The organism is Streptomyces sp. ME19-01-6 (assembly GCF_033793745.1).
Taxonomy (GTDB): Bacteria; Actinomycetota; Actinomycetes; order Streptomycetales; family Streptomycetaceae; genus Streptomyces.
In genome coordinates, this window is sequence record NZ_JARAXF010000031.1 from 55,126 (window position 1) to 109,978 (window position 54,853).

A 54,853-nucleotide genomic window follows, 5' to 3' on the forward strand; every position below is an offset into this window, starting at 1 on the left:
CGGCGCGAGGTCGGTCTTGTTGACGACCAGGAGGTCGGCGGTGGTCACGCCGGGACCTCCCTTGCGCGGGATGTCGTCGCCGCCCGCGACGTCGATGACGAAGATCTGGGCGTCGACCAGGCCCTTGGAGAAGGTCGCGGTGAGGTTGTCGCCGCCGGACTCGACGAAGACGATGTCGAGGCCGCCGAGCGGGCCGGCCGCGTCTTCGAGGTCCTCGACCGCTTCGAGGTTGGCGGAGATGTCGTCGCGGATCGCGGTGTGCGGGCAGGCGCCGGTCTCCACGGCCGTGATGCGCGTCGCGGGCAGGACGGCGTTGCGCAGCAGGAACTCGGCGTCCTCGCGGGTGTAGATGTCGTTGGTGACCACGGCGATCGACAGCTCGTCGCGCAGCGCGCGGCACAGCGCGGCGACGGTCGCGGTCTTCCCGGACCCCACCGGGCCGCCGAGGCCGATGCGCAGGGCACGGCGGGTGCCGTCGGGGCGGTGGGGGTCGGCGGCGCTGTAGGTGTGGCGCTGCGGGTAGGTGCCGGCGTGTTCGAGATGGTCGTCGAGATGCATGACGGCTCCGGATGACTCGGGGGCGTGGCTTGGGTGGGGTGGCGCCGACGGGGCGCCGGCGGGGCGCTGCTGCGGCTGCTGCGGCCCTAGGAGGCGAAGAGACGGACGGGCCAGGCCGCATGCGCTTCGGCGGTGATGTCGAGCAGCGGCGCGGAGGCGGCGGGCAGCGCGTCCGGGCCCTCGTCGAGGGCCCGCCGGGCCGCCGCGGTTGCCCGCGCCGCGACCTGGTCGAGCTCGGGGACGAGGCGGGCGAGCACGGCGGTGGCGTCGAAGGGGTTCAGGCTCAGCAGCCGTACGGCGGCGGTCGCGGGCCCGCTGACCGACTCGTACGCGGCGATGTGCGCGGCGTCCGGCGGGCTCGCCCCGGCGGTGCGCACGACAAGGCCGAGGACGACCGGCTGGTGGGCGCCGCGCGGGCGGGCGGCGGCGAGGGCGTCGAGCTCCGGGCCGGGCCAGGTGGCCCGTGCGGCACGCATCATCTGGCGGCCGAGCCGCCGCGCGGTGGCGCGCAGGGCGGGGGCCGGGGTGCGGGCGTCGGCGGCCTCGTCGAGCACGAGCGGGTCGAGCCCGGCGGCGGCCGCGGCGGCGAGCCCGGCCGCGGTGAGTCCGGCGGTGTGCAGCCGGCCCCGGCAGAACTCCTCCAGCGTCCCCGCGTCCCGGATCCGGCCCGCCTTGACGGCGGCCTCGGCTCCCCCGGAGTGCGCATGGCCTCCGGCGGGGAACCGGCCGTCGGCGAGGACGAGCAGGGCCGCCCGGGCGGCGGGCCCGCCCGCGGAGGTGGTCGCATCCCCGAACACAGACACAGACATGTACGCAGACGCAGACGCAGATACAGGCTCAGACACAGACATGTACGCTCAGAAGAGGAAGTAGCGCTGGGCCATGGGCAGTTCCGCCGCCGGGGCCGGTTCGACCGGCTCCCCGTCGATGGTCACCGTGAACGTATCGGGGTCGACCTCGACGCGCGGGCGGGCGTCGTTCTCCCGCATGTCGGCCTTGGTGACGCCGCGCGTGCTGCGGATCGGGGCGAACCTCTTGCCGAGCCCGAGCCGCTCCACGAGGCCGTCGTCGAGCGCGGTCCGCGTGACGAAGTTGAGCGAGTTCGCGGCCGGGGCGCGGCCGATCGCGCCGAACATGGGGCGCGGGAGGACCGGCTGCGGCGTGGGGATGGACGCGTTGGCGTCGCCCATCTGCGCGTACGCGATCTGCCCGCCCTTGATGACCAGCTGCGGCTTGACGCCGAAGAACACCGGGTCCCACAGCACCAGATCGGCGAGCTTCCCGGGCTCCACGGAGCCGATCTCGTGGTCCAGGCCCTGGGCGAGAGCCGGATTGATGGTGTATTTGGCGACATAGCGACGCGCCCGGTGGTTGTCGGCGCGGCCGTCGCCGGGCAGGGCGCCGCGGCGGCGCTTCATGACGTGCGCGGTCTGCCAGGTGCGCAGCACGACCTCGCCGACCCGCCCCATGGCCTGGGAGTCGGAGGAGATGATCGAGATGGCCCCGAGGTCGTGCAGGATGTCCTCGGCCGCGATGGTGCTCGGCCGGATGCGGGACTCGGCGAAGGCGAGGTCCTCGGGGACGGCGGGGTTGAGGTGGTGGCAGACCATCAGCATGTCGAGGTGTTCCTCGACGGTGTTGACGGTGTGCGGGCGGGTCGGGTTGGTGGAGCTGGGCAGCACGTTCGGCTGGGAGACCACGGTGATGATGTCCGGCGCGTGCCCGCCGCCCGCGCCCTCGGTGTGGTACGCGTGGATGGAGCGCCCGGCGATGGCGGCGAGGGTGTCGCCGACGAAGCCCGCCTCGTTGAGCGTGTCGGTGTGGATGGCGAGCTGGGCGCCGCTCTCCTCGCACACTCCCAGGCAGGCGTCGATGGCGGCGGGGGTGGCCCCCCAGTCCTCATGGATCTTGAACCCGAGGGCGCCGCCCCGCAGCTGGGAGTACATCGCCTCGCGCGAGACGGTGTTGCCCTTGCCGAGCAGCCCGATGTTGACGGGGTAGCCCTCCAGCGCCTCGAACATCCGGGCCAGATGCCAGGGGCCGGGGGTGGTGGTGGTCGCCTTGGTGCCCTCGGCGGGCCCGGTGCCGCCGCCGACCAGGGTGGTGATGCCCGCGGCCAGCGCCTCGTCGGCGATGGTCGGGGAGATGAAGTGGACGTGGGCGTCGATGGCCCCGGCGGTGAGGATCTTGCCGTTGCCCGCGATGACCTCGGTCTCCGGCCCGATGACGAGGTCGGGGTGGACGCCGTCCATGGTGTCCGGGTTCCCCGCCTTGCCGATGCCGGTGATCCTGCCGTCGCGCAGGCCGACGTCGGCCTTGACGACGCCCCAGTGGTCCAGGATCACGGCCCCGGTGATCACGGTGTCGGGGGTCCCTTCGGCGCGGGTGGCGCGGGACTGGCCCATGGACTCGCGGATCACCTTGCCGCCACCGAAGACCGCTTCGTCCCCGGCACGGCCGGGGCCGCCGGCGCGGTCCTCCTCGATCTCGATGAGGAGGTCGGTGTCGGCGAGCCGTATACGATCGCCGGCGGTCGGCCCGAAGAGATCCGCGTACGCGGCGCGGCTGAGCTCAGACATCGAGAGATCCTCCCGTCTCGCCGCGCAGCCCGGGTACCACGCGCTCGCCCGCGAGCGGGACCAGCTCGACCTCGACGGGGATGCCGGGCTCGAAGCGCACGGCGGTGCCCGCGGCGATGTGCAGGCGCTTGCCGTGGGCGGCGGCGCGGTCGAAGTCGAGGCCGGGGTTCGCCTCGGCGAAGTGGTAGTGGGAGCCGACCTGGACGGGCCGGTCGGCGGCGTTGAGCACGGTGAGGCGGGTGACGGGGCGGCCTTCGTTGAGGCGCACCGGCTCGTCCGCGTGCAGGATCTCTCCGGGGATCACGGCAGACGCCCTCCCTCAGGCTATGGGCTGGTGGACGGTGACGAGCTTGGTGCCGTCCGGGAAGGTGGCCTCCACCTGGACGTCGTGGATCATCTCGGGGACACCCTCCATGACCTCTTCGCGGGTGAGCACGGTGCGGCCCGAGGACATGAGCTCGGCGACCGTACGGCCGTCGCGGGCGCCCTCCAGGATGTGCGCGGTGATCAGCGCCACGGCCTCGGGGTGGTTGAGGAGCACTCCGCGGGCCCGCCGCTTCTCGGCCACGTCGGCGGCCACATGGATGAGCAGTCGTTCCTGCTCGTGCGGGGTCAATTGCACGCTTCCCACCTCACACTCGTCCCGGCCTCCGCAGGCTAGTTCCGTGGCGTTTCCACCGCGTTAACTGGGGCGGCGGTCAGCGCAGCGGGACGAGGGCCCGTACGCGCTTGCCCCCGCCGGGCAGCGCGCCCACCGTCACCTCGCAGGCCAGCCGGCACACCATGGGCCAGCCGTGGCCGCCGGGTACGGACGGGTCGTCGGGGGGACGTGCCGCGGGGAGGACGTCGCTGGCGTCCTCCACCGTGATCTCGAGCCGGTTCTCCCGCACCACGCACCCGAAGGCGGTGACCCCGCCGGCGTGGCGCAGGGCGTTGGTGGTCAGCTCGGACGTGATGAGCAGCGCGTCGGTCAGGGGCAGGTCGCTCACCGGGGGCCGGTGCCGGCTGAGCAGCTTCCGCACGGCGTCGCGGGCCACCGCAGCGGTGTCCGGGCTGGTGCGTACCGACATGTTCTCGTCGACGGTGGTCACATGGCCTCCCTCCGGCGCGGTCTCATTCGCCCTTGGGTTCCGGCTTCCCCGCGACGCGCCGCTCACTCACCCGCCGGTCCGGACAACCGGGTGGGAAGTCGTAGGCATAACACGTGAATCCTGGGACAGAAGCGCTCCACAACCATTCGGCGGCCGACCCGGCCAGAGCAGGGAGGGGTTATGACGGTGCTCGCGGCGAACGTGTCCACGGCGAACAAGACCAACCTGACGGGGCTGCCGCACGATGTCGAACCGCGAAGCGTCGCGCCGAGGGACGCCCGGGCCTTGTCCAAGTCCCTCTTCGACCAGTTGACCACCCTCGAGGAGGGCACGCACGATTACAGTTACGTGCGCAACACCCTCATCGAGATGAACATGTCGCTGGTCCGATTCGCCGCGCGGCGCTTCCGCGGCCACGGCGACGAGATGGAGGACATCGTCCAGGTCGGCATGATCGGTCTCATCAAGGCGATCGATCGCTTCGACCTGTCCCGCGAGGTGGAGTTCACGACGTTCGCCGTGCCCTACATCGTGGGCGAGATCAAGCGGTTCTTCCGGGATTCGACATGGGCGGTCCATGTGCCGCGGCGGCTGCAGGAGGCCCGCGCCGAACTCATGAAGGCGACGGACGAGCTCAGTTCGCGCCTGGGGCGCACTCCCACGGTGGGCGAGCTGGCGGCGCTGATGGACCTGACGGAGGCCGAGGTCATCGATGCGCGGATCGCGTCGAACGGCAAGAGCACCGCCTCCCTGGACGCCGCCTTGGGCGGCGAGGACCAGGACGGGGAGGCCGTGCTGGCCGACTTCATCGGCGCCGACGACCCCGCCATGGAACTCGTCGAGCACTACCATGACCTGGCACCGCTGATCGCCGAACTCGACGACCGGGACCGGCGGTTGCTCCATATGCGGTTCGTCGACGAGCTCACCCAGGCGCAGATCGGCGAGCGGCTCGGCATCTCCCAGATGCACGTCTCGCGCCTGCTGGCCCGGACCATCGGCCGGCTGCGCGCCGGGCTGCTGCCGGCCCGCTGAGGCACCGGGTCAGCTCACGTCGATCCCGATCAGACAGGTGTCGTCGTCGGTGTCGGACCGCGCGTGCGTCAGCAGCAGGTCCAGGTGTTCCCCGAGTTCCGGCGTGGCCGCGCAGGCGATGGCCAGCAGTTGCTCGAGCGACTTCTCCACGGACGTGTCCCGCCGCTCGATCAGCCCGTCGGTGTACATCAGCAACCGGTCCCCGGAGGCCAGGTTGACGCCGTGTTCCTCGTAGCGCGCCTCCGCGACGGCGCCGAGCAGGATTCCGCCGGGCAGCGGAAGGGCGGTGGCGGCCCCGTCGTGGATCAGTACGGGCGGTGGGTGACCGGCCCGCGCCCACCGCAGCGTCTGGGTCTCCGGGTCGTAGATGCCGCACACCACGGTGGCCGTCACCTGCTCGGTGAGGTGGTGGGCCACGCTGTTCAGCCAGCCCAGCAGCCGGGCCGGGCCGCACCCGGTCGCGGCCAGCCCGCGCAGCGCGTTGCGCAGGACCACCATCCCGGTGGCCGCCTCGATGCCGTGGCCGGCCACGTCGCCGACCGCCAGCAGCACCTTCTTGCCGGGCAGGACCACGGCGTCGTACCAGTCGCCGCCCACCAGGTGTCCCTCCTCGGCCGGGCGGTAACGCACCGCCACGTGCAGCCCGGTGATGTCGACCGGGGCTGGGGACGACGGCATGATGGCCCGCTGCAACTGGAGGGCCAGGCGGTTGCGTTCCTCGGCCTGCTGCTCGGTGTCGGCGAGCTTGTCACGCGTGGCCGCCAGCGCCACTTCGGTCCAGTGCTGGGCGGAGACGTCCTGATAGGCCCCGCGCACCCTGAGCAGCCGGCCGGCCTGATCGGCCACCGGCTCGGCGACGACGCGGATGTGGCGCACCGCCCCGTCGGCGCGCCGGAGCCGGAAGGCCGTGGACGCGGAGTGGCGGTGATGCAGCAGCGTGCGCAGGAACCGGCCGATGGCCACGGAGTCGTCGGGGTGAGCGTGTTCGGCCAGCCGCTCCACCGGAACCGGTACCGCCGTGGGCGGAAGCCCGAAGAGCGAGAACAGCTGGCTGTTCCAGACGGCCCTTCCGCTGATCGCGTCCTGCTCGAAGCCACCGATCCGGCCGAGGCGCTGGACGTGCTCCACGAGCGCGGCGAGCCGGGCGGCCTCGTCCTCCAGCCGCCAGCTGAGCAGCACCGCGTCCCCGTACCGGCCGATGCCCACCGTGGCGATCCCGGTGAAGGACCTGTCGTCGGCCAGGACGCTCAGGGCCGTCCGCTCCGCACAGAGCGGCTCCCCGGTCGCGTGGACCCGCAGCACGTGTTCGTACAGTCCGCCTTCGCGCGCCGCGAGGGGGTACGCCTCCAGCAGCCGCATACCCGTGATCATGGAGCGCGGCCGGCCGACCGGATCGGCGAAGCGCTCGTTGGCGTACATGATGGAGAAGTCGACCACGTGGTCGTGTTCGTCGAGCAGCGGTCTGAGGATCAGCACCGGATCGAGCAGGCCGTCGGCGAGATCCATCAAGGTGTTCGCCGGGACCGCCGGGTGCTCGACGGCCTCGGCCGTGGCGACCTGGGTGTCGGGCAGGGTGTGGGCGCACAGGTCGGCCAGCGCGTTCAGCTGGCGGCTGACCGAAGCGGGCAGCGGGGGCCGCGGGTGGGGCCAGCACACCTCCAGCACGCCGAGGATGCGGCCGGCGAGCTCGGCCGGGAGTACGGCACGGGCACCGTCGCTGCCGTGGTGCTTCCCTATTCCCGGCACCTCGGCGGGCATCGCCCCGAACCACTGCGAGTGGCGTTCGGCCACGGCGCGCTGGGCGGGGACGCCGACGCCGGGCGGCACATAGCGCCACCGTGCCGCCTCGCCCCGGGGGAAGCCCGCATGTCCGACGAGGGCCAGGGCGCCGCCGGAGACCACGGTCCACAGGGCCACCGCGCTCGCCCCGAGGGGGGCGAGCACCTGCTCGATCAGCGTGTCCACCACGGTCTGGGGGTCCTCGGTGAGCGCGCCGGCCTCGGCCGACCGCAGCCGCAGGACGGCCAAAGGGGTGCGGCGCCCGTCGTCGGGGGCCGTCGAGGTGCTGGGCAGGGCCTCGGTGAACTGGTCCCCGGCCGCCCCGTTGACGATGTCCGCGGCCAGCTCGAGCAGCGGGAGCCCGGCGGTCTCCGCCAGCTCCTCCAGGTGATGGGCGGCCTCCGTCGGGCCGCCGTGTCCGCGCTCGACCAGGATGCCGGTGGCGATGCCGATCAGTGCCCGCGCGTCGGCCGTCTTCTGGGCCGCGGCGAGGTCGTGACGCAGTTGCGCCACCGTGCCCGCCAGCGCGTTCAGGCGCTGTTCACACTCGCTCACCGGTACAGCCAGCGGCGGATGCAGGTCACGAGCGCGTCGGCGTCCAGCGGCTTGGTGATGTAGTCGTTGGCCCCCGCGGCCAGCGCCTTCTCCCGGTCGCCCGCCATGGCCTTCGCGGTCACCGCGATGATCGGCAGGTCGGCGTACTCGGGCATGGCCCGGACCGCCGCGGTCGCGGTGTGGCCGTCCATCTCGGGCATCATCACATCCATCAGCAGCAGCTCGACCTCCGAGTGGCGGGACAGCGTCTCCAGGCCCTCACGTCCGTTCTCGGCGTGCAGGACGCGCATGCCGTGCAGTTCGAGGATGCCGGTGAGCGCGTACACGTTGCGGGTGTCGTCGTCGATGACGAGGGCCACCCGCCCGGCGAGGTCGCCGGGCCGGTCCGCCTCCGCGGGCCGGGCACGCGGGAGGTCGGCCGGCGCGGCGGCCCCTACCGGGGGCGGGGTGTCGCCCGTCATGTGGAGCGCGATGCGCCGGCGCAGCTCGTCCAGGCTCGGCTGCAGCTCCCACGGCCTGCCCTGGCACCAGTCCGCCAGCTGCCGCTCCCAGTGGGGGTCCAACGGCTCTGTGTGGTGGGCGAGCACCGGAACCCGCGCCGCGGCCGGGGTCCGGCCCAGTTCCTCAAGGAACCGCAGGGCCGCCCCGTCGGGCATGCCGAGATCCAGGACCACGCAGTGGCACGGCTCGGCGGCGAGTGCCGCGGCGGCCTCCTGCGCTCCGACGGCCGTCCGCAGCCGCACCGGGACCGGCGCGCCACCAGCCCCGTCGCGGTCCGCCGACCCGTCGACGACGCTCTCGGCCAGCAGCGACAGCAGACCGCGCGGCCGCTCCTCGACCACCAGCAGGCCGCGCCGCCCGGGGTGGGCGCCGGCCGGCGGCTCCTGGGCGGACTTCGGCGCGTCCGCGGCCCGCGGGGCGGCACCGGGCAAGGCGTCCCGCCCGATCGGCAGGGAGAAGGTGAAGGTGCTGCCCTCGCCGAGGGTGCTCGCGGCGTGTATGGCCCCGCCGAGCAGCTGGGCGATCTCCCGGCTGATGGACAGGCCCAGACCCGTGCCGCCGTAGCTGCGGCTCGTGGTGCCGTCCGACTGCTGGAACGCCCCGAAGATCGCTTCGAGCTGGTGCTCGGCGATCCCTATCCCGGTGTCCACGACCCGGAAGGCGAGGGCGGGTCCGTGCTCGCGGACCCGCCGGGGCAGATCGGACTCGGCGGCGGGCGCGATGCGCAGCTCCACCGCTCCGGTTTCGGTGAACTTGACCGCGTTCGAGAGCAGGTTGCGCAGGACCTGGCGCATGCGGATGTCGTCCGTCACCAGTTCGTCGGGGACGGCCGGAGAGACGCTGATGTGGAACTCGAGGCCTTTCTGGGCCGTCAGGGGCCGGAAGGTGGCTTCGACGTAGTCGAGCAGACGCCGCAGCGGCACCCGCTCGGGCTGGATGTCCATCTTGCCCGCCTCGACCTTGGACAGGTCCAGGATGTCGTCGATCAGCTGGAGCAGGTCGGATCCCGCCGAGTGGATGACTCCCGCGTACTCCACCTGCTTGGGCGTGAGGTTCCGGGTCGGGTTCTGCGCCAGGAGCTGGGCGAGGATCAGCAGGCTGTTGAGGGGGGTGCGCAGCTCATGGCTCATGTTGGCCAGGAACTCGGACTTGTACTTGGAGGCCAGCGCCAGCTGCCGGGCGCGCTCCTCCAGCTCCTGGCGGGCCTGTTCGATCTCCCGGGTCTTGGTCTCGATGTCGCGGTTGCGCGCCGCCAGGAGCGCCGCCTTCTCCTCCAGTTCGGCGTTGGACCTCTGCAGCTCGTCCTGCCGTGCCTGCAACTCCTCGGAGCGCGCCTGGAGTTCGGCGGCCAGACGCTGGGACTCCTCCAGCAGCTCGTCGGTCCTGGCGTTGGCGACGATGGTGTTGATGTTGACGCCGATCGTTTCCGCGAGCTGTTCGAGGAAGTCCCGGTGGATGTCGGTGAACCGGGTCACCGAGGCCACCTCGATGACGCCGAGGACCTGTCCCTCGACCGCGATGGGCAGCACGATCAGACTGGACGCCTCGGCCGCGCCGAGGCCGGAGGAGACGGTGACATAGCCGGGCGGGAGTTCGTCGACGGCGATGGTGCGGCGGCTGCGGGCCGCCTGTCCGACGAGCGACTCGCCGAGCCGGAACCGCACTGGCCGGTCCTCGTCCCCGGCGGGAAGCCCGTAGGAGCCGACCAGGTGCAGTTCGACGCCCCGCGATGTGTCCCGGGCGAGGTAGAAGCCGCCGTACTGGGCGCCGACCAGTGGCGCCAGCGCGTCCATGACCGACTCGGCGACCATCGTCAGCTCGCGCCCGCCCTGCATCAGCCCGGAGATGAGGGCCAGGTTGGTCTTGAGCCAGTCCTGCTCCTGGTTGGTGCGGGTGGTCGCGCGCAGGGACCCCACCATGGCGTTGATGTTGTCCTTGAGCTCGGCGACCTCGCCCGAGGCGTCGACCGTGATGGAGCGCGTGAGATCGCCCTCGGCCACGGCGCTGGTGACCTCGGCGATGGCCCGGACCTGGCGGGTCAGGTTTCCGGCGAGCTCGTTGACGTTCTCGGTCAGCCGCTTCCAGGTGCCGTGGACGCCCTCGACCTCGGCCTGCCCGCCGAGCCGTCCCTCGCTGCCCACTTCGCGGGCCACCCGGGTCACCTCGGCGGCGAACGAGGAGAGCGTGTCGACCATCGTGTTGATGGTGGTCTTCAGCTCCAGGATCTCGCCGCGGGCGTCGACATCGATCCTGCGGGTGAGGTCGCCCCGGGCCACCGCCGTGGTGACCTGGGCGATGTTGCGGACCTGATTGGTCAGGTTGTTCGCCATGGAGTTGACGTTCTCGGTGAGGTCCTTCCAGATGCCCGCCACGTGGGGCACCTGGGCCTGCCCGCCGAGCATTCCCTCGGTGCCGACCTCGCGGGCCACCCGGGTCACCTCGTCCGCGAACGCCGACAACTGGTCGACCATCGTGTTGATCACTCCGGCGAGCGCCGCCACTTCGCCCTTGGCCTCGACGGTGATCTTCTGCGACAGATCGCCCCGGGCCACCGCGGTGGCCACCTGGGAGATGGACCGCACCTGGCTGGTGAGGTTGGACGCCATGACGTTGACGTTGTCCGTCAGGTCCTTCCAGGTGCCGGAGACGCCCCTGACGGTGGCCTGCCCGCCGAGGTTTCCCTCGGTGCCGACCTCGCGGGCCACCCGGGTCACCTCGTCCGCGAACGCCGACAACTGGTCGACCATCGTGTTGATGGTGGTCTTCAGCGTCAGCACCTCGCCGCGGGCGTCCACGTCGATCTTGCTCGTGAGATCGCCCTGGGCCACGGCGGTGGCCACGCGCGCGATCGACCGCACCTGGGCGGTGAGGTTGCCGGCCATGAAGTTGACCGAGTCCGTCAGGTCGCGCCAGGTGCCGCCGACACCGGGTACCCGCGCCTGCCCGCCGAGCCGGCCCTCGGTGCCGACCTCGCGGGCCACCCGGGTCACCTCGTCCGCGAACGCCGACAACTCGTCGACCATCGTGTTGATGGTGTCCTTCAGCTCGTGGATCTCGCCCCGGGCCTCGACGGTGATCTTCTGAGTCAGATCGCCCTTGGCCACCGCCGTGGCGACTTGGGCGATGTCCCGCACCTGAGTGGTCAGGTTTCCCGCCATGGCGTTGACGGAGTCCGTCAGGTCCTTCCAGGTTCCGTCCACGCCCGGCACCTCGGCCTGACCGCCGAGGCGGCCCTCGACGCCCACCTCACGGGCCACCCGGGTCACCTCGGACGTGAACAGCGCCAGCTGGTCCACCATGCCGTTGAAGACGACGGCGATCTCTCCCAGGAGGTCGTCGCGGTCGGCCGGGAGGCGGGTGCCGAAGTCGCCGTCCCTGACTGCCGTGAGCCCGGCCAGCAACTGCCTCAGCTCCGGTTCCGCGACCGGGCCGGCACTCGGGCCCGTCGCGGCACGCGCCGCCGGACGCCTTCCGGCGCCTGAACTCGCCGCCATGGTTCTCCGCCCCTCATGTAGCGGTCCGCTCACCGGCCGTGCGGAACCGGTGAGCCGTCGACACGGAAGTGATCAGGCGCTCCGAGCGTCATACTGCCACAGTTGCCGCCAAGCAACTATTTGTAAGCGCCGTCGCCACCACAAAGACGGACATGCCGGAAAGCCCTGCTGACGACTCTGGCCGAGCGCAGAGAGAGTGTGATATCGGGCTTCGAAAGCCGCCGTCACGGCACGGGCCGCGCAAGCGCCTCGTCGACCGTCCCGGCCAGGGCCAGCACCCGCTCCGTCTCGGTGAGCCGGAGCACATGCCGCAAACTGGACGAGATGTCCGCGAGCACCAGTTGGGCTCCCGCCTGTCCGGCCCGGCCGTGGAGCCGCAGCAGCACATTGAGCCCGCTGGAGTCGCAGAAGGTCACATCGCGACAGTCGAGCACCAGCCGGTCGGGCCGCCGCGCCAACGCCTCGCCCGCCACCCGCTCCAGCACCGGAGCTCCTTCGAGGTCGAGCTCACCGCGCAGCGCGAGTACCCGCTCGACAACGGTGTCGACCTGGAAACCCCTGGCCATACACACCCACTCCAGCCTCGATGACCGTCCTTGACCCCGCTCGGGTCGACCCCGCGGCGGGCACATCCACCCCATCCAATCAATTGAGCAACGGCATGGGCGAGAGGGCGGGGCCGTCACACACTCCCGCTATAGCAATATTTGTCGTAAGACAATTGTTGTCCTCGTGATGCATACAATGCGGCGTGACGATCACGGGAGGTCGCTGCGGCTCAGCCGTGGCGGCCACGCCCCGGTCGTCGCATGTCGGCGCGGGCGCGCCGGCCCGTGGCCGCCGCGGTCCCGGCGCATTCGAGAAGCAGGACGATGTGGACAATATTGCTACGGTCGAGCGGGCCCTGCGCACAGCCGCACCCCATGCCCTGCTCGATGTCGTCACGACTGCCCTGACGGAGCGGTACGGCGCCGCACGGGTCGAACTGCGCCTGGCGGACTACGGCATGCGGTCGCTCCAGGTCGTGGGGCCCGGGCCCGTCGCCGCGGAGCCGGTCCCCATCCACGGCAGCCCCCAGGGCCGCGCCTTCGGGGCGCAGGAGCCCTGCGTCATCGAGGACACCGCCCAGGGCGCGGTGGACGTCCATCTGCCGATGACGATCCGCGGCGGCCGCATGGGCGTTCTGTCGGTGAGGCTGCCGGCCGACCGCCACACCCAGGCGCCCCTCCAGGACCTGCAGTCGATCTGCGACGCGCTCGGCCACGAGATCCTGGTCGCGGAGCGCGACACGGACCTCTACCTCCTGGCCCGGCGCGCCACCCGGCTGACCCTCGCCGCCGAGATGCAGTGGCAGCTGCTGCCCGGCCACTCCTGCACCCGTGCGGAGTTCTCCCTCGGGGCCCATCTCGAGCCGGCGTACGCCATCTTCGGCGACAACTTCGACTGGTCCGCCTCGGCCGATCACCTGACCCTGACCGTCACCAACGGCATGGGCGAGGGCATCGAGGCGGCACTGCTGACCAATCTCGCCGTCAACGCCCTGCGCAACGCCCGACGCGCCGGCCTCGACCTCGCCGACCAGGCAAGCCTCGCCGACCAGGCGGTCTACGCCCACTACCGGGGCGAGGCCTATGTGTCGGTGCTGCTGCTGCGGTTCCGCTTCGCGACCGGGGAAGTGGAGGTCGTGGACGCCGGGTCGCCCCGCTTGTGGCGCCAGCGGGAGCGCACCGTCGAGCCTGTCGGGTTCGACGCCCAACTGCCGCTCGGCATGTTCGAGGACACCGTCTACGTCGCCGAGCACTTCACGGCGCGCTCCGGCGACCGCCTGCTGTTCGGCAGCGACGGGATGTACGACACGCTGTCCCCGGCGGGTGAGCGCTATGCGGAGCGGGCTCTGATCCGCGCCCTGGGCAACACCAGACTGCTGCCGCCGACTCAGGTGCCGCAGGCGGTGCTGCGCGAACTGGCGGGCTTCCGCGGTGACACGCCGCTCGACGACGACGCTCTGGTGGTCTGTCTCGACTGGTACGGACGCGAAGGCGACGGACGAACAGACTGACGATCATTGCCATTTGACAACTGTGCCTGAGTGACAACATTCTAGGGGGGCTCGCCTCGCGGCGGGGGCTGTTGCGGCGCGCATCGCACGGCGGCCTGTGACTCGTGAGAGGTGGACCGTGGCGGATCGGGCGAGGGGGCGCTCGCACCAGCGCACAGGACGGGGGCCTCAGGCCAGCCGCACCGCGCTGTCCGCCGTGTCCCGCCGCTGGACGGTGGAAGTCTCCTCCACCGCGTCCCGGAATCCCTTCAGTCCGTCCAGCAGCGCCTTGCGGGCGGTGGGGGCCATGGTCGCGATGGCGGCCAGCAGGGCCTCCTCCCGTCGGGCCCGCAACTCGAGCAGATACGCCTTGCCGTGACTGGTCAGGCGGATTTCCAGCTCCCTCCTGCTGACCGGGCTGGGGGCGCGCTCCACGAACCCGAGCGCCTGCAACCGGTCGCACAGTCTGCTCACCGACGAAGGAGCCGATCCCAAAAGCTCGCCGAGGGTGCGGAGGTTGATGCCCTCCTCGCGGTCCAGGCTGTACAACACCCGTAGCTGCGACGCCGATACCGGAGAGGACGAGACCGCGTCCCGTCCCCGCTCCCACAGAACCTCCAGCAGTTCGATCACCTCGCAGGCCATGTGAGCGGCCTCGCGGGACCGGCGGTGCGAGGGTGCCGGATTCACGCCCATAACAGTGCACTCCGAATCAGCGTTGTCGGCCCTTGGCGCCGACCGTGCGCCTTGCTCCCGCTGCAACCATATCTCCGGCCCGGCGCCCGCCCCGGCGGGTGGCGAGGCCCCGCCCCCGGTCACCCCTCGCGGCCCGGACGCCGCCCGCCGGCGTCCGGGCCGCGATGTTCCGCCGCGATGCCGAACCGCCGCCGTTCGCCGGGAGCGGACGCCGCCGGGCGGACGGTCGAGACGGTGCTGATCACCTGCTCCTCCACACCCGCCTCGTCCGCCTCGATCTCCTCCAGTCGCCGCAGGTCATCGGCCGAGACGAGGGCCACGAGCGGCTTTCCGTGCCGCGTCACGACCACCCGCTCACCGCCGTAGACAACGCGGTTGATCAGCTCCGCGAGCTCTGCACGGGCTTGCGTCACCGGAATCTCGTAGGCCATGCTCCCCATCATAACGAGATGTACGTCCTGTACATTTTTTACAGGCTCCTGGCCACTGACTGACACCGAGAGGTGACGCGATGGAACACCCGACCGCGCGCTACGTCCTGCCCGAGTTCACCGAGCGCACGAGCTCCGGGGTCCGCACCATGGACCCGTACTCCAAGCTCCTGTCCGAGCGCATCGTCTTCCTCGGCACCCAGGTCGACGACACCTCGGCCAACGACGTGATCGCACAGCTCATCCACCTCGAGCACGCCGGGCCCGACCAGGACATCTCGCTGTACATCAACTCCCCCGGCGGCTCGTTCTCCGCCATGACGGCGATCTACGACACGATGCACTTCGTCACGTGCGACGTGGAGACGATCTGCCTGGGCCAGGCCGCCTCCGCGGCCGCCGTACTGCTCGCCGCCGGGGCTCCGGGCAAGCGCTTCGCGCTGCCGGGTGCGCGGGTTCTCATCCACCAGCCGTCGTTCAGCGAGCCCATCCAGGGCACGACCTCCGACCTGGAGATCCAGGCCAGGGAGATGCTGCGCACCCGCGACCTCCTGGAGGAGCTGCTGGTGCGGCACACCGGGCAGCCCGCCGAGCGCGTCCGCTCCGACATCGAGCGCGACAAGATCTTCGACGCCGAGGACGCGGTGGCGTACGGACTCGTGGACCGGCTCACCCAGAGCCGCAAGCGCCCACAGGCGCTGCGCGGCGCAAGGTGAGTGGCCGTGCTGCCACCTGAACTGCCCCCGCTGCCCGCGCTCACCCGCGCGGAGGGCGCGCTGGTGGACGGCTATCTGGAGGTGGCCGACCTGCTCGGCCGGATCAACCCGGCCCGCGGCAGCGACACCTACGCGGGGCTGCGGGCCGCACAGGCCCTGGTGGGGAAGGCCGCCGCCCTCCGGGACGCGCTGGCGCTGATGCACGAGCGGGGTGAGAGCCGGCTGTACGCCACGACGCTGGAGCGGGCCCTGCGCGTACTGGACGGAGAGCGCCGCACCGACCGCGTCACGCTTCCCCCGGCATCCGCCCCCTGACGCCGCGCGGCCCGCCACGCCCCGGTTCACCCGGACGGCGCAACCCGGCCCTGACGCTCCCGCCGCCCCCGCTTGCGCGGGTCGCGGGCGGCGCCCTTCGCCTCCCCGGCGGTCGGGGCGCTCCCCCAGGCAACGGGCTCCGGGGGAGAGCCCGCCGGGGAGTGGGGCGTTCACCTGGACGGGGGAATCGTGAATGAGTTCACAAAGCCCCGCCCGGCTCGGAATCCATGCCGGGCTGGGGCACCATCCCAGGGACGACAGGACCCGCCGCGCCGGGCACCTGGCCGGCCCGCGCCGGGCGGGCCCCGGCAGACGAAGGGGGTGCGCGATGAATGCGCACATACGAGTCCCTGCAGCCGTATCCCGGGCCGGCGCCGTCTCGGCCCTGACCGTCGCCGCGGTCGGCGGCCCCGTGACGGGGCCGGTGATTCCGCAGCAGGCCGAGGCGGCCTCCGCCGCCGCGAAGGCGCTGCAGGTCGCCGCCTCGAAAAAGGGAGCCCCGTACCGGTACGGGGCGGCGGGCCCGAACCGCTTCGACTGCTCGGGCCTGACCCAGTACGCGTACAAGCGGGCCGGGAAGCGGCTGCCGCGTACCGCGGCCTCGCAGTACAACCGCACCCGGCACATCAAGGCCGCCTCCCGTCACGGCGGCGACCTGGTGTTCTTCCATTCCGGTAGCAGCGTCTACCACGTAGGCCTGTACGCGGGACGCGACCGGATCTGGCACGCGCCCAAGCCGGGGACCGTGGTGCGGCTGGAGCGCATCTGGACCAAAAAAGTCTGGTACGGGCATGTGCGCTGAGGCAGAGGCCTGACTGTCAGTGGGCGCCGGTAGGTTGGCGAGGTCGGAGAAGTCCGTCCATCGCCGCGAGGGATCACATGTCGTATCTGAACCCGGTCCGGAACATCACCTTCGACGCCCATGATCCTTACGCCCTGGCGCAGTTCTGGTCCACCCTGACCGGGTATGCGCTGGAGGGCTCCACGCCGGACGACGACGACGTACTGATCTCTTCGAACCAGACCGGCGTCCCGGGGCTGCTGTTCCTGCGGGTGCCGGAGGGAAAGACCGTCAAGAACCGCATCCACCACCTCGACATCCAGCCGCCCTCGGGGACGCGGGACGCCGAGGTGGAGCGGCTGCTCTCGCTGGGCGCGAAGGTCGTCGACGACCGGCGCACGGACGACGGGCTCGGCTGGGTGGTGATGGCGGACCCCGAGGGAAATGAGTTCTGCGTGGAGCGCAGCGCCGTCGAGCGGGGCTTGGTGGAACCAATGTGACGTGCGACGTCTTCGACGCCCGTGCCGACGCGCGTAGCGTGGCCCGGTGTCGGCAGCAGGAGGGGGCTTGTGGTGACCGAGCAGTTCCAGGCGGACCGGACCTACGACCATGTGTACCTGGTCTTCATCGACACGGCCGGGTATTCGACGATCGTCCTGTCGAACCCGAGAGACCGCGCCGCCCACGCCTTCGACCTGCTGCGTGAGCGGATGCGCAGCCGGCTCGCGCAGCTGGCGGCTGAGCGTCGCTGCGCCCGCAGCGGGGTGTGGAGCTGGCGGGGCGACGGCGGCTTCCTCGCCGTCCACGACGACAGCGAGAGCGTGGCCCGCGATGTCGCGCTGGAGGCGGCCAGGACCTTCCTCACCCTGGACCTGATCCATCTACGGGACGAGTTCGCGCGGGCGGGCGTGGGCGGCGAGCTGCATCTGCGGATGGCCGTGCACAAGGGGACGATCCAGCACACCGGCGAGGGGCGGACCGGCACCATCCACTCCCCCGACATCAATCTGGCCGCCCATCTGGAGAAGGCGACCCCCCGGGACTGCCTGGCGATCTCCGAGGACGTGTACCGCACCGCCGGCCCGTACGCGCAGCAGTTCGCGCCCGTGGGGAGCCACGAGGGCAAGCGCGTCTATCTGATGGCCGGGGACGGCGGCCCGGAGCGGGCGGTCAAGGCCTGGCTGGCGAGCCGCGGGCTGGACGGGGGCACCGCTGTCCACGCGTATCCCGAGCGGCCGAGCTCCGAGGAGAAGGCGCGGCTGCTGGACGCGGCGTCCGAGGAGGTCCTCGACATGGGCACGGCGCTGCGCACCTCCTCCAGCCGGCTGGTCACCACCGAGCGCCCGGCCCGCTATCGCGACGCGGTCCGCAGCCTGCTGCGCCGGGGCGGCGTCTACAGCTGCTTTCTGCTGGACCCGTCCTCGGATGCCGCGGCCACGCTGGCGCGGCAGTACCAGGAGGACATGACGAGGAAGATCAAGGATTCGCTGGAGCGGTTCGGCCGGTTCAAGGAGCGCTACGGCGCCGAGGCCGAGGGGCTGCGGGTGTACCAGACGGACGAGTTCCCGGGGTTCTCGGCGCTGGCGGTCGACATGCGGCGGCCCGACGGGCTGATCCTCTACTCCTCGTATCTCATGGGCACCAGCCCGTACGGTGTGATCGAGCACGGCGATATGCCGCACTATCTGATCGGCCCGGCGGCCGGGCCGGTGTTCGGGCGCATACGGGAGCTGGCCGAGTCCCGCGCCGCCACGGGCAACGCCAAGCGCGTCCTGTGAGCCCGCGTACTTCGAACCTCTGCGGTAACCCGAAAGGTCATGAACGACGAGGGTGGACACACGACTCGCCACGAGACCCCGCTGGAGCGTGACGACCGCAATTTCGCCGAGCTGCTGCAGGAGCTGCGGGTCACCCAGACCGGGGTGCAGATCCTGTTCGCCTTCCTGCTGACACTGGCGTTCACCCAGCGGTTCGGGACCCTGGACAGCGTGCAGCGCGGCACCTACATCGCCACCCTGCTGCTGGCGGTGGTCGCGGCGGCACTGTTCACCGCTCCGGCCGCCATCCACCGCGCGCTGTTCCGGCAGGGCGCCAAGCGCCGGATCGTCGACGTCTCCTCCCGGCTGGCGACCGTCGGGCTCGGCTTCCTGGCGCTGGCCTTCTCGGGGTCGGTGCTGCTGGTGGTGGACGTCGTGCTGGGGCGGGGCCCGGGGATCGCCGCCGCGTCGGGCACCTTGGCCGTGTGCTGCGGGCTGTGGGGCCTGCTGCCCCGGCTGATCGGCGGGCTCAGGCTACGGGGACGGTCCAGGGCAGCGCGATCCAGACGGTCTTCCCCCCCTCGGGCGTCGGGATGACGGACACCTCGCCTCCCGACTCCGCGGCCAGCGACCGGATGATCAGCAGGCCCCGGCCGTTGTCCTGATGGATGGCGGGGGGCAGCCGTTTGGGCCATCTGGGGTGGCTGTCGGTGACGCCGATGCTGAGCCGCTCCTCGCGCTCCAGCCGCAGATCCACGGTGAAGGTGGGCGACTGGCCCATCGTGTGCTGGACGGCGTTGGTGGCGAGTTCGGAGACGACGAGCCGTACGATGCCGACGGTCTCCGCGTCCGTCGGCAGACCCCATTCGGCCAGCACGCTCGTCACATATCTTCGCGCCGCGGTCACCGAGACCGGCGCGCTCGGCAGAGTGACGGATGCTTCCTGGTGGTCAGCCATGGCGACCCTGTCCCTTCCCGCCGGAGCGCGGCTGCGGACGCGTGCGAGTGGTATGCCAAGCCAGTGAAGTCGTGGGCAGCCCCGGCGGCTCTAGGGTCAGAGTGCCATCGATGGACCGCACAGCGGGCGCGATCCACCGAGTTATGCATATATCTGTCGCTCGAAACGGTGAACTCTGCTACGGAAGACCGGATTTGCGCGGCACACTGGCGAACGGGAATTCCAGAGAATGCCGAAAGGGGATGTCATGCGGTATGGCCCTGCGGTGCGCCGCCGCAAGCTCGGTGCGGAACTCCGCCGCCTGCGCGATCTCGCCGGACTCACCAGCGGCGAGGCCGCGCGCCGGGTGGGCTGGCACCAGTCGAAGGTGAGTCGGCTGGAAACCGGGAGCAGCGGCGCGAGACCGTCCGATGTGGCGCGGCTGCTGGATGTCTACGAGGTCGCGGACCCGGAGCTGCGCGCCCTGCTGGAGGCGCTGTGCGGCGGGGGCGCCTCGGATCCGGAGGGGTCGCGGCGCGGCTGGTGGTACGCGTACCGCGATCTGCTGCCGCCCGCCTACCGGGACTTCATCAGCCTGGAGTCGGAGGCCTCGGCCGCGTCCACGCTGGAGACCACGGTGGTGCCGGGCCTGCTGCAGACCCCGGACTACGCGCGGGCGGTGACCCGGGCGGCGCTGCCGGATCTGCTCCTGCCACAGGTGGACACGCTGGTCGAGGTGCGGATCGCACGCCAGTCGGTGCTGCGCGGAGCGCGGCCGCTGCGGCTGCACGCGGTGCTCGACGAGGCGGCGCTGCGGCGCGAGGTGGGCGGCCCCGGGGTGATGGCGGCTCAGCTGCGGCATCTGGCCGAGGTCGCGGCACTGCCGCAGGTGCGGCTGCAGGTGCTGCCGTTCTCGGCCGGAATGCCCATTGGTATCACCGGTCCTTTCATTATTTTTTCTTTTTCGCACATTACTGATCTCGATGTTGTTGTTCTCGACCACTTGACGAGTAGCCTCTACCTGGAACGGAAAGAAGACCTCCGGGCGTACAGCGCCGCGTTCGACACACTGCGGACCAACGCCCTGACCGTCAAGGAATCGTTGACCTTCATCACCAAAATCGGGGGCGGCGCCTGAGGGGGCACCATGTCCACAACGTCCTGGTCCCTACCCTGCGATTCGGCACTGCGCGATGCGCATTGGCGGCGCAGCAGCTACAGCACCGGAATGAACAACTGCGTGGAGACGGCCTCACTCACGCCCGGCCTGCTGGCCGTGCGTGACTCCAAGAACACGGCCGGCCCCGCACTGCTGTTCGCCCCGGAGGTCTGGATCACGTTCGTCGACGCGCTCCGGGGCAGCGCGCTCGGCACCGGCAAAGCCGCCCGCCAACGGCAAGAGCTGAGCTGAGCTGTCAGGCGGTCGGCGCGGTCCGTACGATCGCGTCGGCCGCCTCCTCGATCTGCTGATCGGTCAGATCCGCCCGGACCGTCAGCCGCAGCCGGGAGATCCCGTCCGTGACGGACGGCGGGCGGAAGCAGCCGACGGCCAGCCCGGCCGCGCGGCAGTCCGCGGCCCACCGCACCGCCCGCTCGGGCGAGGGGGCCCGCACCGACACCACCGACGCGTCGGGCCGCACCGCGCTCAGCCCGGCGGCGGTGAGCCGTTCGTACAGCCCGGTGGCCATCGCGCGGGCGCGAGCGGCGCGCTCCGGCTCGCGGCGCAGCAGGCGCAGGCTCGCCAGGGCGGCGCCCACGGCGGCCGGGTTCAGGCCGGTGTCGAAGATGAACGTGCGTGCGGAGTTGACCAGGTGTTCGATCACCCGGGCCGGTCCCAGGACGGCCCCGCCCTGGCTCCCCAGCGCCTTCGAAAGCGTGACGGTCACGACCACGTCGGGCGCGCCCGCGAGCCCGGCGCCCTGCGGCGCGCCGCGCCCGCCGTCGCCGAGCACCCCGAAGCCGTGCGCGTCGTCGACGACCAGGGCCGCGCCGTACGCGCGGCAGGCGGCGGCGAGGCCGGGCAGCGGTGCGGCGTCGCCGTCGACGGAGAAGACGGAGTCGGTGACCACGAGCGCGCGCCGGCGCGGCCGCCTCGCGCCCCGGGCCGTCTCCTCCGCCTCCGCTGCCGTCTCCGCTGCCGGGGAGGCGGCGGCGAGGGCCTTGCGCACCGCATCGGGGTCGGCGTGCGGGACGACGGCGACCTCGGCCCTGGACAGCCGGCAACCGTCGATGAGCGAGGCGTGGTTGACCGCGTCGGACAGGACCAGGGCGTCGCGGCCGCTCAGCGCGGTGACGGCGGCGAGGTTCGCCGCGTAGCCGGAGGAGAACAGCAGGGCCGCCTCGAAGCCGCAGAAGGCGGCGAGCTCCGCCTCCAGCGCGGCGTGCAGCTCCGTATGCCCGGTGACCAGCCGGGACCCGGTCGAGCCCGCCCCCCAGCGGGCCGCGGCCGCACCGGCCGCGGCCGTCACCTCCGGGTGCCTGGCCAGACCCAGGTAGTCGTTGCCCGCGAGGTCGAGCAGCGGGGAGTCGGCGGGGCGGGGGTTGAGCGTACGGACGAGGCCGTCACGGCTCCGCCGTTCGCTCTCTTCGTCGATCCACTCGAACGGGTCGTCGTGGCGGTCCTGGGGCATACGCCGTCCCTGCCTTCCGTCGGGCACCAACTGTCGGGTCCCGATAGAACGTAGCGGCGTCCATGCATGGGCAGGGTGTGGCAATACACACACCTGGAACGAGTGGTGTTGTGCGGTCCCTCCTTTGCCCCGGACCCTGGGGCAGGGCAGGATCGGCGCCATGGAGCTGCTGAAGACGCTGGTGGACAAGGGGCTGCGGCGCGAGCTGCCGACCCGAGAAGAGGCCCTCGCCGTACTGGCGACCGCCGACGACGACGTGCTCGACGTGGTGGCCGCGGCGGGTAAGGTGCGCCGCGCCTGGTTCGGGCGGCGGGTGAAGCTCAACTATCTGGTCAACCTCAAGTCCGGGCTGTGCCCCGAGGACTGCTCGTACTGCTCACAGCGGCTCGGTTCGCGCGCCGACATCCTCAAATACACCTGGCTGAAGCCCGAGGAGGCCGCCGCCGCCGCGGGCGCGGGGGTCGCCGGGGGCGCCAAGCGGGTCTGCCTGGTCGCCAGCGGGCGCGGGCCGACGGACCGGGACGTGGAGCGGGTCTCCCGGACCATCGAGGCGATCAAGGAACAGAACGAGGGCGTCGAGGTGTGCGCCTGTCTCGGCCTGCTCTCCGACGGTCAGGCGACGCGGCTGCGGGACGCGGGCGCCGACGCGTACAACCACAACCTCAACACCTCGGAGGCCGCCTACGGGGAGATCACGACCACCCACACCTACGCCGACCGGGTGACGACCGTCAGGCAGGCCCAGGGGGCGGGCATGTCCGCCTGCTCCGGGCTGATCGCGGGCATGGGCGAGACGGACGAGGACCTCGTCGACGTGGTCTTCGCGCTCCGGGATCTGAACCCGGACTCGGTGCCGGTGAACTTCCTCATCCCCATCGAGGGCACTCCGCTCGCGAAGGAGTGGACGCTCACCCCGCAGCGCTGCCTGCGCATCCTGGCGATGGTGCGGTTCGTCTGCCCGGATGTGGAAGTACGGCTCGCCGGCGGCCGCGAGATCCATCTGCGCTCGCTCCAGCCGCTCGCCCTCCACCTGGCCAACTCGATCTTCCTGGGCGACTATCTGACCACCGAGGGCCAGGCCGGCAAGGACGACCTCGCGATGATCGCCGACGCCGGCTTCGAGGTGGAGGGCGCGGAGGAGACGACGCTGCCCGCGCACCGGGCCGACGCGCTCGCGGCGGCCCGGGCGGGCTGCGGTTCGCACAGCGGTTCGCTGGGGGAGGCGGTGGGCACGGGCTGCGGCTCGGCGGGGGGAGGCTGCGCGCCGTGCGGCGAGGCGGAGCCCGCGGCGGGGGCGGCTGCGGGAGCCGGTGCCGGGGCGGGAGCCGAGCCCGCGCCCGCTGCCGTACCGGCCGCCGCACCCGCCGGCCCGCCGGCCGCAGACGCTCGCACCGACCTGGTCGCCGTGCGCCGCCGTGGCGTGGGCACGGACCTGCCGCCCAATGCCTGAGCCGCAGTCGACGCCCGGCAAACCGCTGGCACCCGGCGAGTTGCTGGCCCTCGACCGGCGGCACGTCTGGCATCCGTACGGACCGATACCCGGCCGCCAGGACCCGCTGATCGTGGAGTCCGCCGCCGGGGTCAGGCTGCGCCTGGCCGAACCGGCGGAAGGCCGACGGGAGTTGGTCGACGGGATGTCGTCGTGGTGGTCCGCCGTCCACGGCTACAACCACCCGGCGCTCAACGACGCGGCGCGCGGCCAACTGGACCGGATGAGCCATGTGATGTTCGGCGGGCTCACCCACGAGCCCGCCGTACGGCTGGCCGCCCGCCTCGTGGAGATCACGCCCGAGCCGCTCGAACACGTCTTCCTCGCCGACTCCGGTTCGGTCTCGGTCGAGGTCGCGGTCAAGATGTGCCTGCAGTACTGGCGCTCGCTGGGCCGCCCCGACAAGCGGCGGCTGCTCACCTGGCGCGGTGGCTACCACGGCGACACCTGGCAGCCGATGGCGGTGTGCGACCCGGACGGCGGCATGCACCACCTGTGGTCGGGCCTGCTGCCCCGTCAGGTCTTCGCCGACGCGCCCCCGCCCGGCTTCGACGCCTCGCCGGACCCCGCGTACGAGGCGCATCTGCGCGACCTGGTCGCCCGCCACGCCCACGAGCTGGCCGCGGTGATCGTCGAACCGGTGGTGCAGGGCGCGGGCGGGATGCGCTTCCACTCCCCCGGCCTGCTGCGGGTGTTGCGCGAGGCCTGCGACGAGCACGACGTCCTGCTGGTCTTCGACGAGATCGCCACCGGCTTCGGCCGCACGGGCGAACTCTTCGCGGCCGGACACGCGGGCGTCAGCCCGGATGTGATGTGCCTGGGCAAGGCGCTCACCGGCGGCTATCTGACGCTCGCCGCCACCCTGTGCACACCCCGCGTGGCGGACGGCATCTCGCGCGGCGAACTGCCGGTGCTCGCCCACGGCCCGACCTTCATGGGCAACCCCCTGGCGACCGCCGTCGCGCTCGCCTCGATCGACCTGCTGCTCGGCCACGACTGGCGACAGGAGATCAAACGCATCGAGGGGGGGCTGCGGGACGGTCTGGCCGCCACGGCCGAACTGCCCGGCGTACGCGACGTCCGGGTGCTCGGCGCCATCGGCGTCGTCCAGCTCGACCACGCCCTCGACGAGGCAGGCATGGCGGCGGCGACCCGCGCGGCGGTACGGGAGGGCGTATGGCTGCGGCCGTTCCGCGACCTGCTGTACACGATGCCGCCGTACATCACGGGCGACGACGACGTGGCCCGCATCTGCGCGGCCCTGCACGCGGCGGCCCGCGCGGGGTGACACGGGACGGCGGCGCCGACCCGGACACCGGAGGCCAGGGGCCTCGGCGGGGAGACAACCGCCCGCGACGGCCCGCACACGCACGACACCGAAAGGCGCAACCGGATGCCCGTACTCGTCATCACCGGCACTGGCACAGAGATCGGCAAGACCGTCACCACCGCCGCCATCGCCGCCACCGCGCTGGCCGCCGGCCGGTCCGTAGCGGTGCTCAAGCCCGCGCAGACCGGGGTCCGGGCCGACGAGCCGGGGGACGCCGCGGAGGTGGCGCGGCTGGCGGGGGCGGTCACGCAGGCGGAACTCGCCCGTTACCCGGAGCCGTTGGCCCCGGCCACCGCCGCCCGCCGGGCCGGCCGCGCCCCGGTGCGCCCGCATGAGGTGGCCGAGGCGGCGGAGAAGCTGGCCGCCGAGCACGACCTGGTGCTCGTGGAGGGCGCGGGCGGCCTGCTGGTGCGCTTTGACGAGGAGGGCGGAACGCTCGCGGACGCGGCCCGGCTGCTGGGCGCGCCCGTGCTGGTTGTCGTACAGGCGGGCCTGGGGACGCTCAATACGACCACCCTGACGGCGGAGGCGCTGAGCGCCCGGGGTCTGGACTGCCCCGGCGTCGTCATCGGCAGCTGGCCCACGGCCCCGGATCTCGCGGACCGCTGCAACCTCGCGGATCTGCCGGAGGCGGCGGGCGCTCCCCTGCTGGGCGCCCTCCCCCACGGCGCGGCGGCCCTCCCGCCCGCCGACTTCCGCGCCGCGGCGTCCGGCTGGCTGGCCCCCGAGCTCGACGGGACCTGGAGCGCGGAGCGGTTCGCCGCGGCGCGGGGCTGACTGTGCGGGCCGTACGGCGGGGCACACGCGATCATCGCGTGCGCCCCGCCGAGTCAGCGCGCAGCCTCACCCCGCGGCACGGTACGCCGCCATCAGCTTCCCCAGCGCCCCCACCACGTCCCCGCCGAGCAGCAGATGGTCCGCCTCGGCGAAGGGTTTCGCCACCGCCGGGGTGATCTTCTGGCCGACCCGGTCCTGGACCAGGAGCCGCGCGGCCGTCGCGATCGCACGCCCCTCCGCGGAGCCCGCCCCGCCGGTCTTCCGGGCGGCCTTCGCCTCGGCGGTCAGCTCCTCGAGGCGCTTCGCGCCATCCCCGCCGGGCGCGCGGGCCGCCGTCGTCAGCCCCCACCCGTACGGGTATCGCGGGTCGTACGCCGCGTCGCCCACGTTGATCGGCAGCTGCGCCTCGGACCTGGGCCAGGTCACCGGCAGCTGCCCGGTGAAGGCCCGCTTGCCGTAGAGGACGTCCGCGACGCCGTCGCCCTCCGTGCCGGGCAGCCAGGACGCGACGAGCGCGTCGATGTCCCCGAGCCGGTCGCCGACGAGCTGCGGACGCCCGGAGACGATCAGCACCGCGCACTTCATGGCGCCGCACACCCGGTCGACCGCGGCCTGGTCGGTGTCGGACAGCCGCAGGTCATGGCCGTTGCCGACGTCTCCCACCCCCTCGGCGTACGGGGTCTCGCCGACGACCACGACACCGACGTCGTATCCGTCCGTCGGGGCGGAGGCGTCCTTGGAGTAGGTGATGGCGGGGCCCCCGGTCCCCCCAGTCGGCGCATGCGCCTTCCGCATGCCCTCCAGGATCGTGGTGCCCTCGGTGTTCCGGCCGGAGGAACCCTGCCAGGTGATGGTCCAGCCGCCGGTCTGGTTGCCGAGGTCGTCGGCGTTGGACCCGGCGACGTACACCTTCTGGGAGGGCTTCAGGGGCAGCACCCCGCCGTCGTTCTTCAGCAGCACCTGTGATTTCGCGGCCGCCTCGCGGGCGACGGCGCGATGGGCCGCCGAGCCGATCCGGTCGAGGTGGGGGGTGTTCGCGTACGGCCTCTCGAAAAGGCCGAGCCGGAACTTGGCCGTCAGGATGCGGGAGACCGCGTCGTCGATCCGGGCCCGGCTGATCCGGCCGGCCTTCACCTCGTCGACGAGCGTGGTGTGGAAGCCCGCGTACGCCGTGGGCACCATGATCATGTCCACCCCGGCGTTCACCGAGGTGCGGACGTCGCTGGGATAGTCGCCGGGGATCTGGTCGATGGCCTGCCAATCGCTGACGACGAAGCCCTCGAAGCCCATCCGGTCCTTCAGCACGCCGTTGATCATCGCTCCGTCGGCGTGCATCTTGAGCGGCGCCTGCCCGTCGCCGACGATGTCGAGCGAGGAGTACGAGGGCATCACGGTGCCCACCCCGCGGTCCACGGCTTCCCGGAACGGCGCGAGGTGGACCTTCTCCAGCTCCTCGCGGGTGACCTTGGTGACGCCCTGGTCGATGGTGTAGCTGCCGGTGGTCGAGGACCCGAACCCGGTGCCGCCGTCGCCGACGAAGTGCTTCGCGGTGGTCAGCACCTTGTCGGAACGGTCCAGGTCCTTGCCCGAGGGTGAGCCCTGCATGCCCTTGATGACCGTTTCCATGGCCGTGACCAGCGCCGGGTCCTCGCCGAAGGACTCGTACGCCCGTCCCCACCGCTCGTCGCGCGACACGCACAGGCAGGGCGCGAAGTCCCAGGGAACGCCGGTGGCGCGCACCTCGGAGGCCGTCACCGCGCCGGTCTTCTCGGCCAGCTGTGGGTCGCGGGTCGCGCCGAGGCCGATGTTGTGCGGCGTGACCGTCGCCCCGACGACATTGTTGTGGCCGTGGACCGCGTCCACTCCGTACACCAGCGGGATCTGGAAGCGGGTGGCCTGGGCGCGCAGCTGGAAGGCGTCCACCATCCGCGCCCAGGCCTCGGGCGTGTTGGGGGTGGGCACCGAGCCGCCGCCGGACAGCAGGGAGCCGAGGCCGTAGCCGGCGATGTCGCCCGGCGAGGTGAGCGCGTTGCGCTCGGCCTGGGTCATCTGCCCGGCCTTCTCCTCGAGCGACATCCGGGAGAGCAGGTCCTTGACCCGGCGCTGCACGGGCAGCTTGGGGTCGAGGTACGGCAGCCCGTGCGCGTCGATCACGACCCGTGGCGTCTCGGCCGGGGCCTTGGCGCCGGACACGGTGAGCCGCAGCGGGATCGCCTCGGCCGGTTCGGCGCCGCCGCCCTTCACGGTGACGACCTCGACGGTGCGGGAGGTGCCGGAGGCGGTCCCGGCCGGGAAGGTCACGCTGCCCTCGACCGGCCGGTAGTCCTCGCCGGAGGTGGCGGTGGCGCCGTCCGCGTCGGTGGCGTAGTCGACGGTGACGGGTTCGTCGATCGGCACCGAGCCGGTGGTGGCGACGGAGATCCTGATCCGGGCGGTCGCGCCCTCCTTGACCGGGTGGACGGCGGCGTCCGTGATCACCTGCGCCTTGAGCGACCCGTCGGCCTTTCCGTACAGCTCGACCCCGTCGAGCGCGAACCGGCCCTTCTGCCCGGCCGGGAGGGTGACCGCGTACCCCCAGGTCTCGGTGAGCCCCAGGACCTGGTCGATGCCGCCGACCGGCTGGTAGTCGGTGCGGTACCGGAAGTCGGAGAAGGGGATCTCGACGCGGTGCCAGCCCTGCCAGTCGTCGGTGAAGGAGGTGGTCCACAGCTCGGAGGCCTCGCCGTTGGCCCCGCCGTCCTTGATCTCGAAGTTGATCCGCTTGCCCGAGCCGGGTGGCAGGGGCGCGGTGTTTCGGCCGTACCACCAGAAGCGGATGCCCTTGGCGGCGGACCAGTCGTGGGCGGGCCGGTCGAAGGCGAAGTCGTGGGAGAAGCCGCCCCAGCCGCTGATGTCGTACGAGCCTTCCAGCACCTTGGCCCCCTCGGGGGCGTCGGCGCGCTCCACGAGCTTCAGGGCGGGCTGGTCGTCGGCGTCGCTGCCCCAGGTGAAGATTCCCTCGGCGGGCGGCGAGGCGAAGGGCACCTCGCCCTCGAAGCGGTCCACGGGGACGGGCGGCGGCTCGTCGGCCGCGGCCGCGGCCCCTCCCGTGAGCGGCAGTAAGGCGGCGACGACCGCCCCGGCGATGAGCGACGCCGCGCTGGATCCGAACCTTCCGTGCTGTCTGCGCTGTCTGCGCTGTCTTCGCCTGGCGCGCTGTTCTCGCTGACGTGGCATCGCGGCTCCTTCGGATGAGCGGGCGGCGCGTGAGTCAACCGGCCCACCGGGGTGCCGTCAAGACGTGACGCCACGATCGGCCCCCGTTCGGCCTAAACCGACGCCCGGAGGGGCTTTTTCTTTCGGAGAGCGAATGGAGGATGCAGAGATCAAGCACGTGATGGAGCGGCGGGGACACGGCGCCCCCTCATTCGCTCCAGCTGCGCAGCTCGGCGGCGATGGTGTGGACGTCGGCGGTGCCGTCCTTGACCAGGCGGGCCAGATCACGGACGCGCTCGGGGGTGGTGGCGATCCTCAGCCCGCTGGCGATGAGATAGGCGTACGCGACGGCCGAGGCGAACAGCGCGTTCGACCGCTCCAGGGCGGGCACCAGCAGGAGCAGCTGCAGCAGCGCGGCGGCCCGGGTCTGCGGGTCGGAGTAGACGGGGGTGCCGAATATCTCGGCTTCATGTCTGCTGACGGCGGCGACCAGCGCGCCGTAGTCGGTGACCTGGGGGTCTCCGGGGGTACTGCGCTCCGCGACCATCAATAGCCAGGCGAGGTCGATCCGCACATTCAAGAGCGCGCCTCGCCCTCCTTGCCGAACTCCTCGTCGAAGACGGACCGGTACTGCTTCATGAAGTCGGCGGCGGCCTCCACGAAGGTATGGCCCACCTCTCCGGCGTCCTTGCGCACGAGCTCTTCGATGTAGCGGTTCATGCTCATGCCCCGCTGCAGGGCGCGCTCCCGCGCCACTTCCGCGGTGGTCTCGTCGACCCGGACGTTCAGCTGTGTCTTCGCCACGGCCCTACGCTAGCGCCTATCCGCTAGCACCGGCAAGCCAGGTCTCACATCGCGGGATGGAGGGCAATTCGATCGACGCCCCGCGCCCGGCGGTGATGGGATCCCGCCATGAGCGATCTCCTGATACGGGCCGCGGCCCCCGCTGACCTCGACGCCGTGCTGGCCTTCTGGAAGGAAGCGGCCGAGGGCACCAGCATCAGCGACGACCGGGACGGCGTGGCCCGCCTGCTCGACCGCGACCCCGAGTCGCTGCTGCTGGCCGAGCGGGGCGGCGGGCTCGCCGGGACCGTGATCGCGGGCTTCGACGGCTGGCGCTGCCATCTCTACCGACTCGCCGTGCACCCCGCCCACCGGCGGCGAGGCGTGGGGACCGCCCTGCTCCAGGCGGCCGAGGAGCGGTTCGCCGCGCTCGGCGGGCGGCGCGGTGACGCGATGGTGCTGGACCACAACGCACTGGCCCACCACGCGTGGCGCGCGGCGGGTTACGCCCCGCAGCCGGAGTGGAGCCGCTGGGTCAAGCCGCTGGATCCCGCCCACTAGCCGACAGCGCGTCTAGCCCTTCTTCGCGTCGTCGCCGAGAACTCGTCCGTCGGGCGACATCGCGCTCCTCCCGTCCCTGCTGGACCATGGGACAGGGGTGAACCGATGACCGAAGTGCTCCTCCTGGCCGTGGCGCTCCTGCTGGCCCTCGCCTGCGGCGGGTTCGTCGCGGCGGAGTTCTCCCTGACCACCGTCGAGCGCAGCGAGCTCGAACGGGCGGCCGAGCGCGGGGAGCGGGGCGCGGCCAGCGCGCTGAAGGGCGTGCGCAGCCTGACCTTCCAGCTCTCCGGCGCTCAGCTCGGCATCACCGTCACCAATCTGGTGGTCGGCATGCTCGCCGAACCGTCCGTCGCCGCGCTGCTGGCCGGCCCGCTCGAGGCGATGGGCGTACCGAGCTCCGCCGTCCGATCGGTCGCGCTGGTGATCGGCACAGCGCTGTCGACGATCGTGCTGATGGTCGTCGGTGAGCTGGTCCCGAAGAACTGGGCCATCTCGCGCCCGCTGCCCGTCGCCCGGGCCGTCGCCACCCCGCAGCGCGCCTTCACCACCCTCTTCCGTCCGTTCATCGCCCACCTCAACAACACCGCCAACCGCACGGTGCGCCGGATGGGCCTGGAGCCCGCCGAGGAGCTGGCTTCGGCGCGCAGCCCGCAGGAGCTGGTCGCGCTGGCCCGGCACTCCGCCCGGGAGGGCGCCCTGGAGGCGGAAACCGCCGAGCTGTTCGTACGGACCCTGAACCTGCGGGAGCTGACCGCGGAGAACGTGATGACCCCGCGTGTGCAGGTCATCGCCCTGGACGTACGGGCCACCGCCGAGGACGTCGCCAACGCCACCCGCGCCACGGGCCTGTCCCGCTTCCCCGTCCACCGCGGCAGCCTGGACGCGGTCGTCGGCACCGCCCACATCAAGGACGTGCTGGCCGTCACCGCCGAGGAGCGGCTTCGCCACCCGGTGTCGGAGCTGATGCGCGAGCCGCTGGTCGTCCCGGCGTCGCTCACCGTGGACCGGGTGCTCGACCGGCTCTCGGGGGAGCGCAGCATGGCCGTGGTCATCGACGAGTACGGCGGTACGGCCGGGGTCGTCACCCTGGAGGACATCGTCGAGGAGGTCGTCGGCGAGGTCCGTGACGAGCACGATCCGCACGAGAAGCCCGATCTGGCCCCGGTCGGCGCGGACGCGGAGGGCCGGACGCTGTACGACGCGGACGGCGCGACCCGCGTCGACCAGCTGGAGGCGTTCGGCATGCCGGTGCCGCACGGCCCGTACGAGACGCTGGCCGGGCTGGTGGCCACCGAGCTCGGCCGGATCCCGGTGCGGGGCGACACCCTGGAGGTGGCGGGCTGGGGCATCGAGGTGGCCGACGACACCGGCCACCGGGCCGCGCGGGTACGGTTGCGGGCCACGCTGCCGTACGCGGGCGAGGCCGGGCGCGGCGGCGACGGCGAGGGGGCTTCCCGATGACCCTGCTCCAGCTGCTGATCGGCCTGCTGACGCTGGTCGTCAACGCCTTTTTCGTCGGCGCCGAATTCGCCCTCATCTCGGTGCGGCGCAGCCAGATAGAGCCGCGCGCCGAGCAGGGCGACCGGCGGGCCCACGCCGTGCTGTGGGGGCTGGAGCACGTCTCCGCGCTGCTCGCCGCGGCCCAACTGGGCATCACCCTGTGCACGCTGGTGCTGGGCGCCGTCGCTGAGCCGGCCATCGCGCATCTGCTGGAGCCGCTCTTCCACGCGGTGCGGCTGCCCCTCGGGCTGGTCCACCCAGTCGCGTTCGTGATCGCGCTGACCGCGGCGACCTATCTGCACATGCTGTTCGGCGAGATGGTGCCCAAGAACGTGGCACTGGCCGAGCCGGTGCGCACGGCGCTGGTGCTGGGCCCGCCGCTGGTCGCCCTGACGCGCGGCCTGCGCCCCGTGATCTTCGCCGTCAACGCCTTCGCGAACGCCCTGCTGAAGCTGATGCGTGTGGAGCCCAAGGGCGAGGTGTCGGCGACCTTCTCCGACGACGAACTGGTCCGGGTGGTCGTGGACTCCAGCGAGGCCGGGCTGCTGGACGACCGGGCCAGCGAGCGGCTGCGGGACGCCCTCGAGCTGGGCCGCCGCCGGGTGCGCGACGTCGTGCTGCCCCTGGTGCGGGTGGTCTCCGCCCGGCTCGGGGTGACCCCCGAGGAGTTGGAGCGGCTGGCGGCCGCCTCCGGCTTCTCACGCTTCCCGGTGGTCGACGACTCCGGGCGCATCCTGGGCTATCTGCACGTCAAGGACGCGCTGGACGCGCACCCCCGCGACCTGCCGTTCCGCCTGGATCAGCTGCGCCCGATCGCCCGGGTGCGGTCCCAGACGGCGCTGGACGACGTGCTGACCGCGATGCGCGACAGCCGGACCCACCTCGCCGCCGTCATCGGCCCGGACGGACGCCTGGAGGGCCTGGTCACCATGGAGGACGTACTGCGCGAGCTGGTCGCCTGACGCGGCGGTCGGGGCGGCCCGCCCGTCACTCGTCCCGCCGTGACTCGTGCGCGATGATGCACGCCTGCCAGTGGGCGAGCGCCTCGGCCTTGCCCCCGCCCCCCTCCTCCGCCACGGCCAGCAGCGCGTCGGCGGCCATGGCCGCCAGCCGGACGGCCACCCTGCACACGTCCCGCCGCTCCAGCGGGTCCAGCAGGGCGACGGCCCCCTCCCCGTCGTCGGCGAGCGCGGCGGCCACGATGGCCATGGTCGTACGGTCGCATTCAAAGGCATCCACGCCGACCAGACTGCCCCGATGCGCCCCATCCGGAACCCGGCACGGGCCAACCGAGGGATCCGCCCGGCGCGCGGAGCGCGCGAGACAGGTTGCGCGCGCGCCTTAGGTGGGCCGGGTGCCGGACGGGTCATAGCGGAAAATCGTGTACTCGATGCGCCCGATGACCTTCGTCCTGGTGGTCCGCCGGTAGAGCTCGGGCGGCCGGAAGATGTTGTCGTCGTAGATGTCGGCGCCCGGCTCCAGGTTCCAAGTGGCGGTCGTGCCGTTGCGCGCCCCGCCCTCGAAGTAGATGTTGGTCATCCCCATGCGGCTCATCATGCGCGTGCCCGGCGCCGCGCGCAGCCCGCGGGATAGGATCTCCCGCGCCATGCAGATGAACACTACCTACAGCAGCTTCGTCGCCATCGGCGACTCCTTCACCGAGGGCATGTCCGACGGACTGCCGGACGGCACCTACCGGGGCTGGGCCGATCTGCTCGCGGCGCGCCTCGCGGCCCGCACCCCCGGCTTCCGCTACGCCAACCTCGCCGTGCGCGGCAAGCTCATCCGGCAGATCGTCGACGAGCAGACGGACGCGGCGGCGGCGATGGGCGCGGACCTGGTGACCCTGGTCGGCGGGCTGAACGACGTACTGCGGCCCAAGTGCGACGTGGAGCGGGTCTGCGGGCTGCTGGAGGAGGCCGTGGAGCGGCTGGCACCCAGCTGCAAACAGCTGGTGCTGATGCGCAGCCCGGGGCGGCGCGGACCGGTGCTGGTGCGGTTCCTGCCGCGGATGGAGCGGCTGTTCTCCTTCATCGACGAGCTGGCGGCGCGGCACGGCGCGATCGTCGTGGACCTCTTCACCTCCGAAGTGCTCGGCGACCCGCGGATGTGGGCGGATGACCGGCTGCATCCGAACTCCGAGGGGCACCGGCGAGTGGCCGAGGCCGTCTGGCAGGCGCTGGGACACGAGCCGGAGGCCGACTGGAACGCCCCGCTGCCGCCTGCCGTACAGCCCGGCTGGGCCGCCCGGCGCGCCTCGGACGCGCGCTTCGCCCGCGAGCACCTCGGGCCGTGGATCGGCCGGCGGCTGACGGGCCGGTCCACGGGAGACGGACGCCTGCCGAAGCGGGCCGAGCTGCTGCCGTACGAGGGCTGAGCCGCCGCCGTACGAGGTCTTGAGCCGCCGGCGTCCCGGGGGCGACCACGGCCACCGCGCTGGCCTGCGTATACGCCCAGTAGACTGTCTGCCCGTGACTGGTAAGCCGCGCATCCCGAACGTCCTGGCCGGCCGCTACGCCTCGGCGGAGCTGGCCGTCCTGTGGTCCCCCGAGTACAAGGTGACGCTGGAGCGGCGGCTGTGGCTCGCCGTGCTGCGCGCCCAGAAGGACCTCGGGATCGAGGTGCCGGACGCCGCCCTCGCCGACTACGAGCGGGTCCTGGAGACCGTCGACCTGGCCTCGATCGCCGAGCGCGAGAAGGTCACCCGGCACGACGTGAAGGCCCGGATCGAGGAGTTCAACGCGCTCGCCGGGCATGAGCACGTCCACAAGGGCATGACCTCCCGCGATCTGACCGAGAACGTGGAGCAGCTGCAGATCCGGCTCTCCCTGGAGCTGGTCCAAGGCCGTACGGTCGCGACGCTGGCCCGGCTGGGGAAGCTGGCCGCCGAACACGCCGAGCTGGTCATGGCCGGGCGCTCGCACAACGTGGCGGCGCAGGCGACGACCCTCGGCAAGCGCTTCGCGACCGCGGCCGACGAGCTGCTGGTGGCCTACGGGCGACTGGAGGAGCTGCTGGCCCGGTACCCGCTGCGCGGCATCAAGGGCCCGGTCGGCACCGCCCAGGACATGCTGGACCTGCTGGGCGGCGACACGGCCAAGCTGGCCGAGCTGGAGCGGCGGATCGCCGGGCACCTGGGCTTCGGGCAGGCCTTCACCTCCGTCGGCCAGGTCTACCCGCGCTCGCTGGACTACGAGGTGGTCACCGCGCTGGTGCAGCTGGCCGCGGCCCCCTCCTCGCTCGCCAAGACGATCCGGCTGATGGCCGGGCACGAGCTGGTGACCGAGGGGTTCAAGCCCGGGCAGGTCGGCTCCTCCGCCATGCCGCACAAGATGAACACGCGCTCGTGCGAGCGCGTCAACGGCCTCGCGGTGATCCTGCGCGGCTATGCCTCGATGACCGGCGAGCTGGCGGGCGACCAGTGGAACGAGGGCGATGTGTCCTGCTCGGTGGTGCGCCGCGTCGCGCTGGCGGACGCCTTCTTCGCCTTCGACGGGCTGCTGGAGACGTTCCTCACGGTCCTCGACGAGTTCGGCGCCTTCCCCGCCGTCGTCGCCCGTGAGCTGGACCGCTACCTCCCCTTCCTCGCGACGACGAAGGTGCTGATGGGGGCGGTGCGGGCCGGGGTGGGCCGCGAGGTGGCACACGAGGCCATCAAGGAGCACGCGGTCGCGTCGGCGCTCGCGATGCGCGAGCAGGGCGCCGAGCGCAACGAACTGCTCGACAAGCTCGCCGCCGACGAGCGGATCCCGCTGGACCGCGGCCGGCTGGACGCGCTGATGGCCGACAAGCTGTCCTTCACGGGCGCGGCCGCCGACCAGGTCGCCGCGGTGGTCGCCCGGATCGAGGAGATCGCGGGGCGCCACCCGGAGGCGGCGGCGTACACCCCCGGGTCGATCCTGTGACCCGGCCGGGCACCCCGCGATGACCCCCGCCGAACTGGAAGCCGCCCGCGACCGCCTCGTGCCCGATGTGGTCGCGGACGGCCTCCGCGTACTCTTCTGCGGCATCAACCCCGGGCTGATGACCGCCGCGACGGGCCACCACTTCGCCCGCCCGGGCAACCGCTTCTGGCCCGTGCTGCACGCCTCGGGCTTCACCCCGCGCCGGCTCCAGCCGTCCGAACAGCATGAGCTGCCGGGCTACGGCCTGGGAATCACCAATGTGGTCGCCCGCGCCAGCGCGCGGGCCGACGAGCTGAGCGACGAGGAGTACCGCGAGGGCGGGCGGATCCTGGCGGAGAAGGTCGCCCGGCTGCGCCCGCGGTGGCTCGCCGTCGCCGGGGTGACGGCGTACCGGGTCGCCTTCGGTGACAAGCGGGCCCAGATCGGCCCGCAGGAACGCACCATCGGCACCACCCGGATATGGGCCCTGCCGAACCCCAGCGGGCTCAACGCCCACTGGACCCTGGCCACGATGGCCGAGGAGTTCGGCCGGCTGCGCGACGCCGCGTACAGCGACGCCGACGGCTCATGACCGACCAGCGACTGACGGCTGACGGCTGACGGCTGACGGCTGACGGCTGACGGCTGACGGCTGACGGCTCAGCGCACGCTGTCCTCCCCTATCGCCGCGACCAGTTGCAGGGGCAGCTCGCGGTCCCCCTGTCCTATCCCGAGCCCTATCCAGCGCCCGTCGGTCCGCCAGCCGTACACCCGCCCCACGTAGCCGCACAGCGACCGCAGCGGCTCCGGCACCGGCTCGCCCATGGCCTGGCGCTCCAAGTGGTCGACGAGGTCGAGGACTTCGGGCTCGCCCCAGCGTAAGGACAGCACCTGGACCAGCGCCCCCAGCTCCGCCTCGAACTCCTCCTCGACCTCGATCAGGCGCTCCAGATCCGCGTCCCAGAAGTCCTCGCTGACCCGGAGGTCGGCGACATGGAAGCCGGGGCCGCTCTCCACGGCCCCGACGACGCCCCGCCGGTCGGGGAAGTCCCGGTCGCGCAGCAAATCGATGGTCGCCAGATGGTCCGCCGTGCTGGTCATGACCTCATTAAACAAGCGAGGTCCGACAGTCGAAGGGCGACAACCAGGCGGCGCCGGGCAGTTGGCCGCCCGTCAGGTGTCCCGGCGCTCGATCGCCAGCCGCCCGCAGAACACCGCCACCGCCGTGTACAGCGCCAGCACCCCGAGCCCCGTCCACGCGCCCAGCGGGCCTTCGGGCGTGGCATGCAGCACCTGCTGACCGGCCTGGTCGGGGAGGAACCGGGTGGCGGACGTGGTGCCGAACACCGGAGAGAGGAAGGAGAGAATGGGGATGACCACCGCCAGGGCACCGACCGGGCTGCGCAGCACGGCGGCGACGCCCGAGGCCAGCACCGTCAGCAGGGCGAGATAGATCCCGCAGCCGACCGCCGCGCGCAGCGCCCCCGGCGCGCCCGGGCCCACCCCTTCGTCACCGAGCAGCGCCTGGCCGCCGAGCAGCGACACGAACCCGGTGATCAGGCCGACGGCCAGGGCGCACAGGCCCACGACGGTCAGCTTGCACCCGTAGTACAGGCCGCGCCGGGGGACGGCGGCCAGCCAGACGCGGATGCCTCCGCTGGTGTATTCGTTCGCCACCGCGAGCACGCCGAAGCAGACGGCGGCGATCTGCCCGAAGGGCAGGCCGAAGAAGGAGTAGAAGACCGGATCGAAGTCGTTCTGCTTGCCGTCATAGGTCGCGCTCGCCGCCGCCGAGATGCCGGCCGTCGCCACCAGACCCCCGAGGAGGGCCATCAAAAGGGCTCGCAGGGTGCGGATCTTCATCCACTCGGAGTACAGCACCGCTTTGACCGACATATGTTCTCAAACCTCCTGCTTCTCGGTGTTTGCCGTCTTGTCCTCGGACGCGGATGCAGAAGCGGTGAATTCCGCCTCCTCGGCGGTGAGCCGCAGATACGCCTGTTCCAAGGAGGCCTTGTCGTCTGCCAGTTCGAGGACGGGGATGCCGTGGCGGGCGGCGAGCGTGCCGACCTCCTCCGGCGTGGCCCCGTCGACGGTCCAGTGCTCCGGCCCGTCCGGCTCCGCGGTCAGCCCCGCCCGGGTCAGCTCCGAACGCATCCGCTCCGGCTCGGTGGTGCGCACCCGCACCCGCGGTCGGCTGTGCTCCTGGATGAACGCCTCCATGGACATGTCGGCGAGCAGCTTGCCCCGGCCGAGCACGACGAGGTGATCGGCGGTCAGCGCGGTCTCGGCCATGAGATGGCTGGAGACCAGGACGGTGCGGCCCTCCCCGGCCAGCCGCTTCATGAGCGTACGGATCCAGATGATGCCCTCCGGGTCGAGCCCGTTGGCCGGTTCGTCGAGCATCAGCACGGGCGGATCGCCGAGCAGCGCCGCCGCGATGCCGAGCCGCTGCCGCATGCCGAGCGAGAACGTCCGGATGCGCCGCTTCGCGGCGGAGGCCAGTCCCGACTCCTCCAGCACGGCGTCGACCCGGCTCGCGGGGACGCGGTTGCTGAGCGCCAGGCACAACAGGTGGTCCCGGGCGGTGCGGGCGCCATGGGCGGCGCCCGCGTCCAGCAGCGCGCCGACGTGGCGCAGCGGCTCGTCGTACGCGCGGTACGGGCGGCCGCCGACGGTCGCGGTGCCGGAGTCCGGCCGGTCCAGGCCGAGCACGATCCGCATGGTGGTGGACTTGCCGGCGCCGTTGGGCCCGAGGAAACCGGTGACCCGGCCGGGCAGCACCCGGAAGGTCAACCCGTCCACGGCGCGCGTCGCCCCGTAGTCCTTGGTCAGCTCGTGTACGTCGATCGACGTCGCGGTGGTCATGGTCTCCACGCTCCCGGGCCGGGCCGCCCGTGGCTTCCCCCTCGCGCGGGGTCGTCCTCCCCCACGCGGGGGAGGGCGCGGGAGTGGGGCGCGGGGCACGATGGCCGACGTGTCAACGTCGCCCACCGCCCTCACGGCCCGTATCCCGCGCGCCGCACGGACCGCCCTCGCCCCGCTGACCCGGGCGGTCACCTACACCCGCTGGCTTCATCTGCTGATGGGAGCCGTGGTCGCGGCGGCGTGCGGCCTGGTCTATCCCGGGCTCTTCGACCTCCGCCCGGCCGACCTGCTGTGGCTGCCGGTGCTACCGGTGCTGCCGCTGGTCGCCGTCGCGATGGTGCCGGCCACCCGGCTGGCGGAAGGGCTGCAGGCACGCCTGCTGCTCACCCCTGGCGAGCACGCGCGCCACCAGCAGGGCCACCTCGCCCCGAGGATCGCGGCCGCGCCGTCCGCGTCCCGGGGCGACCGGGGGCGCACCGCGCTGTGGCTGGTCCTGCGGCTGGAGGCCGGCTGCCTGACGGCGCTGCTGAGCGTCCAGTTGCCCGCCCTGACGGGAGCGCTGATCACCGCCGTGTCGCATGGCACGCCCACGGTGGTCATGGGGGTACGGATCAGCGGCCACCACTGGTGGTACGCGCTGCTCGCCCCGCTCCCCCTGGCCGCCCTGATGGCCCTGGTCGTGGCCGCCGGGAGCCTGATGACGGCGGCCGCGACCCGCCTGCTCGGCCCGTCGGCCGCGGAGCGGCTGGCCGCGCTGGAGGAGCGTACGGAGCGGCTACTGGAACACAACCGGCTCGCCCGCGAGTTGCACGACTCCATCGGACACGCGCTCACGGTCGCCGTGGTCCAGGCGGGCGCGGCGCGCGCGGCGGGCTCGCGGGAGTTCACGGACCGCGCCCTGACCGCGATCGAGGAGACCGGCCGGCACGCGCTGGAGGACCTGGAGCGGGTGCTGCGGCTGCTGCGCGAGGACACCGCCCGAGGCCCGGCCGACCGCCCGGGCCTCACCGACGCCGAGCGCCTCCTGGAGTCGGCGCGGGCGGCGGGCTCGACGCTCGACGCGGAGGTGACCGGCCCGCTGGAGGAGCTGCCCGGCCCGGTGTCCCGCGAGGGCTACCGCATCCTGCAGGAGGCGCTGACGAATGTGCTGCGGCACGCGGGCCCGGTGCCGGTGGCCGTACGGGTCGCCGTCGCCGCGGACACGGGGGCACTGCGGCTGGACGTGCGCAACCCGCTGCCGGGCCACGAGCGTCCGGACGGGACGTTTGCCGGCCCCGGCCGCGGCACCGGCCTGCGCGGCATCCGCGAGCGGGCGGCGCTGCTGGGCGGCGAGGCGGAGGCGGGCCCGTACGAGGGCGAGTGGCGCCTGAGTGTGACCCTCCCGCCGGACCGCGGCCACGCGCGCAGGTGACCCGAGGGGGAGACGCCCGGCCGCACGCACACCGACAAGCGGGCACTAAGGTGATCATGTGTCGATCAGCGTCCTCCTCGTCGACGACGAGCAGTTGGTACGCGCCGGGTTGCGCGCGATCCTGGAGTCCCAGCCGGACATCCGGGTCACCGGCGAGGCCGCCGACGGTGCCTCGGTGGTGCCGTTGGTGCGGCAACTGCGTCCGGACGTGGTCGCGATGGACGTCCGGATGCCGCTGCTGGACGGCATCGAGGCGACCCGCGCCGTGCTGCGGGCGGTCCCCGACCCGCCCCGGATCCTGGTCGTGACGACCTTCGAGAACGACGAGTACGTCTATGAGGCGCTGCGCGCCGGCGCGGACGGCTTCCTGCTCAAGCGCGCCCGCCCCGCCGAGATCGTGCACGCGGTGCGCCTGGCGGCGGAGGGCGAGTCGCTGCTGTTCCCGGCGGCCGTACGGTCCTTCGCCGCGGCCCGCGGCGGCAACGAGCGCGCCCGCGAGGCGATGGAGCGGGCGGCGCTCACCGAACGCGAGGCGGAGGTGTTGCGGCTGATGGCCCGCGGCCTGTCGAACGCCGAGATCGCCGGCCATCTGGTCATCGGCGCCGAGACGGTCAAGACACACGTCAGCGCGGTGCTCGCGAAACTGGGCGCGCGGGACCGCACCCAGGCGGTGATCGCGGCGTACGAGTCGGGGTTCGTGGTGCCCGGCTGACGAGGCTCTCGCCGCGTCCCTGTCCAACGGCTACCATCCGGCAGACACGCACAGGAGAGGAGGCCCATGTGGGGCGGCTCACCGGCGGGGATCCGTCCCTGCTGCGGCGCATCAACTCCGCCGTCGTCCTGCACGCGCTGCGCGCGGCGACCGTCTCCCCCGACTTCCAGGACCACGGCGACGGCACGGACCCCGACCACGCCCCGGAACCCGTGCCCGGCTGCGCCACGCTCACCGACCTCACCCGGGTGACCGGCCTGTCCCGCCCCACCGTCGAGGGCGTGGTCGAGGGGCTGACCGCCGACGGCCTGGTCGTCGAGATGCCCGCCGAGGAGGGCGGCGTCCGCCGCCAGGGGCGCCCCGCCCGGCGCTTCCGCTTCCGGGCCGAGGCCGGCCATCTGCTCGGCGTCGAGATAGGCGCCCACCGCGTCGCCGCCCTGCTCTCGGACCTCGACGGCCGCCCGCTCGGCTCAACGGTGCGGGAGGTCTCCGAGAAGGCGTCGGCCGACGAGCGCCTGGAGCGGGTCCGTACCGCCGTGGCCGACCTGCTGCGCCGGTCCGGCGTGGCGCGCTACTCGCTACGGGCGGTGGGCGTCGGCAGCCCGGGCATCGTGGAGGCCGACGGCACCGTCCACCTGTGCACCGCCCTCCCCGGCTGGACCGGCCTGCGCCTCGGGGAGCGCCTGCGGCGCTCCTTCCGCTGCCCGGTGCTCGTCGAGAACGACGCCAACACCGCCGCGGTGGCCGAACACTGGAAAGGCGCGGCCGCCGGCTCCGACGACGTCGTCTATGTCGTGGCGGGCCTGAGCCCCGGCGCCGGCGCGCTGATCGGCGGCCGGCTCCACCGCGGCTTCGGCGGCGCCGCGGGCGAGATCGGCGCCCTCCACCTGCTGGGCCGCGAGGCCAGTCCGGAAGAGGTCCTGTCCACGACCGACGAACCGCTCAACCCCCTCGACGAGAACCAGGTGGCCCGCGTCTTCGCCCTCGCCCGCGCCGACGACACCCGCGCCCGCGCCGCCGTCGACCGCTTCATCCGCCGCCTCGTCCACGACGTGGCCGCGCTCGTCCTGGCCCTCGACCCCGAAGTCGTCGTGGTCGGCGGCTGGGCCACCGGCCTCGACGGCATCCTCGACCCCCTCCGCGACGAACTCGCCCGCTACTGCCTCCGCCCACCCCAGGTCGCCCAGTCCCTCCTCGGCGAGGCGGCCGTGGTGACCGGCGCGCTCCGGCTGGCCCTCGACCATGTGGAAGAGGAGCTCTTCGCCGTCGAGTCCACGGTCACCGCCCGCCGCGCGGGGCACTGACACGGCTAGGGTCGTGTCTCATGGGGACGGACATCGACGGCGCCATCGAGAGCCGCGCGTCGGACGGATGCTAGGAGGTCGAGTCCGACCTGCTGGACTTCGGGCTCGGCCGGGACTACGACGCGTGGGACTGTCTCTTCGGCGTCCGCGGCATGGGCGATGTCGAGCGCCCGCTCTTCGCCGACCGGGGGCTTCCGCCCGACGTCTCGGACCCGGTCCGGGAGACCGGCGTCGGCGACTACCAGCACAGCCATACCTACGCCACCTGGGCCGACATCGCCGCCGTCGACTGGGACGCGCGATGTGCTCCTCGCGCCGTCGGAGTGGCCGCCGGGCGGCGAAGTGCGCCTGGACGGCGCTGTGTACCGGCCGGTGGTCCTGACCGCGCGGATGTTCGCCCCTCCGGACGAGGGGCGCTGGGCCCCTGTCCGGCAGACGATGCGGGAGCTCGCCGCCCAGCACGGCGACGAAAACGTGCGTTTGGTCGTCTGGTTCGGCTGACCCCCATCATCGGCGATGCCGGGTTCGGATCAGTTGAGCGGGGCCGGGGCCGGGTTGTAGTAGAAGGTGGCGGGCCGCCAGCCGCGCGACTCCGCGAGCTCGTTCAGGTGGTTCGCGATCTCGAGAGCGGTGATGGCGTCGGCCTCGTTCGTGCTCTCGAAGCTGACGCTGAACCTGAGGCTCATCCGCGAGTCGTTGCCCTCACCGCCGCGGCCGCAATCCCCCCAGAACTCGCCGGTGGTCGGGACTTCGGCCGCCGCGGTGGTGGTGGTGGTGGTGGGCTCCGCCTCGTCCGCCTGAGCCGACCCGGCCGACGCCAGGACCGCCCCAGCCGCGGCCGTCCCCGAGTAGCCCAGCAGCGAACGTCTGGAAATCCTGGACATGTTCGATCTCCTCGTTGTCATGTGTGCGTCCCCCGAGATGACGGGTCGATCATATGGACGCATGGTGTTCGGCAGGGCAGAACGAGATCATCCGTTTCGCGGGCACGTCTCATCCGCGCGCGCTGAGCACGCGTGGCGGCCTTGCGCCGGGTGGGCGGCGGGGCTAACGTATAACCAAATGGTTGTAGATGAGTCGACCGACGAGACCGTGGACCGCCTGTTCCACGCCTTGGCCGACGCCACCCGCCGCAACATCCTGCGCCGCTGTGTGCGGGACGAGCTGTCGGTGTCGCGGCTGGCCGAGGTCTACCCCATGAGCTTCGCCGCGGTGCAGAAGCATGTGGCGGTACTGGAGCGGGCCGGGCTGGTCACCAAGCAGCGCCGCGGGCGGGAGCAGCTCGTGCGAACCGACCCCGAGGCCATAGTCCGCGCCCGGCAGGCGCTCGACGAGCTCGAGACGGCCTGGCGCGGACGAGTGGACCGGATGGCCCGACTGCTCGCCCAGGACCCTGACCCCGAAGAGAACAAACCGACGGAAGGACGAGACCGATGACCGTCACCAGCGTGGCCAAGGACTTCGACAGCCTGACCCTCACCCTGACCGCCGACTTCGCCGCGCCGGTGGACCGCGTGTGGCGGGTGTGGGCCGACCCGCGGCAGCTGGAGCGCTGGTGGGGACCGCCGACCTACCCGGCGACCATGGAGCGGCACGACCTGACCCCGGGCGGAGAGGTCACCTACTTCATGACCGGCCCGGAAGGAGACAAGCACCGCGGCTGGTGGCGGATCACCTCCGTCAACCCCCCGACCTCCCTGGAGTTCACCGACGGCTTCGCCGACCCGGACGGCACACCGAGCACCGACATGCCGATCACCACGGTGCGGGTGCGGCTCACCGAGCACGACGGCGGCACCCGGATGGAACTGCGCTCGGCCTACGACTCCCGGGAGCAGATGGAGCGGCTGCTGGAGATGGGCATGGCCGAGGGCCTGCGGCAGGCGGTCGGCCAGATGGACGCCCTGCTCGCCGACTGACCCGGCGCCGGCCGCCCGGCCGGTGGCAGGATTGACGCATGACCAACGCCTGGGAAGTGACCTGCCGTTCCTCCTGGAAGCGCCCTCTGTGGTTCTTCGTCGGACTCGGGGCGGCAGGGGTGAGCCTGGCCGTGGTATGCATCGTGTTCTGGGGCAGGCTCTGGGACGTGTGGCTGGGCGTCGGGCTGCTTCTCGCACTGGTGGGCATCGCCTCGCTCCGCAGGGTCACCGCCCGGGTGAGCGCCGACGCGGACGGGCTGCACTCCCGGACACTGCTGCGCCGTCGGAGCGTACCGTGGCGCGACATCGCCGACCTGCGCGTACGTCTGAAGTACGCGAACACCCCCCGGGTCCAGGAGACGCGTCGCGTCAGCCTGGTGCTGCGCGACGGACGCAAGCGGCTCCTGCCTCTGCCGCAGAGCTGGGAACCCCACGACCCGGACTTCGACGGGCAGTTGGCTGCGCTCCGCGCGCTGCACCGCCGCCACGGAGCCCCGGAGTCGAGCCACATCCCGGTCGTCTCGTCCCGCACCGCCGGGCGCGGCTGGGCCGGGTCGCTGGGCCTGTGCGCGCTGCTGCTCGCGGGCGCGGGCGTGGCCGCGTGGTTCGTGCCGAGCATGGCGTCCGACGAGCGGGCGTGGCGGTCGGCCACCCCGTGCACCGCCGGAACGCCTACCACGGAGCGCGACACGTGCCTGACCACCCTGTCGGCCGTGATCGCACGGACCGAGTCCAACCCGCCCAAACAGCGCAGCTGGCTGTACTTCACCGACGGCCGGCCGCTGGAGCGACTCGATGTCTCACCCGAGGCCGCCGAGGAGTTCCAGGCCGGCGACAGCGTCGAACTGACCGTGTGGCGCGGCCAGGTGAGGGAGGTCGCCGGTGCGGGCCACGTATGGCGCGAGCACGTCCCCGGCGCGGGGGAACTGGCCGTCGTCGCAGCCGTGTTCGCCCTCGTCGCGGGCTACCCCGGAGCCCAGGTGCTGCTGCGCCTGCGCGGGCGCCGGCTCCCCGACGACGAGGTCCTCCCGTCGGCCCTTCCGTTCGGGGCCGCGCTCATCGGGACCGCCCTGTGGTTGCTGCCACTCTGCTACCTCCACCCGACGACCTTGTTCGCCTCTCCTGTCCCGATCACCTGGGCGGCCGCGGGCTCGCTGGTCACGCTGGCCCTGTTCGCCTGGGCCTGGCGCGCCACCCGGGTCCGTACGCCCGGAGCGGCCGACGCCACCGAAGGCCCCGCCGAGACGGAGACGGAAGCGTTCTTCGCCGCCCGCTTCCTGGAGCACACCGACTACAACCCGCACGGCTTCGGCACCCATATCGTCCTCGGAGGCGGCCCGCCCGCGGTGACACCCCACCCCGGGCCGGGCCGGTTCGCGGCGAAACGGATACCAGTGGAACGGCTCACCGTCGCGAACGTACGGCGCGCCCGGGGCAGCGACGGTGACACCGTCCCCAGGAGCTGGCACATCGCCGAACTCCACGACGGGGGCACGCCGGTGCGCCTCGCGGCCGCCCCGGACGACCTGGCCCGCATCATTCGCGAGCTGGTCCCGGCGAAGACCCCGTAGCGGTCAGCCCGCCAGGAGTTCCACGTCCGCGCCGTCGCCGAAGGTGAGGCGGCAGGTGTCGGCGCGGTAGGTGGCGACGGCTACGGCGACCGTGTGGCCGGCCGCGGTGTAGCGGGTGGTGACCAGGAGGACGGGGGCGCCGGGCAGGCGGTCCAGTTGCTTGGCGTCGTCGGCGCGGGCGGAGCCCAGCTCGACGGACTGCTCACGGCCTTCGAGTGCGACACGGCGCAGCTCGCGGAGGACCGCGCGGGCGCGGGGAGCGCCCTGCGGGGTGTCGATGGCGGTGAGGCCGGGGACGGAGTCGGACGGGACGTAGAGGAGCTCGGCGGCGATCGGCTGGCCGTGGCTGACGCGGCTGCGGCGCACGGTGTGCACCAGGGTGCCGGGCGGGACGTCGAGGAGCCGGGCGACCGCGGCGGGCGGCTCGGTCTCCGTGCTGTCGACGGGCTGCCAGGCCGCGTCGTCGGCGTCGTCGGCGTCTCCCCAGCTGTGGGCCCGGTCGCCGACCGCGACGCCCATGCGGGGCGGGGCGACGGTGGTGCCGACGCCCCGGCGGCGCTGCAACCTGCCCTCCAGCTCGAGCTGTTCGAGGGCCTGCCTGAGGGTGGCGCGGGCCACGCCGAAGCGGGCCGCGAGCTCACGCTCGTTGGGCAGGACCTCACCGACCGCGAACTCCGAGTCGAGCGCGTCGCTGAGCACGGTCTTGAGGTGCCAGTACTTGGGCTCCGGCACCGTGTCGAGCTGCGTGGTCCCCACCCTGTCCTCCGCAACAGATCTGCGCGCTTGATATGTGTGTTTCTTTATTAAAGGTTGTTGCAGTATCCAGTCCGACCATAAGGCGGCACCCTGCCTTGGTCAAGACCAATCAACGGGCCGCCTAGGATGCAGCCATGACCTCACAGTCCTATCTCTCCGAGCTGTTCTCGCTGGACGGCCAGGTCGCCGTGGTGACCGGCGGCAGTTCGGGCATCGGCCGTGCCATCGCCGGGGCCCTGGCGCACGCGGGCGCGAGCGTCGTGGTGGTGGCCCGCCGGGAGGCGGAGTTGGCCGCCACGGTCGAGGAACTGACGGGTCAGGGCTGCCGGGCGGGCCGAGTGAGCGCCGATCTGGGCACGCGCGACGGTGTGCGCGCGGCGGCCGAGGAGGCGGCGGCGGTGTTCGGGGAGCCCGACATCCTCGTCAACAGCGCCGGGATCAATCTGCGGCCCCCGATGGGCGAGCTCGGCGAGGAGGTGTGGGACACCACGATGGCGGTGAACCTGGAGGCGCCCTATCTGCTGGGGCAGCGGTTCGGCCCGAAGATGGCCGAACGGGGCTTCGGGCGGATCATCCACATCACCTCCCAGCAGGCGCACCGGGCGTTCGTGCAGAGCGGGGCGTACGGCGTCTCCAAGGGGGCGTTGGAGTCGCTGGCCCGGTCACAGGCCGAGGCCTGGTCGCCGTACGGCGTCACCTGCAACACGCTCGTGCCGGGGTTCGTGATGACACCGCTCAACACGCGGCTGTCCTCCGACCCCGGGCAGGTGGCGGCGCTGGCCGCGCGCACGTTGGTCGGGCGCAACGGCCTGGCCGAGGACTTCGCGGGCGCGGCGGTGTTCCTGGCGAGCCGCGCCTCCGCCTATGTCACCGGGCAGGCGCTCTTCGTCGACGGCGGGATGTCCGTTCACTGACCCTTGCCACCGGGCAACAGCTCCGTCAGATGCGTCAGCTTGTCGGGGTTGCGCATGATGTAGACGGCCTGGATCCGGCCGTCGGCGACATCGAGGGACAGGGCCGTGTCGGGGCGGCCGGCCGAGAACAGGACCATCGCGAAGCCGCCGTTGAGCTCGGTGAAGACCAGCTCCGACTCCGGGACGGTGCCCTGACCCACTGCCACCAGGAAGCGGGCGATCTTGTCCGCCGTCTCCATGATCCGCAGCGGCGCCTTGGACTTGCCGTCGGTGTCGCCGACGAGGCGGGCGCCGGGCGCCAGCAGCGCGAGCAGCTCCTCGAGGTCGCCACCCCGCGCGGCGGCCAGGAAACGCTCCGTCAGGTCGCGGCGCTGTCCCGGGTCCACCTCGAACCGCGGCTTGCGCGTCCCCACATGGCGCCGAGCCCGCCCGGCCAGCTGGCGCACCGCCGCCTCCGTACGGTCCAGGGCGGCGGCGATCTCCCCGTACGGAAAGCCGAAGGCCTCGCGCAGCACGAACACCGCGCGCTCCAGCGGTGAGAGCGACTCCAGGACCACGAGCACGGCCAGCGAGACGGACTCGGCGAGTACCGCCCGCTCGGCGGTGTCCGGGACGGTGTGGCCGAAGTCGGTGGCGATCGGCTCGGGCAGCCACGGGCCGACGTACGACTCGTGGCGGGCCTGCACCTGCCGCAGCCGGTCGATGGCGAGCCGGGTGGTGATCCGTACGAGGTAGCCGCGGGGTTCGCGCACCGCCTCGCGGTCGGCGCCCGACCAGCGCAGCCACGCCTCCTGGACCACGTCCTCCGCGTCCGTCACCCGGCCCAGCATGCGGTAGGCCACTCCGGTCAGCAGGGAGCGGTGCTCCTGGAAGACGTGTGTCGCGGTGTCGGCCGCTGTGTCGGCCGCGGTGTCAGAAGAGGCCACGCGACCCATCGTCCCACCCCGTCGGGACATGACCCGCACCGGGTCTACCCAGGGGTAACTCCTACTGACATCCTGTCTCGTAACGTCACCACGTCACCACGTCAGTACGCCACCATGCCACCGCGTCACCATGTCGCCCGGAACCGACGAGGAACCGCCCTATGGCCGCCACCATCACCTTCCCCATCGACACGCCCACCGGGCCGCAGCCCGTGCGCGTCGTCTACGAGCGGCGCGGCACCGGCCGGCCCCTGGTGCTGCTGCACGGCATCGGACACCACTGGCAGGCCTGGGAGCCGGTGCTGGACATCCTCGCCGTCGAGCGCGAGGTCACCGCCGTGGACCTGCCCGGCTTCGGGGAGTCCTCCGCGCTGCCGGACGGCGTCAGGCACGACCTGGAGGGCGTGGCGCCCGTACTCGCCGCGCTGTTCGAGGCGCTCGGTCTTGACCGACCGGACGTCGCCGGGAACTCCCTCGGCGGGCTGCTCGCCCTCGAACTCGGCCGCCGGAAGCTCGTACGGTCGGTCACCGCGCTCGCCCCGCCCCGGTTCTGGAGCGAGGCCGAACGACGCTACGCCTTCGCGGTGCTGACGGCCATGCGGGTCGGCGCCCGGACGATGCCGCTGCCGCTGATCGGCCGACTGGCGCGGACGGCGGCGGGGCGGGCGGTGCTGACCGGCACCATCTACGCCCGGCCCGGGCGGCGTTCAGCCCCGGCGGTGGTCGCCGAGGCACGGGCCATGCGCGAGGCGACCGGGTTCGAGGCCACCCTCGCCTCGGGGCCCGACGTCGTGTTCACGGACGACATTCCCGATGTGCCGGTCACCATCGGCTGGGGCACCCGCGACCGGGTGCTGCTGCCCCGTCAGGGCGTCCGGGCCAAGCGCACGATCCCCGCCGCCCGGCTGGTCCGCCTCCCCGGCTGCGGCCACGTCCCCATGAACGACGACCCGGCCCTCGTCGCCCGCGTGATCCTGGACGGCAGCCGCTGACGGGCCGCGCGCCAGGTCCAGGACGCCCGAGCCCAGGGCCACGCCCAGGGCGACCAGGAGGCTGCCGGCCGCCTGCGCCGGGCCGTAGCCACCCGTGCCGACGAGCGGTGCCGTCGCGGCGGCGGAGACGGGGATCAGGCCGGAGAACAGGGTGGCCCGCTCGGCGCCGATCCGCTGGACGCCGACGTACCAGCACACGAAGCCGACGACGGTGACCACCACCGCCTGCCACAGCAGCGCCGCCGCCTCTCCGCCGTCCGGCGCCCTCAGCCATTCCCCGCCGTCGAGCACCAGGCCGAGCAGCGCGGACTCCACGGCGGCGAGGCCACACGCCACGGCGGACAACAGCCGGGGGCCGAGCGGCCGCAAAACGGGGACGGCCAGTACGGCGAACCCCACCTCGCCCACGAGCGCCCCCACCGACCACAGCAGCCCCGCCGTGTCCGTACGCCCCCACCCCTGCACGATGAACGCGCCCCCGGCGACCGACAGCGCCCCCGCGACCACGGCCGGGGCCGGGCGTCGCCCGTCGAGCCCGGGCGCGATCACGGCGACGACCAGGGGCGCGCAGCCGACGAACACCCCCGGCACCGCGGGCTCCGCACTCCCCTCCGCCGCGAGCACGGCGAGGTTGAACCCGACCATGCCCACGGCCGCCAGCGCCGCCAGCCGCCCCCACTGCCGCCCGCTCAGCGCCCGCAGCGGCCCCAGCACTCGCCCACCGCCGCGCCCGGCGAGCGGCAGAAGCAGGACGCAGGCGAGGCCGTAGCGCAGCGCCTGGCCTCCCGCGTGCGGGTAGTGACCAAGCACGCTGTTGGCGGTGAACGAGGCACCGACCAGGCAACCCGCCACGCCCGCGAGCAGCGCCCCCAGCAACCCGTGGCGAGACCGTCCGCCACCACTGAGGCCCTGCGCGCCGGGCGTGGCGACGGGGGCCGCGGGCTCGGCTGCGACGTCCGGGGCGGCGGCAGCGGGGCGGGGGCAGCCCGTCGGTGTCGTGCCCTCGGGGGGATCAGTTCGTTTCATGGCGCCGACGCTAGGCAGCCGACCGGTACCCCTTAAGGTCCAATCCGATGGCTGATTCACGGACCACTTCCTGGACCGCCGCCTGGGAGTTGCTGCTCCCCGCCGCGGCCGCGCCGCCCCGTCGGCGCGGGCGGATGCTGCAGTCCGCGCTGCGCGAGGCGGTGCGCTCCGGGCGGATCGCGGCCGGGACCCGGTTGCCGTCCAGCCGGGAGCTGGCGGCCGACCTGGGGGTCTCGCGCGGGCTTGTGACCGACGCGTACGAGCAGTTGACGGCCGAGGGGTACCTCAGCAGCAGCCGGGGCTCGGGCACATGGGTGAGCGGGGCGGCGCAGGCCACGGTGGTGCGGGAGCACAAGCGGCCGGTCTCCGACGGCGTGCCCGAGACCGGCTTTCTGCCCGGCACCCCCGATTTGTCGCTGTTCCCGCGCGCCGCGTGGTCGGCGGCGCATCGCCGGGTGCTGGCGCGCGTTCCGCACAGCGGGCTCGGCTATCCGGATCCGCGCGGGCTGCCGGAGTTGCGGGCGGCCGTTGCGGGGCTGCTCACCCGCCGCCGTGGGGTGGTGGCGGCCCCGGAGTCCGTGGTGATCTGCTCGGGCGTCGCGCAGGCCATGACGCTGCTGGGCTTCACGCTGGCCGGTCTTGGCCACCGGGCCGTGGCGGTGGAGGACCCCGGCAGCCCCGAGCACACCGCGCTGCTCTTGGCGGCGGGCCTCACGGCCGCCCCCGTGCCGCTGAACGCCGAGGGGCTGTCGCCCGCCGCGCTGGCCGCGTCGGGCGCGCGGGCCGCCCAGCTCACCCCCTGCCACCAGTTCCCCTCGGGCATCGCGTATTCGGCGCGGCGCCGCTTCGAGTTGCTGGAGTGGGCGCGCGCCGCCGACGGGCTGCTGGTGGAGGATGACTACGACGGCGACTTCCGCTACGACCGGGCGCCGGTCGGCGCGCTGCAGGGCCTCGATCCGGCCCGGGTCGCCTACACCGGCTCGGTCAGCAAGTCGCTCGCCCCGGGGCTGCGACTGGGCTGGATGGTGATACCCGAGCAGTTGGTGGACCTGGTCGTGGAGCGCAAGCGGACCATGGACCTGGGCAATCCGGCGCTCGATCAGGCGCTGCTGGCCGAGTTCATCGAACGCGGCGACTACGACCGGCAGTTGCGGCGCTGCCAGCGCGCCTACCGGGAGCGGCGCGACGCGCTGGTCGCGGCGCTGGCCGAGCACTTCCCGGGGACGGAGGTGACCGGGATCGCCGCCGGGCTGCATGTCATCGCGCGGCTGCCGCGGCGGTACGGACCCCAGGCGCGCTTCCTGGAGCGCGCGGCGCAGGCAGGGGTGGCGCTGCGCCCGCTCGCCGACTACGCCTGCCGACCCGACGGCTCCCCCGCCCACTCGCCGGCCCATGCGCCCGCCGGGGCGTGCGCCGGGGACGACGGGCAGGTACATCTGGTGATGGGCTACGCCCATCTCTCCCCCGCCCGGATCGCCCGGGCCGTGGCCCTGATCGCCGATGCCCGGGCCCCGGGCCTTCCCGCAACCTCGCGGTGAGTTGTTCACTGTCCGTTCGAATGCGAGGCATCTGGCACCGATAGCAACGGGACCGCACAGCGGTTCCATGAGCAACAGGAGGTTCGGCATGGCGCGGGAATCCGGCAGAGAGATCGGGCGGCGGCAGGTGCTGCGGGGTTCGGCGGCGGCGTCCGCCGCGCTGGCGGTGCCGACACTGGCGTCGGCGGCGTCGGCCGCGCCCGCGCAGGCGCTGTCCGGGCGGCCGAGCGCCCAGTGGGGCGTCCAGGTGGGCGACGTCACGACGTCCTCGGGCCTGGTGTGGGTGCGCTCGGACCGGCCGGCCCGGATGGTCGTCGAGACGTCGGCGACCGAGTCGTTCGCGAAGGCGCGGCGCTGGCGGGGCCCGCTGCTGGGGGCCGGCAGCGACTTCACCGGCACCACCCCGCTGCACGGGCTGCCGCCGGGCACCCAGGTCCACTACCGGGTGCTGCTCGCCGACCCGGACGACCCGCGCCGCACCGGCGAGCCGGTGTACGGGACGTTCCGCACCGCGCCGGCCCGCCGCCAGGGCGTGCGGTTCGTATGGTCGGGCGACCTGGCGGGGCAGGGCTGGGGCATCAACCCGGACCTCGGCGGCTACCGGATCTTCGAGGAGATGCGGCGGCTGGACCCGGACTTCTTCCTGTGCAGCGGTGACAACATCTACGCCGACGGCCCGCTGACGGAGAGCGTGACGCTGCCGGACGGCCGCACTTGGCGGAACATCACCACGGAGGAGAAGTCCAAGGTCGCCGAGACGCTCGCGGAGTACCGGGGCAATTTCCGGTACAACCTGCTCGACGCCAATCTGCGTCGCTTCAACGCGCAGGTGCCGACGATCAACCAGTGGGACGACCACGAGGTGCTCAACAACTGGTACCCGGGCGAGATCCTCACCGACGCCCGCTACACCGAGAAGAATGTGAACGTGCTGGCGGCCCGCTCGCGGCAGGCCTTCAGCGAGTACTTCCCGATCTCCACGCTGCGGCCCGACGGCGAGGGCCGGGTGTACCGGGTGCTGCGGCACGGCCCGCTGCTCGACGTCTTCGTGCTGGACTGCCGTACGTACCGGAACGCCAACTCGCCGGGCCGGCAGCCCGAGGACACCCAGGGCATCCTCGGCGCCGAGCAGCTGGCCTGGCTCAAGCGGGAGCTGTCGGCGTCGCGCGCGGTGTGGAAGGTGATCGCCTGTGACATGCCGCTGGGGCTTGTGGTCCCGGACGGGGCGACGGACTTCGAGGCGGTCTCGCAGGGCGACCCGGGGGCGCCGCTCGGCCGCGAGCTGCAGATCGCGGAGCTGCTGCGGCACATCAAGCACCGGAAGATCACCGGCACGGTGTGGCTGACGGCGGACGTCCACTACACCAGCGCCCAGCACTACGACCCGTCGCGGGCGGCCTTCAAGGACTTCGCCCCGTTCTGGGAGTTCGTCTCCGGGCCGCTGAACGCGGGCTCGTTCCCGGCGGTGAAGCTGGACGGCACCTTCGGGCCGGAGCAGCCCTTCGTCAAGGCGCCGACCAGGGCGAATGTCTCACCGGCCGAGGGCTTCCAGTTCTTCGGCGAGGTGGACATCGACGGGCACAGCGGCGAGTTGACGGTCCAGCTTCGCGAGGTGGGCGGCGCGGTGCTGTTCACCAAGGTCTTGCAGCCCGGGCGCGTCGGCCAGTGACGCGAGGGGCCGGGCTCGTACCGTACGGGCATGTCCACCACCGGCCCCGTATCCCGTCTGACCTACCCGGAGACGGGCGCCACACGGCAGTGGCCGCTGCCCGCCGGCTACCGCCACCTGCGGGTGTGCGTCCCGGTGGGTCGCGGCCCCGACGTGTTCGGGGCCGCGGGCCGGGCCGTGATGGAGTGGCGCATGCACCGGGGGGTGGGCCTGTCGGTGCGCAGCTGGGAGCCGACCGCCGTGGCGGGCCTGCCCGTGGTGATGGGGCTGGGGGCGGGGCGGCTGAGGCTGCGCGCGCCGTGCCAGGTGGTGTGGACGGTGGCGGAGGAGACGCGGACCGGCTTCGCGTACGGGACGCTGCCCGGGCACCCGGAGCGCGGCGAGGAGTCGTTCGTCGTCAGCCTGGAGCGGGACGGGGCCGTGGTGCTCACGGTGACGGCCTTCAGCCGTCCGGCGGTCTGGTACACGTGTGCGGCCGGGCCGCTGGTGCCGCTCTTCCAGCGGGCGTACGCGCGGCGCTGCGGGGCGGTGCTGCGGCGGCTGGCCGCGGCATGAGAACCTGAAGCACCTGAACATCTGAAGTCTGACAGGCTCCGTCCTTCAACCGTTCTATTCCAGACAAAAACGGTTTCGCGCCGCAATTACCCTCTTAACCCATCGGTCACAGTGCGTTCGTGATCACGCAACACCCCTCGGCAAGGGTGTACGCATGACCCACGCGACCCCTCACGACCACACCCGGCGCCCCCACGGCTGGCGGCGCGACCTGGTGGAGCTGGCCGCCCGGTGGTCACGGCGCCGCGGCAACGGCGCTGTCACGGACGGCACGGACGGCACGGACAGCACGGACGGCGCACCCGACGCACACGGCGCACCCGACGCGAACGGCACCCGGAGCGCCGACACCGCCCTGTGGCGGATGCGCACGACCGTACGGGACCAGCCGGGCACCCTCGCGGCGCTGTGCGCGGCCCTCGCCCGCCACACGGTCGACATCCTGGCGCTGCAGACCCACCCGCTGGCGGACGGCACCGTGGACGAGTTCCTGCTGCGCGCCCCCGCCGACCTGCCGCCCACCGAGCTGACCCACGCCGTCACGGCCGGCGGCGGCCGGGACACATGGATCGAGCGGGCCGACGCCCACGACCTGGTCGACGCGCCGACCCGAATACTGTCCCTGGCCACCCGCACCGCCCTGGACGCCGCCGAGCTCCCCCTCGCGCTGCGCCGGCTGCTCGGCCGCTGCACCATCCGGTCACTGCCCGCCAAGTCCCTGAGCGGCCGCCCGCTGGACGGAATGCCGCCGGTGGAGGGCGTGCTGGAGGAGACCGTGATGCGGCTGCGGGACCCGTCCGGCGGAGCCATCACCATCGAGCGCCCGTATCTCCCCTTCACCCCGACCGAGTTCGCGCGTGCCCGCGCGCTGGTCGAGCTGGACGCCCGACTGGGCCCGCGCGTCCCGCGCCGCCGCGATGTGCTGACGCTCCCCGAGGGCAATGAGATCACCGTGCACCGCGCCGACACCCGCGACCTGGACGCGGCGCGCGCGATGCACCAGCGGTGCTCGGCCGAGACGCTCGCCCTGCGCTACCACGGCCCGGCCGGCGACGCCGACCGCTACCTCGGCCACCTGCTGAGCCCGCGCTTCGGCCGCACCCTCGCCGCGCACACCGCCTCCGGGCGGCTGGTGGCCCTCGGCCATCTGCTGTGGGACGGGGACGAGACCGAGATCGCGCTGCTCGTCGAGGACGAGTGGCAGCGGCGCGGCATCGGCGGGGAGCTGCTGCGGCGGCTGGTGGCGATGGCCGCCGAGACGGGGTGCGAAAGCGTCTACG

The 54,853-nt window shown here is 72.7% G+C and carries 57 protein-coding genes and 1 pseudogene (2 of these 58 running past the window's edge); 32 read left to right on the forward strand and 26 right to left on the reverse strand.

Features of this window, described 5'->3' with window-relative positions:
- From ureG to PV419_RS41720, 6 genes are all read right to left on the reverse strand, one after another.
- Positions 1–558, reverse strand: partial view of an urease accessory protein UreG gene (gene ureG, locus PV419_RS41695; protein WP_319697997.1) — the 5' portion only. It extends 159 nt beyond the left edge of the window; only the first 558 of its 717 coding nucleotides appear in the window; the start codon lies at positions 556–558; the stop codon falls past the left edge of the window.
- A gap of 86 nt (positions 559–644) precedes the next feature.
- Positions 645–1,367, reverse strand: coding sequence for an urease accessory protein UreF (locus PV419_RS41700; RefSeq protein ID WP_319697999.1), 723 nt, complete (start codon positions 1,365–1,367; stop codon positions 645–647).
- 48 nt (positions 1,368–1,415) lie between these two features.
- The gene (locus PV419_RS41705; RefSeq protein ID WP_319698001.1) at positions 1,416–3,137 is read right to left on the reverse strand and encodes an urease subunit alpha; all 1,722 of its coding nucleotides are present in this window, start codon (positions 3,135–3,137) and stop codon (positions 1,416–1,418) included.
- Complete coding sequence (locus PV419_RS41710; protein ID WP_319698003.1) at positions 3,130–3,441, reverse strand: urease subunit beta; 312 nt, start codon at positions 3,439–3,441, stop codon at positions 3,130–3,132. Before PV419_RS41710 ends, PV419_RS41705 begins: the two co-directional genes overlap by 8 nt.
- Positions 3,442–3,456: 15 nt before the next feature.
- Positions 3,457–3,759, reverse strand: a complete 303-nt coding sequence (locus PV419_RS41715; protein WP_319698005.1) for an urease subunit gamma — start codon at positions 3,757–3,759, stop codon at positions 3,457–3,459.
- Positions 3,760–3,835: 76 nt separating this feature from the next.
- Positions 3,836–4,228, reverse strand: a complete 393-nt coding sequence (locus PV419_RS41720) for an ATP-binding protein (protein ID WP_319698007.1) — start codon at positions 4,226–4,228, stop codon at positions 3,836–3,838.
- Positions 4,229–4,408: 180 nt separating this feature from the next.
- Between PV419_RS41720 and PV419_RS41725 the strand changes: the two genes are divergently transcribed.
- A complete protein-coding gene (locus PV419_RS41725; RefSeq protein ID WP_319698008.1) occupies positions 4,409–5,263 on the forward strand; it encodes an RNA polymerase sigma factor SigF in 855 nt (284 codons plus the stop codon).
- A gap of 9 nt (positions 5,264–5,272) precedes the next feature.
- Here the strand turns inward: PV419_RS41725 and PV419_RS41730 are convergent, their stop codons facing one another.
- The 3 genes from PV419_RS41730 to PV419_RS41740 form a co-directional block, all read right to left on the reverse strand.
- Positions 5,273–7,597, reverse strand: a complete 2,325-nt coding sequence (locus PV419_RS41730) for a SpoIIE family protein phosphatase (protein WP_319698009.1) — start codon at positions 7,595–7,597, stop codon at positions 5,273–5,275.
- The gene (locus tag PV419_RS41735; RefSeq protein ID WP_319698011.1) at positions 7,594–11,592 is read right to left on the reverse strand and encodes a HAMP domain-containing protein; all 3,999 of its coding nucleotides are present in this window, start codon (positions 11,590–11,592) and stop codon (positions 7,594–7,596) included. Before PV419_RS41735 ends, PV419_RS41730 begins: the two co-directional genes overlap by 4 nt.
- A gap of 224 nt (positions 11,593–11,816) precedes the next feature.
- Entirely contained in the window at positions 11,817–12,158 is a 342-nt protein-coding gene (locus PV419_RS41740; RefSeq protein ID WP_319698012.1) for an STAS domain-containing protein, read from the reverse strand.
- A 308-nt stretch (positions 12,159–12,466) separates the two neighbouring features.
- On the opposite strand from PV419_RS41740, the gene PV419_RS41745 reads away from it, so the two are divergent.
- Complete coding sequence (locus PV419_RS41745; RefSeq protein ID WP_319698014.1) at positions 12,467–13,651, forward strand: PP2C family protein-serine/threonine phosphatase; 1,185 nt, start codon at positions 12,467–12,469, stop codon at positions 13,649–13,651.
- Between the two features lie 168 nt (positions 13,652–13,819).
- Here PV419_RS41745 and PV419_RS41750 read toward each other — a convergent pair whose 3' ends face one another.
- Together PV419_RS41750 and PV419_RS41755 are read right to left on the reverse strand one after the other, a co-directional pair.
- Positions 13,820–14,326 (reverse strand): MarR family winged helix-turn-helix transcriptional regulator, encoded by a 507-nt coding sequence (locus PV419_RS41750; protein WP_319698016.1) that lies wholly within the window; start codon positions 14,324–14,326, stop codon positions 13,820–13,822.
- A gap of 119 nt (positions 14,327–14,445) precedes the next feature.
- Positions 14,446–14,757 carry a type II toxin-antitoxin system Phd/YefM family antitoxin gene (locus PV419_RS41755; protein ID WP_319698017.1) on the reverse strand — a complete coding sequence of 104 codons (312 nt, stop codon included), beginning with the start codon at positions 14,755–14,757 and terminating at the stop codon, positions 14,446–14,448.
- An 80-nt stretch (positions 14,758–14,837) separates the two neighbouring features.
- Between PV419_RS41755 and PV419_RS41760 the strand changes: the two genes are divergently transcribed.
- From PV419_RS41760 to PV419_RS41785, 6 genes are all read left to right on the forward strand, one after another.
- A complete protein-coding gene (locus PV419_RS41760; RefSeq protein ID WP_319698019.1) occupies positions 14,838–15,473 on the forward strand; it encodes an ATP-dependent Clp protease proteolytic subunit in 636 nt (211 codons plus the stop codon).
- A 6-nt stretch (positions 15,474–15,479) separates the two neighbouring features.
- A complete protein-coding gene (locus PV419_RS41765; RefSeq protein WP_319698021.1) occupies positions 15,480–15,788 on the forward strand; it encodes a hypothetical protein in 309 nt (102 codons plus the stop codon).
- A 328-nt stretch (positions 15,789–16,116) separates the two neighbouring features.
- The gene (locus PV419_RS41770; RefSeq protein WP_319698022.1) at positions 16,117–16,590 is read left to right on the forward strand and encodes a C40 family peptidase; all 474 of its coding nucleotides are present in this window, start codon (positions 16,117–16,119) and stop codon (positions 16,588–16,590) included.
- Positions 16,591–16,667: 77 nt separating this feature from the next.
- Positions 16,668–17,069, forward strand: coding sequence for a VOC family protein (locus PV419_RS41775; protein WP_319698024.1), 402 nt, complete (start codon positions 16,668–16,670; stop codon positions 17,067–17,069).
- A 72-nt stretch (positions 17,070–17,141) separates the two neighbouring features.
- Positions 17,142–18,347: a hypothetical protein gene (locus tag PV419_RS41780; protein WP_319698025.1), complete on the forward strand. Its 1,206-nt coding sequence runs from the start codon at positions 17,142–17,144 to the stop codon at positions 18,345–18,347.
- 39 nt (positions 18,348–18,386) lie between these two features.
- The gene (locus PV419_RS41785; protein WP_319698026.1) at positions 18,387–18,923 is read left to right on the forward strand and encodes a DUF6328 family protein; all 537 of its coding nucleotides are present in this window, start codon (positions 18,387–18,389) and stop codon (positions 18,921–18,923) included.
- Here the strand turns inward: PV419_RS41785 and PV419_RS41790 are convergent.
- On the reverse strand, positions 18,856–19,284 hold the full coding sequence (locus PV419_RS41790) for an ATP-binding protein (protein ID WP_319698028.1): 429 nt from the start codon (positions 19,282–19,284) through the stop codon (positions 18,856–18,858). The two genes, PV419_RS41785 and PV419_RS41790, sit on opposite strands and share 68 nt — an antisense overlap.
- A gap of 247 nt (positions 19,285–19,531) precedes the next feature.
- Here PV419_RS41790 and PV419_RS41795 point away from each other — a divergent pair, with 247 nt between their 5' ends.
- Both PV419_RS41795 and PV419_RS41800 read left to right on the forward strand, forming a co-directional pair.
- Positions 19,532–20,401 (forward strand): helix-turn-helix transcriptional regulator, encoded by an 870-nt coding sequence (locus PV419_RS41795; RefSeq protein WP_319698030.1) that lies wholly within the window; start codon positions 19,532–19,534, stop codon positions 20,399–20,401.
- Between the two features lie 9 nt (positions 20,402–20,410).
- A complete protein-coding gene (locus tag PV419_RS41800) occupies positions 20,411–20,674 on the forward strand; it encodes a DUF397 domain-containing protein (protein ID WP_319698032.1) in 264 nt (87 codons plus the stop codon).
- A gap of 4 nt (positions 20,675–20,678) precedes the next feature.
- Here the strand turns inward: PV419_RS41800 and PV419_RS41805 are convergent, their stop codons facing one another.
- Positions 20,679–21,893 carry an 8-amino-7-oxononanoate synthase gene (locus tag PV419_RS41805; RefSeq protein WP_319698034.1) on the reverse strand — a complete coding sequence of 405 codons (1,215 nt, stop codon included), beginning with the start codon at positions 21,891–21,893 and terminating at the stop codon, positions 20,679–20,681.
- A gap of 160 nt (positions 21,894–22,053) precedes the next feature.
- Here PV419_RS41805 and bioB point away from each other — a divergent pair, with 160 nt between their 5' ends.
- From bioB to bioD, 3 genes are all read left to right on the forward strand, one after another.
- Entirely contained in the window at positions 22,054–23,343 is a 1,290-nt protein-coding gene (gene bioB, locus PV419_RS41810; protein WP_319698035.1) for a biotin synthase BioB, read from the forward strand.
- Positions 23,336–24,670, forward strand: coding sequence for an adenosylmethionine--8-amino-7-oxononanoate transaminase (locus PV419_RS41815; RefSeq protein ID WP_319698036.1), 1,335 nt, complete (start codon positions 23,336–23,338; stop codon positions 24,668–24,670). Before bioB ends, PV419_RS41815 begins: the two co-directional genes overlap by 8 nt.
- A 105-nt stretch (positions 24,671–24,775) precedes the next feature.
- Entirely contained in the window at positions 24,776–25,489 is a 714-nt protein-coding gene (gene bioD / locus PV419_RS41820) for a dethiobiotin synthase (protein ID WP_319698038.1), read from the forward strand.
- Positions 25,490–25,555: 66 nt separating this feature from the next.
- Here bioD and PV419_RS41825 read toward each other — a convergent pair whose 3' ends face one another.
- From PV419_RS41825 to PV419_RS41835, 3 genes are all read right to left on the reverse strand, one after another.
- Entirely contained in the window at positions 25,556–28,705 is a 3,150-nt protein-coding gene (locus PV419_RS41825; protein ID WP_319698039.1) for a glycoside hydrolase family 3 protein, read from the reverse strand.
- Between the two features lie 187 nt (positions 28,706–28,892).
- The gene (locus tag PV419_RS41830; protein WP_319698041.1) at positions 28,893–29,264 is read right to left on the reverse strand and encodes a fic family toxin-antitoxin system, toxin component; all 372 of its coding nucleotides are present in this window, start codon (positions 29,262–29,264) and stop codon (positions 28,893–28,895) included.
- Positions 29,261–29,488, reverse strand: coding sequence for an antitoxin (locus PV419_RS41835; RefSeq protein ID WP_319698042.1), 228 nt, complete (start codon positions 29,486–29,488; stop codon positions 29,261–29,263). Before PV419_RS41835 ends, PV419_RS41830 begins: the two co-directional genes overlap by 4 nt.
- Before the next feature lie 108 nt (positions 29,489–29,596).
- Between PV419_RS41835 and PV419_RS41840 the strand changes: the two genes are divergently transcribed.
- From PV419_RS41840 to PV419_RS41850, 3 genes are all read left to right on the forward strand, one after another.
- The gene (locus PV419_RS41840) at positions 29,597–30,028 is read left to right on the forward strand and encodes a GNAT family N-acetyltransferase (RefSeq protein WP_319698043.1); all 432 of its coding nucleotides are present in this window, start codon (positions 29,597–29,599) and stop codon (positions 30,026–30,028) included.
- Between the two features lie 105 nt (positions 30,029–30,133).
- Complete coding sequence (locus PV419_RS41845) at positions 30,134–31,489, forward strand: hemolysin family protein (protein WP_319698044.1); 1,356 nt, start codon at positions 30,134–30,136, stop codon at positions 31,487–31,489.
- Positions 31,486–32,490: a hemolysin family protein gene (locus PV419_RS41850; RefSeq protein ID WP_319698045.1), complete on the forward strand. Its 1,005-nt coding sequence runs from the start codon at positions 31,486–31,488 to the stop codon at positions 32,488–32,490. The genes PV419_RS41845 and PV419_RS41850 overlap by 4 nt, the downstream gene beginning before the upstream one ends.
- A 25-nt stretch (positions 32,491–32,515) precedes the next feature.
- Here PV419_RS41850 and PV419_RS41855 read toward each other — a convergent pair whose 3' ends face one another.
- Both PV419_RS41855 and PV419_RS41860 read right to left on the reverse strand, forming a co-directional pair.
- Positions 32,516–32,737, reverse strand: coding sequence for a hypothetical protein (locus PV419_RS41855; RefSeq protein WP_014181418.1), 222 nt, complete (start codon positions 32,735–32,737; stop codon positions 32,516–32,518).
- 132 nt (positions 32,738–32,869) lie between these two features.
- Complete coding sequence (locus PV419_RS41860; protein WP_319698047.1) at positions 32,870–33,073, reverse strand: hypothetical protein; 204 nt, start codon at positions 33,071–33,073, stop codon at positions 32,870–32,872.
- 61 nt (positions 33,074–33,134) lie between these two features.
- On the opposite strand from PV419_RS41860, the gene PV419_RS41865 reads away from it, so the two are divergent.
- The 3 genes from PV419_RS41865 to mug all read left to right on the forward strand — a co-directional run bounded on the left by PV419_RS41865 (position 33,135) and on the right by mug (position 36,004).
- A complete protein-coding gene (locus PV419_RS41865) occupies positions 33,135–33,905 on the forward strand; it encodes an SGNH/GDSL hydrolase family protein (RefSeq protein ID WP_319698048.1) in 771 nt (256 codons plus the stop codon).
- A 94-nt stretch (positions 33,906–33,999) separates the two neighbouring features.
- A complete protein-coding gene (gene purB, locus PV419_RS41870; RefSeq protein ID WP_319698050.1) occupies positions 34,000–35,433 on the forward strand; it encodes an adenylosuccinate lyase in 1,434 nt (477 codons plus the stop codon).
- A gap of 19 nt (positions 35,434–35,452) precedes the next feature.
- Positions 35,453–36,004, forward strand: coding sequence for a G/U mismatch-specific DNA glycosylase (gene mug / locus PV419_RS41875; RefSeq protein WP_319698052.1), 552 nt, complete (start codon positions 35,453–35,455; stop codon positions 36,002–36,004).
- A 68-nt stretch (positions 36,005–36,072) separates the two neighbouring features.
- Here the strand turns inward: mug and PV419_RS41880 are convergent, their stop codons facing one another.
- From PV419_RS41880 to PV419_RS41890, 3 genes are all read right to left on the reverse strand, one after another.
- Positions 36,073–36,513 carry a hypothetical protein gene (locus PV419_RS41880; protein ID WP_319698054.1) on the reverse strand — a complete coding sequence of 147 codons (441 nt, stop codon included), beginning with the start codon at positions 36,511–36,513 and terminating at the stop codon, positions 36,073–36,075.
- 72 nt (positions 36,514–36,585) lie between these two features.
- On the reverse strand, positions 36,586–37,308 hold the full coding sequence (locus PV419_RS41885; RefSeq protein WP_319698055.1) for an ABC transporter permease subunit: 723 nt from the start codon (positions 37,306–37,308) through the stop codon (positions 36,586–36,588).
- Between the two features lie 6 nt (positions 37,309–37,314).
- Complete coding sequence (locus PV419_RS41890) at positions 37,315–38,280, reverse strand: ABC transporter ATP-binding protein (RefSeq protein WP_319698056.1); 966 nt, start codon at positions 38,278–38,280, stop codon at positions 37,315–37,317.
- A gap of 100 nt (positions 38,281–38,380) precedes the next feature.
- Between PV419_RS41890 and PV419_RS41895 the strand changes: the two genes are divergently transcribed.
- The 3 genes from PV419_RS41895 to PV419_RS41905 all read left to right on the forward strand — a co-directional run bounded on the left by PV419_RS41895 (position 38,381) and on the right by PV419_RS41905 (position 41,707).
- On the forward strand, positions 38,381–39,691 hold the full coding sequence (locus PV419_RS41895; protein WP_319698058.1) for a sensor histidine kinase: 1,311 nt from the start codon (positions 38,381–38,383) through the stop codon (positions 39,689–39,691).
- Between the two features lie 58 nt (positions 39,692–39,749).
- The gene (locus tag PV419_RS41900; protein WP_319698060.1) at positions 39,750–40,403 is read left to right on the forward strand and encodes a response regulator transcription factor; all 654 of its coding nucleotides are present in this window, start codon (positions 39,750–39,752) and stop codon (positions 40,401–40,403) included.
- A gap of 68 nt (positions 40,404–40,471) precedes the next feature.
- On the forward strand, positions 40,472–41,707 hold the full coding sequence (locus PV419_RS41905) for an ROK family protein (protein WP_319698062.1): 1,236 nt from the start codon (positions 40,472–40,474) through the stop codon (positions 41,705–41,707).
- A gap of 5 nt (positions 41,708–41,712) precedes the next feature.
- Here PV419_RS41905 and PV419_RS41910 read toward each other — a convergent pair whose 3' ends face one another.
- Positions 41,713–41,961, reverse strand: a complete 249-nt coding sequence (locus PV419_RS41910; RefSeq protein ID WP_319698064.1) for a hypothetical protein — start codon at positions 41,959–41,961, stop codon at positions 41,713–41,715.
- Between the two features lie 49 nt (positions 41,962–42,010).
- On the opposite strand from PV419_RS41910, the gene PV419_RS41915 reads away from it, so the two are divergent.
- Entirely contained in the window at positions 42,011–42,208 is a 198-nt protein-coding gene (locus tag PV419_RS41915) for a hypothetical protein (protein ID WP_319698066.1), read from the forward strand.
- Between the two features lie 29 nt (positions 42,209–42,237).
- On the opposite strand, the gene PV419_RS41920 is transcribed toward PV419_RS41915, so the two are convergent.
- On the reverse strand, positions 42,238–42,591 hold the full coding sequence (locus PV419_RS41920; protein ID WP_319698068.1) for a twin-arginine translocation signal domain-containing protein: 354 nt from the start codon (positions 42,589–42,591) through the stop codon (positions 42,238–42,240).
- Between the two features lie 178 nt (positions 42,592–42,769).
- Between PV419_RS41920 and PV419_RS41925 the strand changes: the two genes are divergently transcribed.
- From PV419_RS41925 to PV419_RS41935, 3 genes are read left to right on the forward strand one after another with little or no spacing between them, the layout of a single operon-like run.
- The gene (locus PV419_RS41925) at positions 42,770–43,144 is read left to right on the forward strand and encodes a metalloregulator ArsR/SmtB family transcription factor (protein WP_319698070.1); all 375 of its coding nucleotides are present in this window, start codon (positions 42,770–42,772) and stop codon (positions 43,142–43,144) included.
- Positions 43,141–43,626, forward strand: coding sequence for an SRPBCC domain-containing protein (locus PV419_RS41930; RefSeq protein ID WP_319698071.1), 486 nt, complete (start codon positions 43,141–43,143; stop codon positions 43,624–43,626). The genes PV419_RS41925 and PV419_RS41930 overlap by 4 nt, the downstream gene beginning before the upstream one ends.
- A 38-nt stretch (positions 43,627–43,664) precedes the next feature.
- Positions 43,665–45,197: a PH domain-containing protein gene (locus PV419_RS41935; protein ID WP_319698072.1), complete on the forward strand. Its 1,533-nt coding sequence runs from the start codon at positions 43,665–43,667 to the stop codon at positions 45,195–45,197.
- A gap of 3 nt (positions 45,198–45,200) precedes the next feature.
- Here PV419_RS41935 and PV419_RS41940 read toward each other — a convergent pair whose 3' ends face one another.
- Positions 45,201–45,953, reverse strand: a complete 753-nt coding sequence (locus PV419_RS41940; RefSeq protein WP_319698074.1) for a GntR family transcriptional regulator — start codon at positions 45,951–45,953, stop codon at positions 45,201–45,203.
- A 134-nt stretch (positions 45,954–46,087) separates the two neighbouring features.
- Here PV419_RS41940 and PV419_RS41945 point away from each other — a divergent pair, with 134 nt between their 5' ends.
- Positions 46,088–46,867 carry an SDR family NAD(P)-dependent oxidoreductase gene (locus tag PV419_RS41945; RefSeq protein ID WP_319698075.1) on the forward strand — a complete coding sequence of 260 codons (780 nt, stop codon included), beginning with the start codon at positions 46,088–46,090 and terminating at the stop codon, positions 46,865–46,867.
- Here the strand turns inward: PV419_RS41945 and PV419_RS41950 are convergent.
- The gene (locus PV419_RS41950) at positions 46,861–47,793 is read right to left on the reverse strand and encodes an RNA polymerase sigma-70 factor (protein ID WP_319698077.1); all 933 of its coding nucleotides are present in this window, start codon (positions 47,791–47,793) and stop codon (positions 46,861–46,863) included. The genes PV419_RS41945 and PV419_RS41950 overlap by 7 nt on opposite strands.
- 161 nt (positions 47,794–47,954) lie before the next feature.
- Between PV419_RS41950 and PV419_RS41955 the strand changes: the two genes are divergently transcribed.
- The gene (locus tag PV419_RS41955) at positions 47,955–48,785 is read left to right on the forward strand and encodes an alpha/beta hydrolase (protein ID WP_319698079.1); all 831 of its coding nucleotides are present in this window, start codon (positions 47,955–47,957) and stop codon (positions 48,783–48,785) included.
- A gap of 45 nt (positions 48,786–48,830) precedes the next feature.
- Here the strand turns inward: PV419_RS41955 and PV419_RS41960 are convergent.
- A pseudogene (locus tag PV419_RS41960) lies at positions 48,831–49,811 on the reverse strand (DMT family transporter); the annotation flags it as partial.
- Positions 49,812–49,858: 47 nt separating this feature from the next.
- Here PV419_RS41960 and PV419_RS41965 point away from each other — a divergent pair.
- From PV419_RS41965 to PV419_RS41980, 4 genes are all read left to right on the forward strand, one after another.
- Positions 49,859–51,349, forward strand: a complete 1,491-nt coding sequence (locus tag PV419_RS41965; RefSeq protein ID WP_319698080.1) for a PLP-dependent aminotransferase family protein — start codon at positions 49,859–49,861, stop codon at positions 51,347–51,349.
- A gap of 88 nt (positions 51,350–51,437) precedes the next feature.
- Positions 51,438–53,018 (forward strand): alkaline phosphatase D family protein, encoded by a 1,581-nt coding sequence (locus PV419_RS41970; protein ID WP_319698105.1) that lies wholly within the window; start codon positions 51,438–51,440, stop codon positions 53,016–53,018.
- A gap of 30 nt (positions 53,019–53,048) precedes the next feature.
- A complete protein-coding gene (locus PV419_RS41975) occupies positions 53,049–53,573 on the forward strand; it encodes a DUF1990 domain-containing protein (RefSeq protein ID WP_319698081.1) in 525 nt (174 codons plus the stop codon).
- A 154-nt stretch (positions 53,574–53,727) separates the two neighbouring features.
- Positions 53,728–54,853, forward strand: the 5' portion of a protein-coding gene (locus PV419_RS41980; protein WP_319698083.1) for a GNAT family N-acetyltransferase. It continues 137 nt past the right edge of the window; the window shows 1,126 of its 1,263 coding nt (coding positions 1–1,126); its start codon is at positions 53,728–53,730; its stop codon lies off the right edge, out of view.

What these genes read in the sequence shown, in the direction of transcription:
- PV419_RS41700 (WP_319697999.1), bottom strand. Translation starts at nt 1,367, where the DNA reads ATGTCTGTGTCTGTGTTCGGGGATGCGACCACCTCCGCGGGCGGGCCC.
- PV419_RS41705 (WP_319698001.1), bottom strand. Translation starts at nt 3,137, where the DNA reads ATGTCTGAGCTCAGCCGCGCCGCGTACGCGGATCTCTTCGGGCCGACC.
- PV419_RS41725 (WP_319698008.1), top strand. Translation starts at nt 4,409, where the DNA reads ATGACGGTGCTCGCGGCGAACGTGTCCACGGCGAACAAGACCAACCTG.
- PV419_RS41735 (WP_319698011.1), bottom strand. Translation starts at nt 11,592, where the DNA reads ATGGCGGCGAGTTCAGGCGCCGGAAGGCGTCCGGCGGCGCGTGCCGCG.
- PV419_RS41740 (WP_319698012.1), bottom strand. Translation starts at nt 12,158, where the DNA reads ATGGCCAGGGGTTTCCAGGTCGACACCGTTGTCGAGCGGGTACTCGCG.
- PV419_RS41750 (WP_319698016.1), bottom strand. Translation starts at nt 14,326, where the DNA reads ATGGGCGTGAATCCGGCACCCTCGCACCGCCGGTCCCGCGAGGCCGCT.
- PV419_RS41755 (WP_319698017.1), bottom strand. Translation starts at nt 14,757, where the DNA reads ATGGCCTACGAGATTCCGGTGACGCAAGCCCGTGCAGAGCTCGCGGAG.
- PV419_RS41760 (WP_319698019.1), top strand. Translation starts at nt 14,838, where the DNA reads ATGGAACACCCGACCGCGCGCTACGTCCTGCCCGAGTTCACCGAGCGC.
- PV419_RS41770 (WP_319698022.1), top strand. Translation starts at nt 16,117, where the DNA reads ATGAATGCGCACATACGAGTCCCTGCAGCCGTATCCCGGGCCGGCGCC.
- PV419_RS41775 (WP_319698024.1), top strand. Translation starts at nt 16,668, where the DNA reads ATGTCGTATCTGAACCCGGTCCGGAACATCACCTTCGACGCCCATGAT.
- PV419_RS41785 (WP_319698026.1), top strand. Translation starts at nt 18,387, where the DNA reads ATGAACGACGAGGGTGGACACACGACTCGCCACGAGACCCCGCTGGAG.
- PV419_RS41790 (WP_319698028.1), bottom strand. Translation starts at nt 19,284, where the DNA reads ATGGCTGACCACCAGGAAGCATCCGTCACTCTGCCGAGCGCGCCGGTC.
- PV419_RS41795 (WP_319698030.1), top strand. Translation starts at nt 19,532, where the DNA reads ATGCGGTATGGCCCTGCGGTGCGCCGCCGCAAGCTCGGTGCGGAACTC.
- PV419_RS41800 (WP_319698032.1), top strand. Translation starts at nt 20,411, where the DNA reads ATGTCCACAACGTCCTGGTCCCTACCCTGCGATTCGGCACTGCGCGAT.
- PV419_RS41805 (WP_319698034.1), bottom strand. Translation starts at nt 21,893, where the DNA reads ATGCCCCAGGACCGCCACGACGACCCGTTCGAGTGGATCGACGAAGAG.
- bioB (WP_319698035.1), top strand. Translation starts at nt 22,054, where the DNA reads ATGGAGCTGCTGAAGACGCTGGTGGACAAGGGGCTGCGGCGCGAGCTG.
- PV419_RS41815 (WP_319698036.1), top strand. Translation starts at nt 23,336, where the DNA reads ATGCCTGAGCCGCAGTCGACGCCCGGCAAACCGCTGGCACCCGGCGAG.
- bioD (WP_319698038.1), top strand. Translation starts at nt 24,776, where the DNA reads ATGCCCGTACTCGTCATCACCGGCACTGGCACAGAGATCGGCAAGACC.
- PV419_RS41825 (WP_319698039.1), bottom strand. Translation starts at nt 28,705, where the DNA reads ATGCCACGTCAGCGAGAACAGCGCGCCAGGCGAAGACAGCGCAGACAG.
- PV419_RS41840 (WP_319698043.1), top strand. Translation starts at nt 29,597, where the DNA reads ATGAGCGATCTCCTGATACGGGCCGCGGCCCCCGCTGACCTCGACGCC.
- PV419_RS41845 (WP_319698044.1), top strand. Translation starts at nt 30,134, where the DNA reads ATGACCGAAGTGCTCCTCCTGGCCGTGGCGCTCCTGCTGGCCCTCGCC.
- PV419_RS41850 (WP_319698045.1), top strand. Translation starts at nt 31,486, where the DNA reads ATGACCCTGCTCCAGCTGCTGATCGGCCTGCTGACGCTGGTCGTCAAC.
- PV419_RS41855 (WP_014181418.1), bottom strand. Translation starts at nt 32,737, where the DNA reads ATGGCCATCGTGGCCGCCGCGCTCGCCGACGACGGGGAGGGGGCCGTC.
- PV419_RS41860 (WP_319698047.1), bottom strand. Translation starts at nt 33,073, where the DNA reads ATGGGGATGACCAACATCTACTTCGAGGGCGGGGCGCGCAACGGCACG.
- PV419_RS41865 (WP_319698048.1), top strand. Translation starts at nt 33,135, where the DNA reads ATGCAGATGAACACTACCTACAGCAGCTTCGTCGCCATCGGCGACTCC.
- mug (WP_319698052.1), top strand. Translation starts at nt 35,453, where the DNA reads ATGACCCCCGCCGAACTGGAAGCCGCCCGCGACCGCCTCGTGCCCGAT.
- PV419_RS41880 (WP_319698054.1), bottom strand. Translation starts at nt 36,513, where the DNA reads ATGACCAGCACGGCGGACCATCTGGCGACCATCGATTTGCTGCGCGAC.
- PV419_RS41885 (WP_319698055.1), bottom strand. Translation starts at nt 37,308, where the DNA reads ATGTCGGTCAAAGCGGTGCTGTACTCCGAGTGGATGAAGATCCGCACC.
- PV419_RS41890 (WP_319698056.1), bottom strand. Translation starts at nt 38,280, where the DNA reads ATGACCACCGCGACGTCGATCGACGTACACGAGCTGACCAAGGACTAC.
- PV419_RS41895 (WP_319698058.1), top strand. Translation starts at nt 38,381, where the DNA reads ATGGCCGACGTGTCAACGTCGCCCACCGCCCTCACGGCCCGTATCCCG.
- PV419_RS41910 (WP_319698064.1), bottom strand. Translation starts at nt 41,961, where the DNA reads ATGGCTGTGCTGGTAGTCGCCGACGCCGGTCTCCCGGACCGGGTCCGA.
- PV419_RS41920 (WP_319698068.1), bottom strand. Translation starts at nt 42,591, where the DNA reads ATGTCCAGGATTTCCAGACGTTCGCTGCTGGGCTACTCGGGGACGGCC.
- PV419_RS41925 (WP_319698070.1), top strand. Translation starts at nt 42,770, where the DNA reads ATGGTTGTAGATGAGTCGACCGACGAGACCGTGGACCGCCTGTTCCAC.
- PV419_RS41930 (WP_319698071.1), top strand. Translation starts at nt 43,141, where the DNA reads ATGACCGTCACCAGCGTGGCCAAGGACTTCGACAGCCTGACCCTCACC.
- PV419_RS41935 (WP_319698072.1), top strand. Translation starts at nt 43,665, where the DNA reads ATGACCAACGCCTGGGAAGTGACCTGCCGTTCCTCCTGGAAGCGCCCT.
- PV419_RS41945 (WP_319698075.1), top strand. Translation starts at nt 46,088, where the DNA reads ATGACCTCACAGTCCTATCTCTCCGAGCTGTTCTCGCTGGACGGCCAG.
- PV419_RS41955 (WP_319698079.1), top strand. Translation starts at nt 47,955, where the DNA reads ATGGCCGCCACCATCACCTTCCCCATCGACACGCCCACCGGGCCGCAG.
- PV419_RS41965 (WP_319698080.1), top strand. Translation starts at nt 49,859, where the DNA reads ATGGCTGATTCACGGACCACTTCCTGGACCGCCGCCTGGGAGTTGCTG.
- PV419_RS41970 (WP_319698105.1), top strand. Translation starts at nt 51,438, where the DNA reads ATGGCGCGGGAATCCGGCAGAGAGATCGGGCGGCGGCAGGTGCTGCGG.
- PV419_RS41975 (WP_319698081.1), top strand. Translation starts at nt 53,049, where the DNA reads ATGTCCACCACCGGCCCCGTATCCCGTCTGACCTACCCGGAGACGGGC.